Here is a 57,671-nt window from a genome sequence, read left to right as displayed (position 1 = left end):
GGAGAACACGGATGCCGAGCCCTGTGAGTGGGCGTGACGGTCACGTCGGCAGCGTGCCGAGGCTCGACGAGATGACCGCGATCATGAGCGGCACGACCCCCACCGCGACAAAGGCGGGGAGGATGCAGGCGCCGAGCGGGAGCATGAGCGTGACCCCAAGCTTCGCGGCCGCCCGCGCACCATCCCCGCGCGCCCTGGATCGCTGCTGCGACGCCTCGGCCCTGAGGAGGCCCGCTGCGGGCACGCCGGCACGCTGGCTGAGGTCGAGCGTCTCCTCAGCGAGCGCGAGCTCACCCACGGGCAGTTGGCATCGTTCGAGCGCGCCCCGGACCGCCTCGCGGGCACGCTCGACGGATGCCCCGCCACCGACCGCGATCGCGAGCAGGTCGAGCTCGAGACCGGGTGTCGTGCTGCGCCGTCCTGCCGCCCCGAGCAGGCGACGGGTCCAGGCACGACCTGCCAGGAGGAGCGCGGAGCCGAGCACGATGCACGCCCACCCGGCCGGGGTCGTCGCGAGCACGGTGAGCGTATCGAACCCCAGCGCAGCGCCGAAGAGCAGCCCGATGCCGGGGAGCACCATGACGAGCTTCGAGGTCGACGCGGGCCCCGCGAGTGCGGTAGCGACCTCGCGCTCCGTCTGCTCGACGTCGCGCAGTGCATCCGCGACTGACTCGAGCGTGCCGGCGAGCGGGGCACCCGCGTCGGACGCGACCTGCCACGCTGCGGCGATCGCGAGCCACGCGGCATCCGTGTGGCGAGAGGCTCCGCGTTGCCGCGCCGGCGGCTCCCTCTCGACGGCGCGCACGCTCGCGAGGATCGCGTCGGGAACCGTGAGGCCCTCGGCGACGGATGCCGCCACGCGCTGGACCCGCGCGGGCGATCCGGCGGTGGCGGCGACGTGGATCCACGCCGAGGCGGGCGCCGTGCCGGCCGCCAGCAGGACGGCGAGGCGTCGAGCGAGGGCCGCGACATCTTCGGTGTCCCGTTCCGCCACGCTCATCCCTCGACCACCGCGAGACGGTCACGCTCGTCGAGCGCGAGCCTGCCGATGCTCTCGAGCCTGCGTCCCTTGGCGTCACGCACGAGGTGGAGCACGCTGCCGATGGCGCTCACCGCCTGCCGCGCCACCGCATCCGGCCCCATGCCGGCGAGCGCGCCGAGCGCCTCGAGGCGGGCGGGAACATCCGAGAGCGAGTTCGCGTGGAGTGTGCCCGCCCCACCGTCATGCCCCGTGTTCAGGGCTGCGAGCAGTTCGCGCACCTCGGCACCGCGGCACTCTCCAAGCACGAGCCTGTCGGGGCGCATCCGGAGCGCTTCCCTCAGCAGGCGAGTCAGGCCGACCTCGCCTGCGCCCTCAAGGTTCGCCTGCCGCGCCTCGAGCGAGACGAAGTGCGGATGCTCGACCTGCAGCTCGGCAACGTCCTCGATCGCGATGATGCGGTCGCCGGCATCCGCTGCCCCGAGGAGGGCCGCGAGGAGGGTCGTCTTGCCACTCCCACCCGCTCCCGTCAGCAGGATGTTGGCCCGCTCCGTGACGAGATCCCGCACCCGGGCGAGCGGCACGGCCGAGAAGAATCCTCTCGATTCGAGCCCCGCGAGGCTGACATGGCCCCGTCGCGGGATGCGGATCGAGAGCAGGCAGCCGCCCGTCGAGATCGGTGGCAGCACGGCATGCACCCGGATGCCACCACCGAGGCGCACGTCGACGCAGGGACTCGCTTCATCGATATGACGGCCTCCCTGCGAGATGAGGGCCACCGCGAGGGCACGCAGCTCGGGCTCACTCATGCCGACCGGCCCGGCATGGCTCGCCCCCGCTCCCCGGTCGATCCAAACGTCGCGGTATCCGTTGACGAAGACGTCGGTCACCTCGTCATCGGTGACGAAACGAGCGAGGGGTCCGAAGGAGTCGAGCTGCGCGGGGCTGAGCCGCGGCGTAGTGCGCCGTGCTGCCACCTCGGGAGGCTCCTCCCCCTCCCGAACGGGAACGAAACGGGCGGTGGCAAGCGCGCTGGGCATCGTCATGGCGAGACCTTAAGGGGCGATGAGCATGAGAGAACCGGCGGGCGCAGTGGACTGTGGGAGCCTCGAAACGGATGCAGCTGTGAGGGGAACTCGCGACCCGTCGGTGGGCGCGAAAAAGGTGGTCGTCCCCCGATCCGCGCACGGCCCATTCGAGGGGCGAACGTCTCGGGGTACAGCGCCGCGCTGGGTCCCCAAGAACGGCGGGGATGCCGCTCGCACTCGTCCCGCGAATGGGGGGCACGCCCGTACCCCATTCTGAGCGTCCGTCACGACACGCGAGATATCGACTCAAATGACAGGCCCAGCCGCCGCACCCACAACAGGCAGGCGCGGGCGCCATGCCCGAGCAACGGGAACTGCCGCGTTAAAAAGAGAGGGGCGGCGCCTGTTGGGGGGAACTGGCGCCGCCACAGCGACGCGTGATTGGGGGGAATCACTAGAATGCGCCGCAAGCCGAATTCACATCCGGTGCTCCCAGTGTACCCCAGAGCCAGGGGAACACAACAGGAACTTTCATTGCGGGTTAGTCTCAAAGCGGCATGCGAGAATCACTCCGCTAACTGCCTGTCTGTCTTACGCAAAGGAGCGCCGAGAATGACCATCAGCGACTACATCGACAACCTGCAGCACGAGACCAGGCGCTTCCCTCCGAGCGAGGAATTTGCCGCTGCATCCGTCGCCTCCCCCTCGCTCTACGACGCCGGCCGGGAAGATCCCGAGGCCTTCTGGGCCGAGCAGGCACGCACCATGCTGCACTGGGAGAAGGACTTCACGCGCACGCTCGACTGGGACAACGCGCCCTTCGCCCGCTGGTTCGCCGATGGCCGCCTGAACGTCGCCTACAACTGCCTCGACCGCCACGTCGAGGCGGGGCTCGGCGAGCGCGTCGCGTTCCACTGGGAGGGCGAGCCGGGCGACAGCCGCACGATCACCTACGCGGAGCTGACCGCGGAGGTCAAGAAGGCGGCGAACATGCTCACCGAGCTGGGCATCCGCTCGGGTGACCGGGTCGCGATCTACATGCCGATGATCCCCGAGGCGGTCGTCTCGATGCTCGCGGTCGCCCGGATCGGCGCCGTGCACTCCGTCATCTTCGGCGGATTCAGTGCTGACAGCATCCGTTCCCGCGTCGACGACGCCGACGCCAAGCTCGTCATCACGGCCGATGGCGGCTGGCGCAAGGGGCGCGTCTCGCCCCTCAAGCCGACCGTCGACGAGGCGCTCGCCAAGGAGGGCACACATTCGGTCAAGCACGTGCTCGTGGTGCGCCGCGGCGAGAACGAAATCGAATGGAACGACGGCCGCGACCTCTGGTGGCATGAACAGATCGAGAAGGCCGCGCTGGAGCACACGCCAGAGGCCTTCGATGCCGAGCATCCGCTCTACATCCTCTACACCTCAGGAACGACGGGGAAGCCCAAAGGCATCCTGCACACGAGCGGCGGCTACCTGACGCAGGCCGCTTTCACCCACAAGTACGTCTTCGATTTCAAGCCCGAGACGGATGTCTACTGGTGCACGGCAGACATCGGCTGGGTCACGGGCCACAGCTACGTCGTCTACGGGCCACTCGCCAACGGCGCCACGCAGGTGCTCTACGAGGGCACGCCTGACACCCCGCACCCGGGCCGCTGGTGGGAGCTCATCGAGAAGTACAAGGTGAGCATCTTCTACACGGCACCCACGGCCATCCGCTCCTTCATGAAGATCGGGCGGCGCGTGCCCGACAAGCACGACCTCTCGAGCATCCGCCTGCTCGGTTCCGTCGGCGAACCGATCAACCCCGAGGCCTGGATCTGGTATCGAGACGTCATCGGCGGCGGCAGCGCCCCCATCGTCGACACGTGGTGGCAGACCGAGACGGGCGCGATCATGATCTCCGCCCTCCCCGGCATCACGGAGGCCAAGCCCGGCTCGGCGCAGGTGCCCATGCCCGGCATCAGCGTCGACGTACTCAACGACGCGGGTAAGCACGTCGGCAACGGCAACGGCGGGCTCCTCGTCGTGACCAAGCCGTGGCCGTCGATGCTCCGCGGCATCTGGGGTGATCCCGAGCGCTTCATCGAGACCTACTGGGAGAAGTTCGACGTGCCGGGTGCCGAGAACCGCCGCATGTACTTCGCCGGCGACGGCGCCCGCCTCGACGAGGACGGCGACATCTGGCTGCTCGGCCGCGTCGACGATGTCATGAATGTCTCGGGCCACCGGCTCTCGACGGCGGAGATTGAGTCGGCCCTCGTGTCACATCCGATCGTCGCGGAGTCCGCGGTCGTCGGCGCGTCCGACGAGACGACCGGTCAGGCGATCGTGGCGTTCGTGATCCTGCGCTCAGACCAGGAGGATGCCCAGACCGCCGATGAGGCGAGCGCGATCCTTCGAGCCCACGTCGCCGAGCAGATCGGGGCGATCGCCCGCCCTCGGGAGATCTTCGTCGTCACAGAGCTGCCAAAGACCCGCTCCGGCAAGATCATGCGGCGGCTGCTGCGCGACGTGGCCGAAGGTCGTCAGGTGGGCGACACGACAACACTCGCCGACACGCACGTCATGCAGGCGATCAGCGACCGGCTGAGCGGCGCTACGAAGAAGTAGTACTGCCGTGGGTTGAGTAGCGCGGTTCGCTCGTTGGCGATCGCGCCAGCGATTGCGCGAACCGCGCTACTCAACCCGGCTGGGCCCTCGTGCCTCGCGGCCTAGGCGAACTCGAGGACGAGCTCGACCTCGACGGGCGAGTCGAGGGGCAGGACCGCCACGCCGACCGCGCTGCGCGCGTGCTGGCCGATCTCGCCGAAGACCTCGCCGAGCAGTTCGCTGGCGCCGTTGATGACCGCGGGCTGGCCCGTGAACGAGGCATCCGATGCGACGAATCCGACGACCTTGACGACGCGCGTGACGCGGTCGAGCGAGCCGATGACGGATGCCGCGGCCGCGAGCGCATTGAGGGCGCACTGCCGCGCATACCCTGCGGCCTCCTCGGCGGTCACGGAGTCTCCGACCTTGCCGGTCGCGGGGAGTGCGCCGTCGACGAAGGGCAGCTGGCCGGAGGTGTAGACGTGGTTGCCGGTGACGACCGCGGGCACGTAGGCCGCGACGGGCTTGGCGACAGCGGGCAGTTCGAGGCCGAGCTCAGCCATGCGCTTCTCGATGCTCATGCTCATGCCTCCGACGCCACGGGGCGCTTGAGGTAGGCGACGAGGCCGCCCTCGGGGCCCGTGACGACCTGCACGAGTTCCCATCCCTCTGAGCCCCAGTTATTGAGGATCGCGGCCGTCGTGTGGATCATCAGGGGCGTGGTCATGTACTCCCACGTTTGCATGTCGCCGTCCATTCAGCTTCGTCGGTGTTCCGATCCTTTACTCTAGGGCGTATGTCTGCCCAAAATTCGAAGCCCACCGGCGTCCTCGGCGCCCTCGCCGGGCTCGTCGGCCTCGGTGCCCTTGCCGGAGTGCTCGTCACGGCCCTCGTCACGCCGGCCCTCGCGGTCACCGGTATGACAGCGAAGGCCTCCATCGACATCTTCAATAGTCTTCCCGAATATCTCGAGATCAATCAGCTCGCGACCAAGAACACCATCTATGGCCTTGGCGACGACGGGGTCACCCCCGTGCCGGTAGCGCAGATCTACAAGCAGAACCGCGAAGAGGTCGAGTGGGACCAGGTTTCGCAGTACCTGAAGGATGCGGTGGTCGCTGGTGAGGACCGCCGCTTCTATGAGCACGGTGGCGTCGACGTGGCATCCGTCGTGCGTGCGGCCGTCGGGAACGTGGCAGGCGGTGAGATCGGCAGTGGCGCTTCGACCCTGACGATGCAGCTGGTCAAGAACATCCGCATCCAGGCCGCCCTCGAAGAGCCCTCGGAGGCCCTGCAGAAGGCGAAGCGTGCCGAGGCAGAAGAGCAGACGATCGAGCGCAAGCTGCAGGAGGCGAAGCTCGCGATCGGCCTCGAGAAGAAGTACAGCAAAGACGAGATCATGCTCGCCTACCTCAACATCGCGGGTTTCGGTGGCAGCACCTACGGTGTGCAGTCCGCAGCCAAGCAGTTCTTCTCGGTGCCGGCCTCGGACGTGACGCTTGCGCAGGCGGCCAGCCTGATCGCGATCGTGCAGACTCCGGCTTCGCACAGCCTCATTTGGGAGGACAACCTCGAGGCGAACAAGCAGCGTCGAGACTTCATCCTCGGCAACATGCTCGAACTCGGCTCGATCACGCAAGAAGAGCACGACGCGGCTCTCGCGACACCGGTCGAGGTTGCCTACAGCGCGCCGCAGAACGGCTGCATGTACGCGACCAGCGCGCCCTACTTCTGCGACTACATCACCAAGCTCGTGCCAGAGCTCGAGATGCTGGGCGCGAGCGCCGAGGAGCGTCAAGCGAACTGGGACCGCGGCGGCTACTCCGTCTACACCTCACTCCAGCTGAACCAGCAGAACCACGCGCAGGCCGTCGTGGCGGCCGAGGCCCCCGCTGAGGAGGCCAGGATGGAGCTCGGCGCGGTCGCCAATGTGGTCGAACCGGGCACCGGCCGCATCCGCGTCATGGTGCAGAACAAGTACTTCGACAACACTGAGGCGGGGCAAGGCCCCGCCTTCACAGCCGTGAACTTCAGCACCGACCGCCCCTACGGCGGCTCGAGCGGCTTCCAGACCGGATCGACCTACAAGATCTTCACGCTCGCAGCCTGGCTTAACGCCGGCCACGGCCTCAACGAGGTCGTCAACGGCGCGAAGCGTCCGTTCCCCATGGGTTCGTTCACTGACTCCTGTGGCGACGCCGGTCTCGGCGGCCCCCCGTGGACCCCGCCGAACTACGGCGGTGCGGGCGGCTCCTCGTCCACGACGGTGCTGCAGTCGACCATCAACTCCTACAACATTTCCTACGTCACGATGGCGCAGAAGCTCGACCTCTGCTCCATCCGCGACACCGCGGCGGCGCTCGGCGCCCACCGCGCCGACGGCACCGACCTGCAGTACAACCCCGCGACGGTACTCGGCACCAATGAGATGGCGCCGCTCACGATGGCCGCGGCAATCGCTGCCGTCGGCGCGGGCGGCCTGTACTGCAAGCCCACCGCGATCGACAACATCGTCGCAGCGGACGGCACCGAGCTCGGTGGCCAGGCGCGCGAGTGTTCGCAGGCGGTGAGTCCCGAGGTCTCGGCTGCCATGGCATACGCCCTCAAGCGCGTCCTCACGAGCGGCACCGGCACCGCCTCGAACACCCGCGACGGCATCGAGATCGCTGGTAAGACGGGAACGACCGACAACTCGGAAGACACCTGGATGATCGGCACGAGCACGACCAACGCGCTCGCGGTGTGGGTGGGCAACATCAACGGCTCGACCAACATGAACCGCATCTACCTGCCCGGCGGCAACGGCGCGCAGGCACGACACCGCATCTTCCGCCCCGTCATGGCAGCACTCAACGGCCAATTCGGGGGCGGAGCGTTGGCGGATCCGCCCGCCACGCTGCTCAACGGCCGTGGCGCCGTCGTGCCCAACGTGGTCGGCCAGACGCAGGAGCAGGCCAAGGCGCTCATCGAGAGCCTCGGCTTCACCTACGCCTACGGCGGCGAGGTGAGCTCCTCGGTCGAGGCCGGACGCATCGCATCCGTCGAACCGGCATCGGGCGCGACCGTGCCCCGAGGTACGACCGTGACCGTCTACGGCAGCCTCGACAACGCCGCGGAGATGCCGAACGTGATCGGCAAGTCACTCGGCGACGCCAAATCGGAGATCGGCCGCGGATACACTCTGGTCGAGGACTGCAAGGTGCTCCCCGAGAACGCGGACCCTGACAGCGATGCCATCGGCAAGGTGACGGCATCCGATCCTGCCGCCGGCGGGGAGATCTTCCCCGGGGCCACCATCACGCTGTCCGTCTCACGCTTGAAGTGCTGATGATGTCCCGCTCCCCCGGGCGCGCGATCGGTGCCGCACTGGCGACAGCGACCGCTCTCGGGGCGGGCGCCCTCGCGTGGGGCTCGCTCGTCGAACGCCGCAACTATCGCGTGCGCCGCGAGACGCTGCCCGTGCTCGACGCGGGCGCCGACCCGATCCGCGTGCTGCACATCAGCGACCTGCACATGGCGCCCTGGCAGCGCGAGAAGCAGGAATGGGTGCGGAGCCTCGCGGACCTCGCACCCGACCTCGTGATCAACACGGGTGACAACCTGGGACACCGTGACGGCATCGAGGGCGTGCGCTACGCCCTTGCTCCGTTCAAGGATGTCCCGGGCGTTTTCGTGCACGGCTCCAACGACTACTTCGGCCCGACGGGCAAGAATCCGCTGAGCTACCTCACGGGCCCCTCGGGCAAGTCGGTCGCCGCGGAGCGGCTCGACACGGGTGCCCTCGAGGAGTTCTTCGCGTCACTCGGCTGGGTCGACCTCAACAACGCCGCCCACTTGATGACCGTGCGCTCCTCGCCGCTCGAGCTCATCGGCACGGCGGATGCGCACCGCAACTGGGACCGGCTCGACGTGCTCCCCGGCGCGATCGACGAACTGCGCGAACAGGTGGAGCCCGACGACGGCCCCGCCGACCGCCAGGCCGTCATGATCGGCGTCACGCACGCCCCCTACCAGCGGGTGCTCGACTCCTTCGTGACCCACGGGGCCGAGGTCATCTTCGCGGGCCACACGCACGGCGGCCAGGTCTGTGTGCCGGGCGTCGGTGCCCTCGTGACCAACTGCGACCTGCCACGCGACAAGGCGAGCGGCGTCAGCTTGTGGCACCACGCCCTCGGTACGGCCTTCCTCGAGGTCTCGGCCGGGCTCGGCACCTCGATCTTCGCCCCCGTGCGCTTCGCGTGCCCACCGGAGGCCGTGCTCGTGACACTCGTCGGCTCAGATATCGGCTATTCTTGATGAGTTGCCCGTGAGCGGATGCTCGCGGTGACGGATCGGGGTATGGCGCAGCTTGGTAGCGCGCTTCGTTCGGGACGAAGAGGTCGCAGGTTCAAATCCTGTTACCCCGACATAGAGAAGACCCCCTCGCGCATGCGAGGGGGTCTTCTGTTTCTGCGTCCGTGGCCTAGGTGAAGTCCGGGTCTGGCGCGGAGTCGTAGACGAAGTCCACGAGGGGTTCGCGTCCGCTGCTGAGGGTGCCGCCGCTCTCCTGCAGGTAGCACTCGCCGCAGAGGGACTCGTAGCTGACGTTGAAGCGCCCCGTCGCACCGAGCGTGCTGCCAGCGCCTGGGCTCGCAGCATCCATCGACTGATCGATCGCGACCTGGTCTCCGGCGAAGGTGAAGGTGTCGCCGACCTTGCGCGCGTTGAAGACCGCCTTGCGGCCGCAGCGGCAGATGGTCTTGAGTTCCTCCAGGGAATGCGCAACCTCGAGCAGGCGACGGCTGCCCGGGAAGGCAACCGTCTGGAAGTCGGTGCGGATGCCGTAGGCCAGCACAGGCACGTTCTCCAGGATCGCGATGCGCAGGAGGTCGTCGACCTGTCGCTCGGTGAGGAACTGGGCCTCGTCGACCAGCAGGCAGCTCACGTCGACGCCAGTGCGCGAGCGTACCTTCGCGCGCTCCTCCTCGAAGACGCTGTAGGCATCGTCGCGAGGCTCGATGACGAAGTCGACTGTGCGCGTTACCCCGAGGCGCGAGACGATCTGGTCGTCGCCCTTCGTGTCGACCTGGGGCTTCGCGAGCAGCACCTCCTGCCCGCGCTCCTCATAGTTGTAGGCGGCCTGGAGGAGGGCCGTGCTCTTGCCACTGTTCATGGCGCCATACCGGAAATAGAGCTTGGCCATTACTGCAGGAACCCGTCCTCTGCTGCGCGGCGGATGAGTTCCGCCTTCTTGCTCGCCGGCCGGTTGACCTTGGCGTACTTCTCACGCACGCGCCGCAGGTAGGTCTTAGCCGTCTCGTACTGCACGTTCATCTGGCGGGCGACCTCGGTCGTGCTGTGGCCCGTCACATAGAGCTTGAGTGCGTCGATCTCGCCCTGGCTCAGCTTGGGCCGTGCCTGGTTGATCGCGCCCGTCGGGAGCGGTCGCCAACTCTGCTGCTGCACGACACCGCGGTCGAGACCCATGACGCGGCGCGCGACATCCATCACCTCGTTCATGGGCAGTGACTTCGAGAGGAACGCCGCAGCTCCCGCGCTGAGGGCGCGATCGCGGGCATCACGGGTGTCAAGGCTCGTGAGCACGATCACCTTCGCGCCCGCCGCACGGCAGGTGCGCACGCGGGCCTCGATCGACACCGACTCCTTCAGCTGGAAGTCGAGGAAGACAAGGTCGGTGGGAAAGTTCTCGCTGTGCACGAGCTCAAGCCACGTGTGCGCGCTGAGGACGAGTTCGAAGTCCGTCGCGTTCGTGCTGATCCAGCTCGACAGGCTGTCGAGCAGCACCTCATGGTCGTCGAGCAACGCGAGTCGGATGCGTCGCCCGTCTGCCTGCGGACGTGGGGCAACCTCGCCCGCGACGTCCGACCCCCCTTGGCTATCGCTGGTCATAGGAGAATCTTACTGTCAGCACCGATTGCAGGTGCTCGGCGCGCAGGCGTCGGAACACGACCCGCATGACGGCGAGGTACGGCCCGAACTTGGATTTCACGAGCGGATCCACCATGTCGATGTCGACGGCGACGAAACCCTGGCAGCGCTCCCCCACGCGAGCGAGGACGATCTCGAGGTTCTGCGGGCGGTCATCCGTCAGGTCGAAGATCGCCACGAGGAGGGCCCGCAGGGCGGTGCGCTGGTCGTACGTCATGAGGTTCGCGACATTATCGTCGTCGAACACGACACGAGTGCCATCGGGCGCCTCGCCATGCCTGCGTGCCCGCGCCCGCAGGTGTTCGACGAGGTTCTCCAGCCAGGTGCGATCCACCTCTGCCACCATGACCGCCCGGATGGCATCAGCGATCGAGCGCGCATGCTCGCGCACGTCTGGCGTGATCTCCCTGCCGCCGAGCACCTCGGTGAAGAAGGGCACCACCTCACGATTGAGGATCGTGACCCGGTCCTGCTGCACGGAGCGGGCGACCCCGGTCTCCTGCTCTGCCGAGAGTCGCTCGGCCATCCGGGCCTCGGCGCGCATCCGCTCGATCGACTGGATGATGCTGTGCGTGAACGCCGCCGCACTGAAGTTGAGCGCGAGCGAGGGGAGCAGGTGGATGCCGACCACCGCCGCATCGGGAACGTCCGGCAGCGGGTTCGCCTGCACCTGCAGCATCGAGGTGAAGCCCATGAAGACGCTCGCGAGTGCCCCGTAGGCCACGATCTCCCGTACGGGGCGGTAGGCGGCCATGCCGATCGAATAGAGGCCAAGGCTGGCCGGGCCGACCCAGCCGAGCGCGAAGAGCGCATTCGTGTCCCAGGCCCCGGCCGTGATCAGTGCGCCCGCGAGGACCGACAGGGTAACGACCCAGCCATGCAGCCCGCGGTGGAATGGGCCGCGGTAGGGGTCGGTCGCCGACGTGACGATGATGCTCGCGACGCCAAGCGCCAGGAGGCCCATGAGGGCGAGCGCAGGGTTCTTGATCCAGTCGATGTAGCTGACGACCATGGCTGCGGCGAAGGCGAAGGCGACGAGGGCGCTCCCGATCGTGATCGCCCTCGACGCAAACGCGCCGACCGGGTCGAGTTCCTGCCGCGTGCGCTCCGGGGGCCTCACGACGCCGGTCCAGTGTCGCCTCGGTCGTCCAGGGTGATGGTGGGAAGTGGGCCGGACACGAGTCGGCCGGCACCCGTCTGGGGCGGCGTCCGGGTCGTCTCCCCCACGGGGAACTGGATCAGTACCGAGGTGCCTGCGCCGGGCGTCGACCACACCTGCACGAGGCCGCCCACCGACTCGATGCGGCTCTGGACAGAGGCCCGCAGTCCAAGCCGGTCAGAGCCGACGGATGCCTCGGAGAAGCCACGCCCCGCGTCGATGATCATGACCGACACCTCCTCGTCCGAGGAGTACACGGCCACCTCCGCCGTCGTGACCCCGGAGTGCTTGATGACGTTAACGAGGCACTGCTTGGCGGCGAGACCGAGCGCCTGCGCCTGATCCGGACTCAGGCGCAGCACGGAGCCGAAGTCGCCCGTGCCGGTCACCTCGAGCCCCTCGTCCCGCACCTGCGCGATGGCATCACGCAGAGGAGATGCTCGGTCCAGCGAGTCCGCCGCGGCCGCGGCATCCGGGGCCGAATTGACCCACTCCTGGCCGGAAAGGATCTGCAGGTCGCGTTCGATCTGCTCCTTCTGTTTGTCATCGAGCTCGTCACCGGAGGAGGAGGCGATCGCGGCGAGGTGGCTCAGGATGGTGTCGTGCATGAGTGCGGCGGCGCGCACCTCCATGCGTGACCGCAGGTCACCAAGCAACTCCTCGCGGGCGGCGTGCTGCAGGCGTGGATGCGCGCGGACTGCGCCCCGCACCGAGAGGAAGGCAAGCAGGCACACGCCGATCGCCTCCAGCAGGAGGGCGAGGGTCAAGAGGTCGAAGACGTAGCGCACGCCCGCGAGCACGAGGGCAAGGGACGCCGAAACCTCCGCGACAACGTAGCCGGCGAGCAGCCAGGCGACCGCGCGCCCGAGCCCGACGCCTCCGGCCGCGACCAGCACGAGCACGATCTTTGGCGGGGCAAGCCAGAGGGTGACCTCGTCGAGCACGTGCGGCACCGCGAGGGCGTAGGTGATCGTGTGCACATAGGTGGCCCCGGCACCGATCGCGAGGTAGGCAACGCCCGCACGCAGGGTGTGGTGACGCTGCACGAACCAGACCATGGGGAACATCACCGCGAGCGCGAGGAGGGCGGGCCACAGGACGCGGTCGGGATAGGCGGCAGCGAAGCCGAGGGCGACAACGAGACCGCAGCAGAGCACCGCGAGCGACATGCCGTGGGCCGCGCGTGACAGGGCAAGGCTCATGGCGCGAGGCGCCACGTGCGCAGGTAAGCCCATGGTCACAGCGATCATCCCTCCCACTGCTCAGTGGTCCGAGTATGGCAGCATACGCCACCTGCGCTGTACCCCGTTTAGCGGGGGGGGGGGGGAGAACGGGGTCTCCATTGTGTTGTCGCGACCCCTGTGCCCCGGTCGTTTCGAAGCCCGCTCAGTGTTAGGTGAGCGACAAATCGCGCGAGGTCGACTCGATCATCTGCTGCGCGAGTTCCGGGTCCTCCGAGAGACGACGCCCGAGGCTCGGCACCATCTGGGCGATCGACGGCTTCCATGCCTCAAAACGGTCGGGGAAGCAGCGCTCGAGCAGCGAGATCATGATCGGCACGGCCGTCGACGCGCCGGGGGAAGCGCCCAGGAGCCCCGCGATCGAGCCATCTTCCGCCGCCACGACCTCGGTGCCGAACTGGAGCACGCCGCCCTTCTTGGCATCCTTCTTCATGACTTGGACGCGCTGGCCGGCCGTGATGAGTTCCCAGTCCCCGTCCTTCGCCTCCGGCATGAACTGGCGGAGCGAATCGAGCTTCTTGGCCCGGGATGCGAGCAGCTCCGTCACGAGGTACTTCACGAGGTCGAAGTTGTCTTTCGCGACCGCGAGCATGGGGATGATGTTGCTCGGGCGCAGCGAGAAGGGAAGATCGAACCACGAGCCCGTCTTCAGGAACTTGGGCGAGAAGCCGGCGTAGGGGCCGAACATCAGGCTGCCCTTGCCGTCGACAACACGCGTGTCGAGGTGGGGAACCGACATGGGAGGTGCGCCCACCGCCGCCTTGCCGTAGACCTTCGCCGTATGGCGGGCGACGAGGGCTGGGTTGTCAGTGCGGAGGAACTGGCCGCTGATGGGGAAACCACCGTAGCCCTTGATCTCCTTGATGCCCGACTTCTGCAGGAGCGAGAGTGCGCCACCGCCGGCACCGACGAAGACGAAACGCGCACGGGTCACGGCGGGAGTGCCGCCGACCGTGTGGCGCGAACGAATGGTCCACGAGCCATCGCGACCGCGCTTGAGGCCCGTGACCTTGCGTTCCAGGGTCAGCTTCGCGCCGTTGTCGGTCAGGTAGGAGAGCAGCGCGCGAGTCAGGGCGCCGAAGTCGACATCCGTACCGCCGACGACACGAGTCGCCGCGATCGGCTGCGACTTCGCCCGGCCCGGAAGGAGGAGCGGCGCCCAGGAGCGGATGACGGCAGGGTCATCCGTGAACTCCATGTCGCCGAAAAGGGGGTTGGCCTTGAGTGCGTCGAAGCGGCGGCGCAGGTAGTCGACGTTCTCCTCGCCCCACACGAAGCTGATGTGTGGCACGGGGTTGATGAACGACTTCGGGTCAGGCAGCGAACCCTCCCGCACCATGAACGACCAGAACTGGCGCGACACCTGGAACTGCTCGTTGACCGTGACGGCCGTTTGGATCTCGAAGGTGCCGTCAGCCTGCTCCTTGCCGTAGTTCAGCTCGCAGAAGGCCGCGTGGCCCGTGCCAGCGTTGTTCCACGGGTTGGAGCTCTCGAGCGCCGTCTCGGAGAGGCTCTCGAAGATCTCGATCGACCAGTCCGGCTGGAGCTGCTTGATCAGCGCACCGAGGGTGGCGCTCATGATGCCACCGCCGATCAGGGCGACGTCTAAGGGCTGGGTGGCGGAATCTGCGGAGGCACTCACACCCTCCAGTTTACGACTCGCTGAGGACGTCAAATCTCCACCACCACCGCCCGTGCTCACGCTGCCGCGAGCCTGCGGGCGGCAACGAGCTCCGCGATCTGCACCGCGTTGAGCGCCGCTCCCTTGCGGAGGTTGTCGTTGCTGATGAACAGTGCGAGGCCGCGACCACCGGGCACGCCCTCGTCCTGACGGATGCGTCCCACGAAGCTCGGGTCCTTGCCAGCGGCCTCGAGCGGGGTCGGCACGTCGGAAAGCTCGACGCCAGGGGCATCCGCCAGCAGTTCACGCGCCCGCTCAGGGCTGATAGCGCGAGAGAACTCGGCGTTGATCGACAAGGAGTGGCCTGTGAAGACGGGCACGCGCACGCAGGTGCCGCTCACGAGGAGCTCTGGCAGTTCGAGGATCTTGCGGCTCTCGTTGCGGAGCTTCTTCTCCTCGTCGGTCTCGTGAAGGCCGTCATCGACGATGCTGCCTGCGAGGGGGATGACGTCGAAGGCGATGTTCTTCGGGAAGGCACTGGGCGCCGGCATCGTGACGGCGGAACCGTCGTTGACAAGGCCCATGGCGTCTTGCTCGACCGCGGCGCGGGTCTGCTCGAGCAGCTCGGTGCCGCCCTTGAGCCCTGCGCCGGAGACGGCCTGGTAGGTGCTGACGATGAGGCGCTCGAGCCCGGCCTCCTCGTGCAGGACCTTGAGCACGGGCATGGCGGCCATGGTCGTGCAGTTCGGGTTCGCGATGATGCCCTTGGCCGCCTGGTCGATCGCGTGCGGGTTGACCTCACTCACGACGAGCGGGACCTCGGGGTCGAGGCGCCAGCCGGAGGAGTTGTCGACGACCGTCACGCCCGCGGCAGCGAAGCGCGGGGCCTGCGCCTTGGAGAGCGTTGCGCCCGCCGAGAAGATCGCGACATCAAGGCCGGAGGGGTCGGCCGTCGCGGCATCTTCCACCACGATGTCCTCGCCCTTGAACGACAGCGTTGTGCCTGCCGAACGTGCGGAGGCGAAGAAACGGATGCTCGCGACTGGGAAGTCGCGCTCCTCCAGGAGGCGACGCACAACCGTGCCGACCTGGCCGGTGGCACCGACGACGCCGATGTTGATTCCTGCTGCAGTGCTCATCGGCCGGTGCCTCCGTAGACGATTGCTTCGCCCTCGGCATCAAGGTCGAAAGCAGTGTGGATGATGCGAACGGCGTCGGGCACGATCTCCGCGCGGGTGACGACGCTGATACGGATTTCGCTCGTCGAGATCATCTCAATGTTGATCCCCGCCTCGGAGAGTGCGGCGAAAAGCTTGGCCGAGACGCCCGTGTTGGTGCGCATGCCGGTGCCGACGACTGCAATCTTGCCGATACCGGCGTCGTGCTGCAGGCCCGCGAAGCCGACCTCGCTGCGGCCCGCCTCGAGAGCCTCGAGGGTCGCGGCAACCTGCGACTTTGGGAGTGTGAAGGAGATGTCGGCGAGACCCGTGTCGACCGTGGAGGAGTTCTGCACGATGAGGTCAATGTTGGCGCCCGCGCTGGCCGCGATCGTGAAGATGCGCGCGGCGGTGCCCGGGACATCCGGAACTCCCGCGACCGTGATCTTGTCTTCGCTGAGGTCGGCAGCGATGCCCGTGATGATCGGTTCTTCCACGGTCTCTCCCTCTGTTGAATTCACCACGATGGTGCCGGGCTTGTCACTGAACGAGGAACGGACGTGCAGGGTGACGCCGTGCCTGCGCGCATATTCCACTGCGCGGATATAAAGAACCTTCGCCCCCGCGGCCGCGAGCTCGAGCATCTCCTCCGTGGTGATGCGGTCGATCTTGTGCGCGGCGGGAACCATGCGGGGGTCGGTCGTGAAGACGCCGTCGACGTCGGTGTAGATCTCACAGACCTCGGCGTTGAGGGCCGCCGCGAGGGCGACCGCCGTCGTGTCCGAGCCGCCGCGACCGAGGGTCGTGATGTCGCCCGAGTCGCGGTTGAAGCCCTGGAAGCCCGCGACGATCGCGATGTAGCCGTGGTCGAGGGCGTCTTGCACGCGGCGAGGGGAGACCTCGACGATGCGAGCCGCGCCGTGCTTCTCGTCGGTGATCATGCCGGCCTGGCTGCCCGTGTAGGAACGCGCCTCCTCGCCGAGGTCGCGGATCGCCATCGCGAGGAGCGCCATTGAAATGCGCTCCCCCGCCGTCAGGAGCATGTCGAGCTCGCGTCCGGCCGGGGCCTCCGACACTGCCGCGGAGAGGTCGAGGAGCTCATCGGTCGTGTCACCCATCGCCGAGACGACCACGACGACGTCGTTGCCCGCGCGGCGGGTGGCGACGATGCGGGACGCAACACGCTTGATGCCCTCGGCATCCGCAACGGATGAGCCGCCGTACTTCTGCACAATCAGGGCCACGCGAAAATCTCCCGGGGTCGTGAGGGGGGTGGGTGCAATCGGGGTGAAGCACCAAGCACCCAAGTGTAGTGGTTGCTCCGACGCCTAGTTCTCGACCAGGCGGCGCCCCTCAAAGGCACGCCCGAGGGTTACCTCGTCGGCATATTCGAGGTCTCCCCCGACGGGAAGGCCCGAGGCGAGGCGCGAGACGGAGAGTCCCGGCTGGTTGAGGAGCCGGGAGAGGTAGGTGGCCGTCGCCTCGCCCTCGAGGTTCGGGTCGGTCGCGATGATGACCTCCGTGACGGTGCCGTCGGCGAGCCGCTGCATCAGCTGGCGAATGCGCAGGTCGTCTGGCCCGACGCCGTCGATCGGGCTGATCGCACCGCCAAGCACGTGGTAGAGGCCGCGGAACTCGCGCGTGCGCTCGATCGCCACGACATCCTTCGCCTCCTCGACGACGCAGATGGTGGCCTGGGAGCGGCGCGGGTCACGGCAGATGCTGCACGTCTCGTGCTCCGTCACATTGCCGCAGATGTCGCAGAAGCGCACCTTCTCGCGCACGATCGTGAGGAGTTCGGCCAGGCGGCCGGCGTCGTACGACTCCGTCTGGAGGATGTGGAACGCGATGCGCTGGGCGGACTTCGGCCCGATTCCCGGCAGGCGACCGAACTCGTCGATCAGCTCTTGGACGATTCCCTCATACATGTCAGTTCATCCCTGGGGTCACGCGCGGAGTGTGGGGCTGCTCTTCGATGAAGGTCGCACCGAGCACCTGCCGCACGACGGCCTCGCCGTACTTCTGCGGGCCGTTGTGGGGAGCGCCCTGCCGCGCCGGCGCACTCGCCTGCGGGCGCCCGCTGTTCGGCGCTTTGGCCGGCCTCTGCTGGCCACCGGATGCCCCCTGCGAGGACGGGCGGCGTGCTCCGGAGGGCGCACCGGGCTCGCCGGGCGGCGGCACCCTGTCATAGTCGGGGTCGAAGGGCGGCTCATCATCGAACGGCGGCTCGTCGTCACGGCTGGCATCGGCCGCAGCGCGGCTGTCAGGCGCTGCGCTCACCCGCGCGCCGCCAGGGGATGCGGGTGCTGAGCCTGTTGCGGACGGCTCCACCGGCGCACCAGTCTCGGCACCGGGGATCGCGACGGTCGCCCAGTCGGAGACGGTCGCGCTGGGTGCCACCTCCGAAGACCCGCCGTCATTTCGCTGGGCCGGCGCGCTGGACCTGGCCGAGGGAGCCTGCCGGGACGGTGCGCTCGACGGGGACTGCGGAGGGCGTCCCTGTGCCCGCGCTCCCGAGGTGGGCGCGGCGGAGGACGGCGCGGCGGCTGCCCCCGTGGCGGCCACGCGGGCGATGAGCTTCGGGGTGATGCCGAGCACGGATGCGACACCGCGCTTGAGGTAGTCGCCGACGCCCTCCCCCGGCGCGGACTGCGCCTTGAGCGACTCGACGTCTTTCTGGCTCGGGAACTCGAGCACGAGCACGTCTCCGTCGCGCAGCTCACGCACCTGCGCCGTGAACAGCACCATCCACGCGGTGCGCTTGGCCTGCTGCACCGCGTCGAGGATCTGCGGCCAGGCATCCCGCACCTGCTGCACGGTGACGGGGCCGACCGGCTGCTGGGGCGGGGGAACCTGCTCGGACGGCGTGGCGCTCTCTGCTGGCGCGGCTTCGGCGCCGCGTTCCACCGTGGGCCCGGCGGGAGTGCCTGTCACGGCAGGGCCTGTCGCGGCAGGACTCGCGGGGCCTCTCGTCGCGGCGGGCTCGACTGCGGGGGCAGGGCGCTCCTCGCTGGCGGGCTGGGCGGCGGAGGGCCGGGCGGCAGCGGGCGGGGTCGGCGCAGGCTCGGCGGGAGAGGCGGATGCCGCGCGGGACGCTGCCGGGATCGACGCGGGAGCGGGCGCGACGCGCGAGTGTATCTCGGCCGAGACGCTCGCCTGCGACTGCGCGGCCGGCGCGACATCCGCCGCCACCCCGACCCGGCGCTCGAGACGCTCGACGCGGGCAAGCGCTCCGCGCTCGGTGTCGTCGGATGCCGGCACCAGCACGCGCGCGACCATGAGTTCGAGGTGCAGTCGCGGTGAGGTGGCGCCCGTCATCTCGGTGAGTGCGGAGGCGACGATGTCTGCCGTGCGGCTCAGCTCGGCCTGGCCGAAGCGGGCCGCCTGCTGCGCCATGTGGTCGAGCTCGTCGGGCTGCACGCCCCGCAGTACGGCTGCGGCGCCCTGGTGGTTGCCGAGCGGGAAGGCGCTCACGACGATCAGGTCGCGGAGCTTCTCGAGCAGGTCTTCGACGAAGCGGCGCGGGTCTTGCCCCGTCTGGATGACGCGATCGACCGTCTCAAACGCCGCCGAGGCATCCTTCGCGCCGAGGGCATCGATGACTTCGCCCAGCAGTGCGCCGTGGGTGTAGCCGAGGAGCGCGACGGCTCGCTCGTAGACGACCGTGTCGCCCTCCGAGCCGGCAATGAGCTGGTCGAGCAGGGACAGCGTGTCACGCACAGAGCCACCACCGGCCCGCACGACGAGGGGAAGCACACCCGCCTCGACCGCGACGCCCTCGCTCTCGCAGAGGTGACCCACGTAGTCGAGCATCTGGGCGGGCGGCACCAGGCGGAACGGATAGTGGTGCGTGCGCGAGCGGATCGTGCCGATGACCTTGTCTGGCTCGGTCGTCGCGAAGATGAACTTGATGTGCTCCGGCGGTTCTTCGACGATCTTGAGGAGCGCGTTGAAGCCCTGCGGCGTGACCATGTGGGCCTCATCGAGGATGAAGATCTTGAAGCGGTCACGCGCGGGAGCGAAGACCGCCCGCTCGCGAAGGTCGCGCGCGTCGTCGACACCGTTGTGACTGGCGGCGTCGATCTCGACGACATCGAGGGAGCCGCCCCCGTCGCGGCTCAACTCGACACAGCTGGGGCACACGCCGCAGGGCGTGTCGGTGGGACCCTCGGCACAGTTGAGGCAGCGCGCCAGGATGCGGGCGGATGTCGTTTTGCCGCAGCCCCTCGGACCGCTGAAGAGGTAGGCGTGGTTGACCCGATCGGTGCGCAACGCGGTCGCGAGCGGATCGGTCACCTGCGACTGCCCGATGAGCTCGGCAAAGGTCTCGGGCCGGTAGCGGCGATAAAGGGCGGTAACCACGGGCTCAATCGTAGTCGGGGCCACCGACAGCGGACGCCGGGAGTCGCGCGGTCGAGGCGACGACCGCACGCTCCGCCGTCACGCATCGCGCGTCGGCACATGCTGCCACCCGAACTGCGGAGATTTGGCGACATGCCGCGCGAAAACGTCGTGAATGCGGCGGCGTGGCGCCGGATCTCCGAGGTTGCGGTGCTGGCCAGGCCCCCGTCCCTCCTCCCCAAGCGACACCCGAGCGCGAATCGCCCGACAGTTCAGAATCTCCGCTCCCGTGTTCCTCCTTCTCCCGAACATCGCACCATGCCGACTCTTCTCTGCAGACTGGGACACGTAGCGACGACGAGTACCCTGTACGCGAATGGCGTCACCGCGTGGCAACTCCGCCGTGGCGTCGCAGAAGGACGAGTAACTCGACCGCGTCGGGGCCTGTACGCATGCGCTCACGTTGACTCCGACATCCGCCGGGCCGCAGAGCTCGGCGGTGCAATCACCTGCGTCACCGTGCTGCGACGGGCGCGGGTATGGGCTGGGCACGACCAACGCGTTCATGTCCAGGTCCTGCCGGGAAGTGCCGCCAAACGCGGCCCAGACGTGCACCTCCACTGGGTCGAACCGCGCTTCGGATTGGCCAGTCTCGTGGAAGCCGGACCCTCGGAAGCACTTCGGCTGGCGATGCACTGTCTCGATTCCGAGAACGCGGTCGCTGCGCTGGAGTCAGCAGGCCATGAGGGCTTGCTCTCGCACGCCGCCATCAGGAAATTCTTTCGCGATGCCCCACGGAGAGTGCAGCGCGAGACTGACGAACTGCACTTCTCAAGTGGCTCAGGTAACGAGACTGTCGTTCGGTTGCGACTGCACCACGTCGGCTTCAGTGTTGAGCCGCAGGGGCACGTCCCCGGACTCGGCCACCAGGATCTTGTGGTCGAAGACTGTGTGGGACTCGAGATCGATGGTCGCCGATGGCACGGGGAAGACCGCTTCGCGCTCGACCGAGACCGCGATATTCAGTCTGAGTCACTCGGCAGGCACGTGTTGCGGTTGCGCGCCGCACACATCTTCGAGACCTGGCCCCACACCCTCGCCGCGATCGAGCGCGCGGTGTCGGATGCGAAGGCACTGCGACGGATGCGGGGACGGTGACGACGTGCCAGTGGCGCGAGCCGCGACATCCGCTACCCGAAGTACGGAGGTTTGGCGACACGCGGGAGACCACCGGCGATTCGCACGGCGTGTCGCCGAATCTCCGAAGTTGCGGTGGGCGTCAGGCCACGAGTGCCGCCGCTTGGCGGGCGATCTCGAGTTCCTCGTTGGTGGGGATCACGAGCACCGCGACAGGGGCGCCCTCAGGCGAGATGTACCGCTCTGCGCGCGACTGGAGTTCATTGCGGTCGTCGTCGACATGGATGCCGAGGAACTCGAGCCCAGCGAGCGCACGGCGGCGCAGCAGCGCGTTGTTCTCGCCGATTCCCGCCGTGAAGACGAGGGCATCGAGGCCACCGAGGCCGGCCACGTAGGCGCCGATGTAGTGACGGATGCGGTGGCGCCAGACTGCGAGGGCGGCCGAAGCGACCTCGTCGCCGCCCGAGGCGGCCACCTGCACGTCGCGCATGTCTCCCGTGCCGGTGAGGCCGAGCAGGCCGCTGCGGCGGTTGAGCAGCACGTCGATCTCGTCGATCGAGAGGCCGGCCTCGCGGGCGAGGTGGAAGACGACGCCCGCGTCGATGTCGCCAGAGCGGGTGCCCATGACGAGGCCCTCGAGCGGGGTGAGCCCCATGGACGTATCGACCGATCGGCCACCGTTGACCGCTGTGACGGATGCTCCATTGCCGAGGTGGAGCACGATCGTGCGGAGCGACTCGAGTGAACGCCCCAGGAACTCGGCGGCCCGGCGCGACACGTACTGGTGCGACGTGCCGTGGAAACCGTAGCGACGAATCTTGTACTCGCTGGCGACGCCGGTGTCGATCGCGTAGGTGTATGCCTCCGGCGGGAGCGTCGAGTGGAAGGCGGTGTCGAAGACTGCGACGTGGGGAACGCTCGGCAGGGCGGCACGAGCGGCCCGGATTCCGCGCACGCTGCCCGGGTTGTGCAGCGGCGCGAGCACCGAGAGCTGGTCGATCTCCTCCTCGACCGCGTCATCGATGAGGGTCGCTGAGCTGAAGTTCGGCCCGCCGTGCACGACCCGGTGCCCGACCGCGACGATGTCATCGCCGCGGTCGCCGAGCTTCGCCAGCACGATGCTCATGCCGAACTCGTGGTCGGGGATGGGGGACCCAACCTCGCCGATGCGTTCAATGAGCCCGCCGACAAGGGACTCATCTGAGTCGAGGTCGATGAGCTGGTACTTGATCGACGAGGAACCGGAGTTGACGACGAAGACAAGGCTCACGCGCGGGACTCCTCCGTGCCGACAGGCCCAAGCGGCGAGGCCGCCTGGATGGCCGTGATTGCGACCGTGTTGACGATGTCTTGCACGAGGGCCCCCCTCGAGAGGTCGTTGATGGGTTTGTTGAGGCCCTGAAGGACGGGGCCGATCGCGACGGCCCCGGCACTGCGCTGCACCGCCTTGTAGGTGTTGTTGCCGGTGTTGAGGTCGGGGAACACAAAGACGGTGGCTCGCCCCGCGACATCTGAATCGGGCATCTTGGACCTGCCGACGGCGGCATCCACTGCGGCGTCGTATTGGATGGGCCCGGCGACGGGCAGGTCGGGGCGTCGCCCGCGGACGAGGGCGGTGGCCTCGCGCACTTTCTCGACGTCGGCACCGCCGCCTGATTCTCCCGTCGAGTAGGAGAGCATCGCGACGCGCGGGTCGATGCCGAACTGCTGGGCGGTCTCGGCGGAGGAGATGGCGATGTCGGCGAGCTGGCCTGCATCCGGGTCTGGGATCACGGCGCAGTCACCGTAGGCCAACACACGGTCCTCGAGGCACATGAGGAAGATGCTTGAGACGACCGAGGTGTCTGGCCTGGTCTTGATGACCTCGAGGCCCGGCCGGATGGTGTGCGCGGTCGTGTGGGCGGCGCCGGAGACCATGCCGTCGGCGAGGCCGAGGTGCACCATCATGGTGCCGAAGTACGAGACATCCGTCACCCTCTCCCTCGCGACGTCGACCGTCATGCCTTTGTGGGCGCGGAGGCGGGCGTACTCCTCGGCGAAGCGCTGCCGCAGCTCCGGCTCGAAGGGGCTCAGGATGCTCGCATCCGCGAGGTCGAGGCCAAGGCCGGCCGCCCGCGCGCGCACCTCTGCCTCGTCGCCGAGGATCGTGAGCTTGGCGACATTACGCCGCAGGAGGGTGCCCGCCGCCTGGAGGATGCGGTCGTCGTTCCCCTCCGGCAGCACGATATGGCGGGCAAGGTGCCGAGCCCGGGAGAGCAGGTCGTACTCGAACATGAGAGGCGTAATCGTCTCGGATCGAGAGACCTGGATGCGCGTCAGGAGCTCGCCAGCGTCCACGTGCTCCTCGAAGAGCGCGATCGCCGTCTCAGACTTGCGGGGAGAATCGGCCGCCATGCGTCCTCGGGTGCGGGTGACACGCTGGGCGGTTTCGTAGGTGCCGAACTCGGTGCGGACGATGGGAAGTGTCGGCGCAAGACCGTCGATGAGGCGCTCGATCTGCGGGAGGAGGTCGAAGCCACCGTTGAGGATGATGCCTGCGAGCGAGGGGAAGGTGTCGGAGGTGTGCGCCATGAGCATTCCGAGAAGCACGTCGGAGCGGTCACCGGCGACAACGACCACAGCGCCCTCGATGAGGCGCGTGAGGCAGTTCTCCATCGACATGCCCGTCATGACGACGCCGAGGGCTTCCCTTTGGAGCAGCGCCGGGTCGCCCTTGATGAGCGTTCCGTCGACTGCCTCGAGGAGGTGCGCCATCGTTGGCGCGATGAGGAATGGGTCTTCAGGGATGACCCAGACGGGCACGTCACCGGATGCTTCGGCAAGCGCGGCGCGGATATCCTCCTGCAGCGAAGGCTCGGCACGGTTGGCGACGACGCCGAGCAGCTGGGCATGGGAGGACTCGAGCTCCTGCATCGCGAGGCCGAACACCTGGGCGAGTTCGTCGCCGCTGCGCGCGCCAGTCTCGGAGGACTGCCCGCCGAGCACGAGGAGCACCGGCGCACCGAGATTCACCGCGATGCGGGCGTTGTAGGAGAGTTCGGTGGGGCTGCCGACATCCGTGTAGTCGGAGCCGAGCACGACGACGACGTCACACTGGGCCTCGACCGCTTTGAAGCGTTCAACGATGCTCGAGAGAGCGGCATCCGGGTCGGCGTGCACGTCATCGTAGGTGACGCCGACGCACTCCTCGTAGTCGAGGTCGACCCCGCCGTGACCGAGGAGCAGCTCGAGCACGTAGTCGCGCTCGTCGACAGAGCGGGCCACCGGGCGAAACACGCCCACTCGCGATGCCTCGTGGGTGAGGGTGTCAAGCAGTCCGAGTGCAATGGTCGACTTGCCTGCGTGTCCTTCAACGGACGTGATGTAGATGTTTCGAGCCACCATCACACCCTACGCGCGGTACCTAGGCAGAGATCGGATGCTTCGGCCGCTCGAGCCCAGACCAGGAGCGACCGAGGAGCGGCGCGAGGGTGGCCCCCAGGTAGACGGCGGCGATGAGGAGCACCGAGGCAAGGAACCCCACCCCATCGACCGCGAGGCCCGCGAGGAGGCTCCCGAGCGGCATGGCAGCCGTCGCTCCCGTCGTGAGGGCACCGAACACCCGTGCGCGCATCGCCCGCGGAACCTGCTCATAAAGCACCGTGTAGACGAGCGGATTGATGGATCCCGCGGCGAGCCCGGAGAGCGCGAAGACGACGAGCACGGCACTGAGCGGAAGGTCGAGCGCCATCGCGAGGTAGGGAGGCGGACCCGCGAGCACGAAGCACACGACGAGCGTGGCGCGCCTCGGCAGGCGGTGCCCGAACCAGGCGAACACGGCGGAACCCGTGAGTGCCCCGGCCGCGAAGAACGCGATCATGACGCCGAGGAACTCGCCGTCGGGCGAGACCGCGCGGGCGTAGACGGGGTGGATGACGAGCATGCCGGCCGCGTCGAGGCAGTTCGTCACGACGATGAGGAGCACCAGATTGCGGGTGACGGGCGTGCGTGCGAGGTGCCGCACCCCGCTCACGAATTCGTGCCAGAAACCCTCGCCCCGCTGCTCTGTGTGCCCGGTGGCGCCCGACGGCACGAAGAGCGCGAGGAGCAGCGCCGAGAGCGCGAAGGTCGCGGCGTCGAGCAGCAGCGCGTCGAGGGGGCCGAGCAGCACCACCGCGACCGCGGCGAGTGATGCACCCAGCATTGTTGCAGAGCGCGAGACAGCACCCGCCGCACCGGATGCCCGGGTCAGCGCGACGCCGGCCGCCTCCGCGAGGTCGGGCACGAGTGAGGACTTCGCGGTGTTGCCCGGGGTGTCGAGGAGTCCGCTCAGGAAGACGAGCGCCAGCAGCGCCCAGAACGGCAACCCGACCGTCGCGGCGAAGAGCGGGATCGCAGCGACCGTGACGCCGCTCGCGACATCCGCTGCGATCGCGGCCCGCCGAAAGCCGATGCGGTCGACGAGCACTCCCCCGAGCGCGCCACCGACGATCATCGGCACGGTCGCAAAAACGCCCGCGACCCCCGTGGCGACAACCGAACCCGTCAGCTCGAGCACATAGAGGGGAACGACGATCATCGTCACCGCGTTGCCAAGCAGCGAGAGTCCGTGGGCGGCAAGGAGCGCAGTCAGGGGCAGCAGGCGCGAGGCCTTCCGCTGGGCGAGGTCCGTCACGGACGGCGCACCGCACTGACGATGAGCTGCACGGGATGGGCACCCTCCCGTGTGCGGTCACTGCGCTCCTCCCATCGGCGCAGCACGTCGTGAAGCTCGGCGGAGACCTCCGCGAGCTCCTCGACGGTCAGGTGCACGACCGTGTCGGAGGTGCCGGCTACCTCGGCCCACTCCCGCGGCTGGCCGGCGCTTGCATCGAGGGCGGCGTGCAGGGTGGCCGCGTAGCTGTCGATGACCTGGTGGCGCATGACGAGGGATGCCTGCACCTCCTCGGCCGCGGCGTCCTCCGAGGGAGGGACCATGCGTGTGAAGTCGTGGGCCGCGCGCCACCAGCGTTCACGCCGGTCGGTGGCGAGTTCGGGAGCCTCCTCGACAAAGCCGAACTCGGCGAGTTTGCCGATGTGGTAGCTGACGTTGCCCGGCGCCTCGTCGACGATCTCGCACAGCCGCCCCACCGTGAGGGGACCCTCGACGCGCAACTCCCCCAGGAGCCGCATGCGCAGCGGGTGGGCGAGCGCCCGCATCTGCTTGGCACTCGTGAGGGCAACGACGCGGCGCTCGGAACTCGCTTCCATGCCGCCAGACTAGTTACACAAGACTCCTTGCGCAACATCTCTTGTCGGTTCGGCGCCATGCCTCCGGGCAGAAATGAGCCGCACAGCATGGCGACGCCGCCGCTCTCCAAGCGGGCAGACAGCCGAGCAAAGCGAGGTGTTGGGGCGGGCGAAGCCCTTGCCCCAAAATGTAAAGGACCCCTCGCGCACCCGCCAGAGCCCGGTTACCCTTGCTGCATTTCTGCCCTGGGGGAGTTGGCCTGGATGGCGCCACGCGAGGAGCCGTGAACAAGTCTAGCGGATGCCCGGCCCAGCCTTCACGAACCGGGGGGCCGAGCATCCGCCGCCCGACCGTCAGAACGGGTAGATCGCGATGTCCGGCCGCATCGTCAGCCACTGGGTCTCGGTGAAAGACTCGATGTTGGCGGCCGCACCACCCACGCGCGATCCGGTACCAGAGGCGCCGACGCCACCGAAGGGCGAGTTCGCCTCATCGGAGACAGTCTGCTCGTTGATGTGGATCTTGCCGGAGTTGATGCGGTCGGCGATCTTCATTGCCTCCCCCACGTCGCCCAGGATGCCGACCGAGAGCCCGTACTCGCTCGCATTCGTAAGCTCGACCGCCTCGTCAATCGTGCTGAACTTCATGACGGGAGCCACTGGGCCGAAGATCTCCTCCGTCCAGCCGGGGTTGTTGCTGTCGATGCCAGAGAGCACGGTCGGTCGGTAGAACAGGGCCTCGCCGCCACCACCCGCCGACACGGTCGCGCCAGCCTCGACGGACTGCTTGACGATGCCATCGATGCGCTCCCACTGCTTCTCATCGATGATCGGCCCGAGCGCGACCTGGCCAGAAGCCGGGTCACCGACCGGCAGGCCCTCCGCCTTCTCCGAAAGCAGGCGCACGTACTCGTCATACATGCTCTCGTGCACGAGGTGGCGGCCCGTCGTCATGCAGATCTGCCCTTGGTGCATGAAGGAGCCGAAGGCACCAGCCGAGACCGCCTTCTCGAGGTCGGCGCCAGGCAGCACGATGAGTGCATTGTTGCCGCCCAGCTCGAGATGCGCGCGCTTGAGGTTGCGGGCAGCAGACTCCCCCACCTTGCGGCCAGCAGCCGTCGACCCCGTGAAGGCGATCACGCGCACCTCCGGCGCCTCGCAGACTGCAACACCGACATCCGCCCCACCCGGCAACAACTGCAGCACTCCGGGCGGCAAGCCCGCCTCCTCGAAGACGCGCATGAGCACGACACCGCCCGAGACCGCCGTGCGGGGGTCCGGCTTGAGCAGCACACTGTTGCCGAGCGCGATCGCGGGAGCGACCGAACGGATCGACAGGATCAGCGGAAAGTTGAACGGCGCGATCACGCTCACGACGCCAGCCGGGCGCCGACGGGCGAACGACCAGCGGTCCTCGTTGCTCGTCAGCACATCCCCCTGCGGGTGGCCAGGCAGAGCGGATGCCTCGAAGCACTCATTCGCCGCAATGTGCGACTCCAGCTGCGCCTTGGGCGGGATCGCCCCCGTCTCGCGGACGATCCAACCCTGGATCTCCTCCCCGTGCTCCTCAAACAGCAGTCCGGCACGGCGCAGCACCGCGGCACGCTCCTCAGGCCGACGCTGCGCCCAATCACGCTGCGCACGGGCCGCCGAGGTGGCAGCCCTCAGCACATCATCCGGCGACGCCGCGCCGACAGTACTGAGCTCCCGCCCCGTCGCCGGCTCCATCACCGGAATCGAACCGGCACTGCCGCTCGTCCAGCCATCGACGTAGACCCGGCCCGCCCAATTGGCGTCATCCAGCAAAGTCATCAGTGCTCCTTCGTTCGTAAGACCGCCACGAGTCTGCCCCGACATCCTGAGCGAGACATGGGCTGGACAGCGCGCCTCCCGAAATCGCGTAAGATCTTGGGAGGCCGACGCGGGAAACCGCCGAACGCCGTCAGGAGAATTCGCCTAGTGGCCTATGGCGCACGCTTGGAAAGCGTGTTGGGTTAACGCCCTCGGGGGTTCGAATCCCCCATTCTCCGCCAGGTTCGACACAAACTCCGCCGCGTGTTGGGTCAACGCACAGGGCCGAATGGGAGCTCGAATCCCCCATTCGCCGCCACAGTTTCGACACAGTCTCCGCCGCGTGTTGGGTCAACGCACAGCGCGTCAGAGCAGCAGCTCGCTGAGGGGCAGGCGTGTGCGCGGCGCCAGCTCGCGGGCCTGCAGCTTCTCGGGGAGCGCATCCGCCGATCCCAGCATGCCGAGCGCCGTCACCGAGACGGGCACGAGTTCCGGCGCGAGGCCGAACAATTCCCGCAGCATGTCGGGGTAGATGCCGCCCATCTGGTGCGTGTGGAGGCCGAGCAGCTGCGCCTGCAACGAGAGGTGAGCGACGGACTGCCCGAGATCGTATTCGGCCCAGCGAAGGGTCGAGCCCGAGGCATCCGTCTTCGCGAAATTCACCATGAGCACCGACGCTGCCTGCGCCCACACCTGGTTGCTCTCGATGAGGCCGGCGAGGATCGCGTCATACTCCGCCGTGCCGCGACGGGCGACGATGAAGCGCCACGGCTGCGTGTTGCTTGCGGAGGGCGCCCAGCGCGCAGCCTCGAGCACGGTCGTCAGCTGCTGCTCTGTGACCGTCGCGTCGGGGTCGAAGGCTCGCGTGCTCCACCGCTCCGCGTGCGCGTCACTGAGGGGCACTGAAGAAACGGCGAGGCGGGAGTGGGCAGCAACAGACGTGGGCATACGTCCAAGGCTAGCCCGGGGCGGCTCAGCTCCCTGAGTCGTCCGAGGCTCCCCCGTCATACACGGCCGGGTCGGTATCGGGATCCTCGGGCGCGCCACCCGACTCAGTGTCAGCCTCGACCTTGGGGTCGTTGACGTCTTCCACCGCGCCATCCTGCTCGGCTGGGTCCTGTGCGTTCTTGGGGTCAGACATGCCGCACACGGTACGCCGATGAGAGGGGTTTCGACAGGCTCAACCCGCGACGGGCTCAACTCACGAACGACTCGACTGCGTCGGCCGCGTTGTCGACGCCGCCGTTCGCCCGCGTCTCGGCGCTCAGCACGGCGAGCCGCTCCCGCACCTCGCGCGAGTTGGCCACCGAGTCGACCGAGAGACGGATCGATTCGGCGCTGACCTCGCCGGCGGGCAGGTGGATGCCGATGCCGAGCTCGGCGAGCTTGTCGGCGTTCGCGAACTGGTCGACGGCCTGCGGGATGGCAACGGTCGGCACTCCGAACCACAGCGCCTCGGTGCATCCGCCCATCCCCGCGTGGGTGATGAAGGCGTCAGCGGATGCCAGCACCGTGAGTTGCGGCACCTGCTCATGCACCTCGACGTTGACGGGCAGGGGGCCGAGATCGTCGGGATTCACCCGACGGCCGATCGCCATGACGACGTGCCATGCGTCATCCGCCTCGGGACCGCCTTCCTCCCCCCGCTCGCCGGCGAGACCGAAGGCCTCGATGACGCTGCGGTAGACGTGCAGCTGGTCTGTGTAGGCGGTGCCGAAGGAGACGAGGAGCACACGGCGGCCTGCGGCGGGCGGCGTCCACGAGGCATCCGCGAGCCTGGCGGGGTCGAGGCACGGGCCGACGAAGCGCACCGTGTCGGGCACGCGGTCGGCGAAGGGCTGCATGGCCTTCGGCAGGAGCGCGAGGATGTGGTCCGGCTGCTTCGTTTCGGCATCCCAATCGAGACCGTTCTCGCGGAACCACGCCGTGAAGGTGTCGAAGTAGGCGCGACCCGAGACGGAGGCCTTGAGGGCGTCGTAGAAGTCGCCGTTGTCCTGCTCGAAGGTGTCCCACGCGACGAAGGCGGGCGAGAGTTGCACGGCCGGCACACCGTAGCGCGCGGCGACGATGGGCCCCGGATGCCCGCCGATGTCATAAAGCACAAGATCGGGCCGGTCGTCGTCGAAGCGTTCGATGAGCATGGGCAGCACGGCGATGCCCTCATCGAGGAAGACCCTCATGGCCTCCCCGATGTCTTCCGGCCAGTCCTCGTCACCCTGGGGAAGGATCGACGGGTGGGCCACGACCTCCACCCCGGTCGCCTGCACAAGCGGCACCAATTCCTCACCGACGACGTAACTCACGCGGTGCCCGCGGTCGACCAGTTCTCGCATGAGCGCGAGCGAGGGGTAGATGTGGCTCGGCGCGGTCGACGCGACCATGAGGATGTGTGGCATCCGTACTCCCATCATTGCGAGTGCGCCTGCAGTCTAGCCGCGCATCGACGCGACGGTCTCGACGAGCATGTCCCACGTGGCATCCGGCCGATGCACCCGCCCGACAATCTCCTGGCTCAGGATGCCGTGTGCCCACGTCCACACGGCCGTCACCGCAACCTCGCTCTCGGGGGAGCGCAGGAGGTCTGAGACGGCGCTGACGAACATCCGCGCTGCGGCGTGCGTCGTCTGCGATGCTGCCTGCTGCGCCTCGAAGGGCTTGCTGTTCATGAGCAGGTAGAGCTGCGGATGTTCGAGGCCGAACTCGCGGAAGGTCGCGAGAAGCCGTCGCAGCCGTTCTGCGGGTGCCGCGTCGGGCGGCATCTGCTCGAGGCAACGCTCGAAGTCGGCGACCATCAGCTGCAGGCCGTGTTCGACGACGCCGTCCTCAATGTCGGCCTTGCTCGCGAACTGCTTATAGAGGGAGGGCGGCTTGATGCCGGCACGGCGAGCGACCTCGCCGATGCTCAGGTGGGCGAAGCCGTCACGTTCGAGCACCTCGAGCGCTACCTGCACGAGCTGCTGCCTGCGCGACACCTTTGGAGCGGGGGTCTCCACGGTCATGCGGCCAGACTAGTGTGCGGCCAGTTTCCTGGCTTCTTGGGCACGCGTCCGTTCTCGTTCGTGTTCGAGCCGCACGGCGAAGGGGGCCCACACGATGATGGCGACACCGGCGCCGATCAGCAGGCCGCCGACTGTGTCGGTGAGCCAGTGCACCCCGAGGTAGGTGCGTGACAGCAGCATGAGGATCGTGTAGATCGCGCCCGCGATCCACACCCACGTGCGCGACAGGATGATGCCGAGCGTGACCGCAATCGTCGCGGCGTTCGCGACATGCCCCGAGGGGAAGGACCCCGCATCGGAGAGCACCATCATGTCTTCCGGCCTCGGGCGGTCGAAGATGCCCTTGAGCAGTTGCACGACTCCGACGCTGATGAGCGACGCGAGCGCATAGTAGAGGGCCGCCCAGAAGCGGCGGAAGAGGCAAAGCACGACGACCGTGCCGATCGGGATGATGTAGATGCCCACGATGCCGCCGCCGAGCCAGTCGAGGAGCAGCGCGGGTGCGTCGAGCCAGATGGTCCTCTGCTCGGCGAGGTCCTCAAGCCATTCGTTGTCCGGTTCGAGCGCGACATTGCCGACCGCGAATGCGATGAGCGCGCCGAGCGCGGCGGCGAGCGCCACTGCGACGGCGGCGCTGATGACGGGCCAGCGACGGGTGACCTTGTGAGCTTCGCGGGATGGCATGGCCTGAGATTATGCGCGGCGCGACGCCGCGGCATCCAGTGCACCCGCAGCTTTCATCGCTGGCTCTTGGGCCCCCGTGGGATCGCCCTCGTGCGGATGAGTTCCGCGTACCAGTGGCCAGAGTCCTTGATGGTGCGCGCGAGCGTGCGGTAGTCGACGTGCACGACGCCGAATCGCTTGGTGTAGCCGTAGGCCCACTCGAAGTTGTCGAGCAGCGACCACACCTGGTAGCCGCGAAGGTCGACGCCGCGCTGCATCGCCCGATGGGCTGCCGTGAAGTGCCGCTGCAGGTAGTCGGTGCGCTCGACGTCGTGCACGGCACCGTCGATCACCTGGTCATCGAAGGCGGCCCCGTTCTCGGTGACCATGAGCGGCAGCTCGGGGAACTGCTCGTGCAGCGAGAGGAGGAGCTCCTCGAGGCCGTCGGGCGCGATGTTCCACCCCATGGCCGTGTAGGGGCCGGCCTGCTGCACGAACTCCACCATGTCGCTGCCGGGCCACGGCGAGCCGCCGGCATCCTTGTGCCCATCGGCTGTCTGGCGGGGGCGACGGCCGTCCCAGGTGCGCACGGTCGCGGTCGAGTAGTAGTTGACGCCGAGGAAGTCGATCGGCTGGTGGATCTGCTCGAGGTCGCCGGGGCGCACGAATTGCCAGTCGGTGACTTTCGAGGTGTCTTCAAGCAGGTCGGCCGGGTACTCACCGCGCAGCATTGGGCCGGTGAAGGCGCGGTTGGCGAGGGCGTCGATGCGGCGCATGGCGTCATCGGCGTTGTCATCGCCCGGGCGCAGCACGTGGAAGTTGAGCGTGGCCGAGTACTGGGCGTCGTTGCTCGCGACCGACCGCAGCGCCTGCACGCCGAGCCCGTGCGCGAGGTTGAGGTGGTGCACGGCGGCGAGCGCGTCGCGTCCGCTCGTGCGGCCGGGCGCGTGGGCCCCCGAACCGTAGCCGAGGTAGGCGGAGCACCACGGTTCGTTGAGGGTCGTCCATGTGTGCACTCGATCGCCGAGCCTGGCACCGACCGCCTCGGCGTAGTCCGCGAAGCGGTAGGCGGTGTCGCGCTGGGGCCATCCCCCGGCATCCTCGAGGGGCTGCGGCAGGTCCCAGTGATAGAGGGTCGCGATGGGGCGGATGCCGCGGGCGAGCAGTCCATCGACGAGGCGCGAGTAAAACGCGACGCCCTTCTCGTTGATGCTGCCGCTGCCCGTCGGCATGATGCGCGGCCACGCGATGGAGAAGCGGTAGGACTCCAGGCCGAGGCGCTGCATGAGGTCGAGGTCCTCATCGAGGCGGTGGTAGTGGTCGTCGGCGACGTCTCCCGTGTCCCCGTTGACGATGCGACCGGGTTCCCGGCTGAAGGCGTCCCAGATCGAGGGGCCGCGGCCATCCTCGTCGTAGGCTCCCTCGATCTGGTACGACGCCGTCGCCGAGCCGAAGAGGAAGGTTTCGGGGAACTCGAGGCCGTGGTCGCGGTAGTCGGGGGAACCAGAGATCATGCGACGGACTCTACCCGAGACATCCCTCGATCTGGGAGCGCTCTCAAGGCGACGTGCGGCGCTTCTCGCCGAGCCGTGCGGGGCCTAGAAGCCCGCGGGGTCCTGCAGCAGCGGCGCCAGGGCCAGCTCAGCGGCACCGATCAGGAGGCCGTCCTGCGCGAGGCCGGCACGTTCGATGCGCACACCCTCCCACGCGGCGGGGACGGTCGACCGCTCGACGAGCGAGTCGAAACGCTCGGGGTCGCAGGTGTGGAGGCTCGCGAGGAAGCCGCCAAGCACGACGAGTTCGGGATTGAGCACGTTGATGGCGTTGCTCAGGGCCACGGCCAGGACGCGATGCTGGCGCGCGATCTCCGCCAAGACCGCCTCGTCGCTCGAGGCGAGGAGGGCCGCTTCGAGCGTCGACTCGTCGGCCGTCGACATGCCCAACACCCGCAGGAGGCGCGCCCTGCTCACCTCGTCCTCGAGGGTGCCGTGCTCCGTCGCCCTGTCGTCGAGGTTGGCGAGCCCCGGTCGGTTCTGCCCGAATTCCCCCGCGTAGCCCGCGACGCCGCCGAGCGGGAGCCCCCGCACGATCACGCCGCCGCCGATGCCACTCGCCCCGCCGTTGAGGTACACGAGGTCGTCGACATCCTTGCCAACGCCGAACTCGCGCTCGGCGATCGCGGCGAGGGTCGCGTCGTTCTCGGCCCTCGCAGGCATTCCGAGGGCATCCTCGATCATCCGGGTGATGGGCGTCTCCCGCCAGCCCAGGTGGGGCGCCCAGCGCACGACGCCGTCGGCAGCCCGTACGAGGCCCGGGATGGCGAGGCCGATGCCACGGATGCGCCGCTCCGCGCCGATGCGCTCCTGGATGTCCGAGACGAGCCGCGCGATGATCTCGACCGCCTCCTCGGGCGTGACGATGTGGTCCACCTCGTGGCGAATGCGGTGCTCGACCCGCGCACAGAGGCCGACGACGCCCACCGTGATCGCGTCGACCTCGGGATTGACGGCGATCGCGACGGGACGGGGATCGGGGAGCACACGCGGCGACGGCCGCCCGACGCGCTTGCTCGCCGAGGGCGTCGCCTCCACGACAAGGCCGAGGCCCTCGAGTTCGGCGACGAGCGCGGCGATCGTCGAGCGGTTGAGTCCTGTCTGCACTGTCAACTCGGCGCGGGAGAGGTCTCCTCCGCGGTGAACGAGGCCCAGCACGGTCGAGAGGTTTCGACGCCGTACGCTCTCGAGCTTGTCTCCACGCGTGACCACGGGCCCACCTTATCCGTCCGGGTGATCGAGGGAAGTGATTTGTTGTCCTTGACCCCAAATGCTGGAGACCATAGTATGCCGACATCCCAATCACTTTCGACGGAGCCGTCGAAACTTTCGAGAGGTGTTCAACGATGAACAGATCCCGCATCACACGGGTCGCCGCGGTTGGCGCCGCGAGCGCCCTTGCGCTCGGGTTCGCCGCCTGCAGCAGCGAAGGCGGCGGCGACAACGACAACGGTGACTCGGTCACCATCACCTGGTGGCACAACGCCACCTCCGACCCGCTCAAGGGGATCTACGAGGAGGTCGCGGCGGAGTTCGAGGCCGAGAACCCCGGCGTCAAGGTCGAGGTGACCGGTTACCAGAACGAAGACCTGCAGCGCACGCTCATCCCGAACGCCCTGCAGTCGGGCGACGCGCCTGACGTCTTCATGGTCTGGCCAGGCGGCGAGGTACGAGCGCAGGCAGAGGCCGGCCACCTCATGGACCTCACGGACGTCGCGTCAGAGTCGATCGAAGCGATGGGCGCATCCGTCGCCCCCTGGACCGTCGAAGGCAAGGTGTACGCGGTCCCCTACGCCTTCGGCGCAGCGGGAATCTGGTACAACCAGGAACTCTTCGACGAGGCCGGCATCGAGGGCACCCCCGAGACCCTCGCGGAGCTTGAGGACGCCGTCGAGGCACTCAAGGCGATCGACGTCGAGCCCATCGCGGTCGGCGCCGGTGACCTGTGGCCCGCTGGCCACTGGTGGTACCAGTTCGCCGTCGCGTCGTGCCCCACCGACGTGCTCGAGACCGCGATTCCGGAGCACGACTTCACCGACCCGTGCTGGATCGAGGCCGGCGAGCGCCTCCAGGACTGGATCGCAAACGAGCCGTTCAACAACGGCTTCCTCGCGACGCCGGCCCAGACCGGTGCCGACAGCTCCAACGGCCTCATCGCCAACCGCACCGCGGCGATGGAGTTCATGGGCCCCTGGAACGCCGGAACGATCGGCAACCTTACGGAAGACGGCGAAGTGCCCGAGTGGCTCGGCTGGTTCCCCTTCCCCAGCGTTGACGGAGCAAGCGGCGACCCTGGCGCCATCATGGGCGGCGGCGACGGCTTCGGCGTGAGCGCCGACGCACCCGACGAGGCCGTTGAGCTGCTGAAGTACATCGTGAGCGAGGACGTGCAGCGTCGCTTCGCGGAGTCCGGGGCCGGCGTTCCCACGCACCCTGCCGCTGCTGACGCGCTGACCGACCCGAACCTCCAGGCCAGCGCGGCCGCGCTCAGTGAAGCCACCTACGTGCAGCTGTGGATTGACAGCGCGCTCGGCCCGGCCTTCGGCGCACCGCTCAACCAGGCAGTCGTGAACATCTTCGCCGGCTCAGGCACCCCGCAAGACGTGGTGGCCGCGCTGGAGCAGACGGCCGCCTCGCAGTAACTCGGCCCCGCGCGGCGAGCCGCGCGTCCACGCCGAAACCCACCTCGGCGGGGTCTGCCAGTCCTCCGGCAGGCCCCGCCGTTTCTCCCAACGGAGTGAGAGATGACCGTAACGCAAGCTGCTCCCCCGCCCGTCGCGAGCGACACGGGGCCCACCAACACCCAGACTCGGGCACCACGCCGCAGGCCGGGCGGGAGCAACGGCCGCAAGTGGCTCGAGATCGCGATCTTCGCCGGCCCGGCGCTCCTCGTCTTCATCTCCTTCGTGATCGTGCCCGTCGCGCTCGCGGCGGTCTACAGCCTCTACAACTGGAACGGCCTCGGGCCGCTCGACCGCTTCATCGGGCTCGACAACTACGTGCGTGCCTTCTCCGACCCCCTCTTCGTCAAGGCGATCGGCAACAACGCGACGATCGTCGTCGCCTCGATCCTCGTGCAGGGGCCGCTCGCGATCGCGGTCGCCCTGCTCCTCAACCGCCGCATGCGCGGCCGCGGGCTCATCCGCGCCCTCATCTTCGTTCCCTACGTGCTCGCGGAGGTCATCGCGGGTCTCTCGTGGAAGCTCCTCCTCTCGCCCCGCGGCGGCGTCAACGCCGTGCTCGAGGGCATCGGCCTCGGCCACCTCGCCAAGCCCTGGCTCGCCGACCCCGACACGGCCCTCTGGGTGATGTTCGGCATCCTGACCTGGAAGTACCTGGGCTTCGCAATCCTGCTCATGCTCGCGGGGCTCCAGGGCGTGCCAGAGGAGCTGCAAGAAGCCGCAGCGATCGACGGCGCCAGCTGGTGGCAGACGCAGTGGCGCATCACACTCCCCCTGCTCGGGCCCACGATCCGCATCTGGATCTTCCTGTCGATGATCGGCTCGCTCCAGCTCTTCGACATGGTCTGGGTCACGACCAAGGGAGGCCCCATCGGCGCGACCAACACGATGGCCGTCTACATGATCCAGTACGGCCAGGGGCAATACGGCTACGGCAGCGCGATCGCCGTGATCCTCTTCGTGATTTCACTCATCGTCGCCCTCGTCTACCAACGATTCGCCATGCGCCGCGACCTCGCCGGCGCCATCACGAGCGGAGTGCGCTGACATGACAACCCTCACGCAGACGAGCATGCAGACAGGCACACCGCCGCGGCAGATTCCCGCCAAGAAGAAGCCCTTCAACCTCGGGCAGGTGTGGGTCTACGTCGTCGCGCTCACGGCGATTGCAGCATCCGTCGGTCCCGTCGCCTACGTGTGGATCGGCGGCTTCCGCCGCACGGCCGACATCAACGCGAACCCGGCAGGGTGGCCAAATCCCTGGACCGCCGAGAGCTATCTCAACGTGCTGACCTCGAACCGGTTCTGGGGATCCGTGTTCTCGTCGAGCATGGTCGCCATCGGCACGACCGCGGGCGTCGTGATCCTCGGCGTCATGGCGGCGTTCGTGATCGCCCGCTACACCTTCCGCGGTCGCGGGGGCCTCTACGCCCTCTTCGCGGCCGGCCTGATGTTCCCCGTCACGGTCGCCGCGCTGCCGCTCAGCATCATGCTGCGCGACATCGGGTTGCACGGCACCTTCCCCGGCCTGATCATTCCGCAGGTCGCCTTCGCCCTGCCGACGACGATCATCATCCTCGTGCCCTTCCTGCGGGCCATCCCGAACGAGCTGGAAGAGGCGGCGGCCATCGACGGGGCGAGCCGCATCGGCTTCTTCTGGCGCATCATGCTGCCCCTCTCCGGCCCCGGACTCATCACAGTCGGCGTGCTTGCCTTCGTGAACAGCTGGAACGCCTACCTGCTGCCGCTCCTCCTCATGGCTGCGGGCGGCATGCCGCAGGACCTCTGGACGCTGCCACTCGGCGTGCAGCAGTACTCGACCCAGTACTCGGCCGACACGGGAGCCGTGCTCGCATACACCTCGCTCTCGATGTTGCCGGCACTCGCGTTCTTCCTCTTCGCAGAGAAGCGCATCGTCGGCGGCCTCTCGGGCGCTGTCAAGGGATAAAGGAACCACCGCAATGACTGACACCACGACTGTGCCCCTGTGGCGCGACACCGCTGCCCGGCCCGCCGAGCGCGTCGCAGCACTCATGGCCGAGATGACGCTCGAGGAGAAGATCGCGCAGCTCTATGGCGTGTGGGTGGGCGCCTCGGATGAGGGCGGCGAAGTCGCCCCGCACCAGCACGACATGTCCGACGGTGACGTCGACCTGGATGTACTGCTCCCACTCGGACTCGGCCAGCTCACGCGCCCCTTCGGCACGGCCCCCGTCGACCCGGCGCTGGGGGCCCTCTCACTGCAGCGCACGCAGGAGCGCATCGTCTCCGCGAGCCGCCTCGGCATCCCGGCCCTCGCACACGAGGAGTGCCTCGCGGGCTTCGCGGCGTGGGGCGCGACCGCCTATCCCGTGCCGCTGTCGTGGGGTGCGAGCTTCGACCCCGAACTCGTGCGTCGCATGGCCGCGCGCATCGGTGGCGACATGCGATCGGTCGGCATCCACCAGGGCCTCGCCCCCGTGCTCGATGTCGTGCGCGACGCCCGCTGGGGCCGCGTCGAGGAGACGATCGGCGAGGACCCCTACCTCGTCGGCACGATCGCGACCGCCTATGTGCAGGGCATCGAGTCGACCGGCGTCATCGCGACGCTCAAGCACTTCGTCGGCTACTCGGCGTCGCGCGCAGGCCGCAACCTCGCCCCCGTCTCGGTGGGGCAGCGCGAGCTTGCGGAAGTGCTCCTGCCGCCCTTCGAGATGGCGATCCGCGAGAGCGGGGTGCGCAGCGTCATGAACGCGTACACCGACATCGACGGTGTCGCGTCGGCTGCAGACCGCCGCCTGCTCACGGAGCTCCTGCGCGACACCTGGGGCTTCGAGGGCACCGTCGTCGCCGACTACTTCGCGATCGCGTTCCTCGCGACCCTGCACGGCCATGCGGAGGGCTGGGCGGATGCCGCGGCGCTCGCGCTCGAGGCCGGCATCGATGTCGAGCTCCCGACCGTCAAGACCTTCGGTGCACCGCTCGTCGAGGCCGTGCGTGAGGGCACCGTGCCCGAGGCGCTCATCGATCGCGCACTGCGTCGCGTGCTGCTGCAGAAGCTCGAACTCGGCATGCTCGACGCCGACTGGAACCCCGTTCCTCCCGCGCTGCGGGCATCCGACGGGGTGCAGCGCGGCAGCGTCAACCTCGACTCGAGCGAGAACCGCGCGCTCGCGCGGGACCTCGCGGAGCGGGCCATCGTGCTCCTTCGCAACGACGGCGTGTTGCCGCTCACCGCGCCGAAGCGCATCGCCGTCATCGGGCCGAACGCGCACGACCCCTACGCGGTGCTCGGCTGCTATTCCTTCCCGAGCCATGTGGGCGTGCGGCATCCGGAGTTCCCCATCGGCATCGAGTTGCCGACCCTGCTCGATTCCCTTCGGGCAGAGTTCCCGGATGCCGAGATCGAGCATGCGGAGGGCACCAGTGTCGACGGTGGCGAGACCGACGGCATCGCCGCCGCGGTCGAGGCCGCGCGGAACGCCGACGTCGTGATCCTTGCCCTCGGCGACCGGGCCGGGCTCTTCGGCCGCGGCACGAGCGGCGAGGGATGCGACGCCCCCTCGCTCGAGCTGCCGGGAGCACAGCAGGTGCTCGTCGACGCCGTGCTCGACAGCGGCACTCCGACCGTCGTGACGCTGCTCGCGGGGCGCCCCTATGCGCTCGGCTCAGCCGTGTCGCGCGCGGCCGCGATCGTGCAGTCGTTCTTCCCTGGCGAGGAGGGCACCCCGGCCATCGCCGGCGTGCTCAGCGGACGCATCAACCCCAGCGGGCGCCTCCCCGTCAGCGTGCCCGCCCAGCCCGGCGCGCAGCCGACGACCTACCTTGCCTCGCCCCTCGCCCGGCCCAGCGGGGTCTCCAACATCGACCCGACCCCGGCGTTCTGGTTCGGGCACGGCCTCGGCTACTCGAACTTCGAGTGGACCTCGCTCGAGGCATCCGACGCGCAGATGACGAGCGACGGCGACGTCACAGTCTCGATCATCGTTGAGAACACGGGGGCGCGAGCCGGTGCCGACGTCGTGCAGCTGTACCTGCACGACCCCGTCGCGACCGTCGTGCGGCCCGTGCAGCGTCTCATCGGCTACGCGCGGGTCGAGCTGGATGCGGGCGAGAGCGCTCGCGTCGCCTTCACTGTGCCGGCCGACCTCGCCTCCTTCCCCGGACGGGACGGCGCACGCATCGTCGAGCCGGGGGTGATCGAGCTCGGCTTCGGGCACTCGGCCGGCGAGATCCCCCTGACCCAGCGCGTGACCCTCACGGGCGCCGTGCGGGTCGTCGATCACACCCGCGCTCTCCACCCGCGGGTGGAGGTGAGCCCGCTCGACCCCCGATGACGGCGGGCGGGCACGTGCGGGTCCGGTAGCGGTGTGCACCCGAGAGCACACGGGCGCTGCCGGACCCGCACAGCACCGTTGGCTCAGGCGACGAGGGCGGCAGTGCTCTCGCGCACGACGAGGCTCGTCGCCAGGTCCATTCGTGGCGTGCCACCGACGATCTCCCCCTGGGAGAGCCTGATCGCGAGCCGCGTCGCCTCGCTGCCCATCTGGCGGAGCGGTTGATGCACGGTCGTGAGGCGTGGGCTCACCCAGTTGGCGAGCGGGATGTCGTCGTAGCCGACGAGGGAGAGGTCGTCGGGCACCCTGAGGCCCAGCGACCTGGCCGTCTCGAGCACGCCGAGCGCCTGCAGGTCGCTCCCGGCGAAGATCGCCGTCGGCGGCTCCGGCAGGGCGAGGAGGTCGGCCGCGTGGCGGGCGCCCCCTGAGCGGTGGAAGTCGCCGAAGCGGATCCACTCCTCCTTCACCGGCAGGCCGGCCGCGTTCATGGCCGAGCGGTAGCCATCGATGCGGGCGAGCGAACACATCATGTCTTCTGGGCCCGTGATCGCCGCGATCCTCGTGTGCCCCAGGTCGATCAGGTGACGCACCGCGGCAAGGCCACCAGCCCAATTCGCGCTGCCGACCGCGGGGACCTCGGGCGAGGGATCGCCGGCCGGGTCGACGATCACGAAGGGGATCGAGCGGGTGCGCAGCGCGGCCCGCATCGGCGCAGGCAGGTCGGAGAACACGAGCACGACCGCGACGGGGCGCCGACTCAGCACACCCTCCAGCCAGTCATCGCCGGGCGCGTGACGGGTGCCGCTCTCGGTCAGCACGACGCTCATGCCGTGTTCGCCCGCGACGTCCTCCACCCCGCGGATGACCTCCATCGACCAGGCGGACTCGAGCTCGTGGAAGACGAGCTCGACGAGCCGCGAAGACGCCTGCGCCCCCTGGCGGCGTTGGTAGCCGTGCTGGTCGAGGAGCGTCTCGACGCGGCGCCTGGTGGAGGCCGCGACATCCGCTCGTCCGTTGAGCACTTTCGAGGCGGTCGCGATGGAGACCCCGGCCTCGGCCGCGAGCTCGGCGAGCGTGACGCGCGCCGCGGAGGGTGTTGACATGTCGACACGATACTGGAGTTTCGGCAGATTCTTCGAAAGTCTCGAACGGCTGGAAAGTCCGCGCGCCGTGCGATAAGTTTGGAACCACAACAATTCTCGACTGAGGAGCAGCAATGGCAACGACGCCCACCCCCGCGGACAAGTTCTCCTTCGGCCTCTGGACCGTCGGCTACAACGGGGCAGACCCCTTCGGCGGCCCCACCCGGGCCGCGCTCGACGTCGTGCACGTCGTCGAAAAACTCAAGGAACTCGGCGCATACGGGCTCACCTTCCACGACGACGACCTCTTCGCTTTCGGATCGACGGATGCCGAGCGCCAGAACCAGATCGACCGCCTGAAGCAGGTGCTCGCCGACACGGGGATCATCGTGCCCATGGTCACGACCAACCTCTTCTCTGCCCCCGTCTTCAAGGACGGCGGCTTCACCTCCAACGACCGCGCCGTGCGCCGCTTCGCCCTCCGCAAGGTGCTGCGCAACGTCGACCTCGCCGCCGAGCTCGGCGCCAAGACCTTCGTCATGTGGGGTGGACGCGAAGGAGCCGAATACGACTCGGCCAAGGACATCCGTGCCGCGCTCGAGCGCTACCGCGAAGCCGTCAACCTGCTTGGTGACTACGTGACCGACAAGGGCTACGACATCCGCTTCGCGATCGAGCCGAAGCCCAACGAGCCCCGTGGCGACATCCTGCTGCCCACGGTCGGGCACGCGATCGCGTTCATCAACACGCTCGAGCGGCCAGAGCTCGTCGGCGTCAACCCTGAAGTCGGGCACGAGCAGATGGCCGGCCTCAACTTCGCGGCCGGCATCGCCCAGGCGCTCGACTGCGGCAAGCTCTTCCACATCGACCTCAACGGGCAGCGCGGCATCAAGTACGACCAGGACCTCGTCTTCGGCCACGGCGACCTGCATAACGCCTTCGCCCTCGTCGACCTGCTCGAGAACGGTGGCCCCGGCGGCGGCCCCGCCTATGACGGCCCGCGCCACTTCGACTACAAGCCCTCCCGCACCGAAGACGAGACGGGCGTCTGGGAGTCCGCCGCGGCCAACATGCGCACCTACCTCCTGCTCAAGGAGCGCGCCGCGGCCTTCCGCGCCGACCCCGAGGTGCAGGAAGCGCTCGAGGCCGCGCGGGTGACCGAGCTCGCGCAGCCGACGCTCGGTTCCGGGGAGAGCTACGACGACCTCATCGCCGACCGCAGCGCCTTCGAGGACTTCGACGCCGACGCCTACTTCAACGGCAAGGGCTTCGGCTTCGTGCGCCTGCAGCAGCTCGCGACCGAGCACCTCCTTGGAGCGCACTAGGGATGCTCGTCGCAGGAGTCGACTCGTCGACCCAGAGCTGCAAAGTCGTCATCCGTGACGCCAAGACGGGCGCGCTGAAACGCTACGGCCGGGCACCCCACCCGGACGGCACGGAGGTCGACCCCGAAGCCTGGTGGCTCGCCCTGCGGCAGGCCATCACGGCGGCCGGTGGACTCGCGGATGTCGCGGCGATCTCGATCGGCGGCCAGCAGCACGGTCTCGTGGCGCTCGACGCCGGGGGCCGCGTCATCCGCCCTGCCCTGCTCTGGAACGACACCCGAAGCGCCGACGCGGCCCTCGCGCTGCGCTCGGAGCTCGGCGATGCCGAACTCGCGGCCCGCACGGGGAGTGTGCCCGTCGCCTCCTTCACGTCGACCAAGCTGCGCTGGCTGCGGGATGCCGAGCCCGAGAATGCGGCGCGGGTCGCGGCCGTCGCGCTCCCCCACGACTGGCTGACGTGGCGCCTGCGCGGCTTCGGGCCCGAGAACCCGCAGCTCGACGAACTCGTGACCGACCGCTCCGACGCGAGTGGGACGGGCTACTTCGACCCCGCGCGCGGCGACTATGACCGCGAGCTGCTGGCCGTCGCCCTCGGAAACTCAGGAATCACGCTTCCCTCGGTGCTTGCCGCGCATGATTCGAGGCAGGTGGCAGCGCAGATTCCTGAATTTCCGTTGCCCGAGTCGCTCATCGTGGGTGCCGGCGCTGGCGACAACGCCGCCGCCGCGCTCGGCCTCGACGCGCGACCCGGTGACGTCGTCGTCTCGCTCGGCACGAGCGGCACGGTCTTCGCGGTCTCTCCCACGGCCGTCGCCGACGAGACCGGCACGGTGGCAGGCTTCGCGGATGCCACGGGCGAGTTCCTTCCCCTCGTCGCCACCCTCAACGCCGCGCGCGTGCTCGACGCGATCGCGGGGCTCCTCGGCGTCGACCACGCGGAACTCGGGGCCCTCGCGCTGCAGGCGGATGCGGCATCCGGCCCCGTGCTCGTGCCCTGGTTCGAGGGCGAACGCACCCCGAATCTGCCCAACGCGACGGCGACCCTGAGCGGGCTCACGCTCGGCACGACGACCCGACCCGCGCTCGCGCGTGCCGCGGTCGAGGGCATGCTCTGCGGCCTCGCCGACGGGCTCGATGCCGTGCTCGCGCAGGGGGTCACGGCGGAGCGCGTGCTGCTCATCGGCGGGGCGGCCGGCAACCCGGCCGTGCAGGCGATTGCGGCGCAGGTCTTCGGTGTGCCGGTCACGGTGCCCGTCGCGGGCGAGTACGTCGCCGACGGTATGGCGCGCCAGGCAGCGTGGGCGCTCACGGGGGTACGCCCCGAGTGGCCCGTCGCGTTGGCGAGCGAACTCGCGGTCGACCACCGGCCTGAGATCCGCGAGCGCTACGCCCGGGCGCGGGATGCGGCGGCCCAGACGGTCTGAGGCACGAGCATCCCGGCCCCGAGTGGCCAAACTTTCGGCCAACGCGCCCCGGGAAGCCGAAAGTTTGGCCACTCATCGGGTTGGGGCGGGGTCAGTCGCGGGGCAGGTGCCGTTCGAGGAACTCGTTGCCGAACTTGCCTGAGGGGTCGAGCCGCGCGCGCAGCGCCGCGAAGGCGGCCGCGCGGGGGTAACGGCCCGACACGTCGCCCGCCGCGAAGAGCTTGCCCCAGTGCGGCCGCGGCGCGAAGGGGGCGAGCGCATCCTCGAGCGTCGGCAGCAGCGCCTCGACCTCGGGCTGGCGCGGCTGCCAGGTGAAGTGCAGGCCGAGCACGTCGCATCCGTAGGCCGGGCTCAGCCACAGTGCGTCCGCCGCGACCGTGCGCATCTCGGCGACCAGCAGGAGGGGCGCGATGCGGTCGGCGAGCGAACGGACGGCGCGGATCGCGTCGGCGGCGTGCGCGCGGGGCACGAGGTATTCGCTCTGCAGCTCGTCCCCATTGGAGGGCGTGAACGCGAGCCTGAAGTGCGGCAGCCGGTCGAGCCAGCGTCCCGGCGTGCCGAGTTGCGGGGTGCAGTTGACGGGCGAGACGCCGGGCAGCGGATGCCGCTCCCCATCGGCCAGCACGCCACCGAAGGTGGGCAGGGGCGCGTCACGGTCGGGCCTGCGCTTGAACCAGGCTTGGCCGATCGCCTCTGGGTCCTGCCAGGTTGTGAAGAGGCTCACGCTGTAGGCGGCGGAGGTCACGGCCTCGAGGCCATCGAGGGCGGCGGCCAGTGGCATCCGCTCGATGACGTGCTGCTCGATCTCGTAGCTCGGTTCGATGTCGAGGGCGACGGCGGTCACGATGCCGAGCGCGCCGAGCGAGACGACGGCGCCGTCGAAGTCGGGGTCACCGCGGCGAAGTGTGAGGAGCGAGCCGTCGGCCGTCACGAGGTCGAGCGCGGCCACGGCGGAGGCGAGGTTGCCGGTGCGGTCACCCGAGCCGTGAGTGCCGGTCGCGATGGCCCCGCCGAGGGAGATGTGTGGGAGGGAGGCGAGATTGCCGAGCGCCCACCCTTCCGCTTCGAGCGTCTGGGCGAGATCGCCGTAGCGCATGCCGGCGGGCGCCGTGACGGTGCGCGCGTCGGCATCGATCGTGACAGTGCCCGCGAGTGATGCCGTGGAGAGGAGTTCGTGCCGCGTGTCGGCCACGGTGTTGAAGGAGTGGCGTGTGCCGAGGGCACGGATGCGCTCGGCCGCGTCGACGATGCGCCTCACCTCGTCGACGGTCGAGGGTTCGTGCAGCCGGGTCGCCGAGTAGCGCAGGTTGCCCGCCCAGTTGTGGCCGGTCATACGGCTCGTGCGTCTGCCTCGATCGTCTCCGCCAGCAGCAGGAGTGCCTGCACGACGGTCGCTCGCACGATCTCGACGGGCTCACCCTCGAAGCGGTAGTGCTCGACGCGCTCCCCGTTCGGCCCGAAGATGCCGATGAAGACGGTGCCGACGGGCTGCCCGTCCTGCTCGTCTGGACCGCCCACACCCGTCACGGCGACCGCCAGGTCGGCGCCGGTCGCCTCGGCCACTCCGCGCGCCATCTCGGCCGCCGCGCTCTCGCTGACGACGGGCCCCGGCGTCACGCCCAGCACGCGGTACTTGGTCTCACGCTGGTAGGCGACGACGCCGCCGCGGAACCACTCGGACGACGACTCCCCTGCACCGAGTGCTGTCGCGATCTGACCCGACGTCAGTGACTCGGCGCACGCCACGACACGGTCGTCCACCGCGTCGCCCACACGCTTCACCAGGCTCTTGATCTCGTCATCGTGGTCCATAGACATGCCCCCAGTCTTCACCGCCCGCGCCTCTCGGGTGTTCAGCGAACGCTCGGCCAGCCATCAATCACGCGATGGCTGCGCGCTGAATCACGCGACGCCGATGGCGGCCCACGACACGGGCGGAAGGGTCACGGTGAGGGTGTCGCCATCGAGGAAGACCTCCTCGAGCGCCCGCAGCCCGACGCGGTCCTGCTGCGCGAGCGTGTTCTTGGCGTAGACGTCGTCGTCGTGGAGCACCTGGGCTTCGGTCACCCGGTTCACGCCGAGGTCGCGCACGTCGATCGTGATGGTGGCGGGCTCGCTCGTGCTGCGGTTGACGAGGAAGACGGATGCCGCACCATCGTCATCGACGGTCGCCACGGAGTCGACGACATCCGCTTCGCCGTAGAGGGCTGTCTCGTAGCGGTCGGAGGCGATGACGGGGCGGATGACGCTGCCCCGCGCCATCCGAGACGTCACGGAGAAGGGGAAAAAGGTCGTCTGGCGCCAGACGTCACCGCCGGGCTCGGTCATGATGGGTGCGATCACGTTGACGAGCTGGGCGAGGGATGCGCTCGTGACGCGGTCGTGGTGCTTCAGCAGGGTGATGAGCAGGTTGCCGAGCACGACGGCATCGGCGACGGAGTAGACGTCTTCCAGTTGGCGTGGCGCGATGGGCCACTCGGTCTCGCTCACCTCGTCGCTCTCCTTGTGCTCGTCGAGGTACCAGATGTTCCACTCGTCGAAGCTGAGCTGCATGGTCTTGTCGGAGCGCTTCTTGTGCTTGACGTGATCGGCGGTCGCGACGACGGTCGAGATGAAGTACTCCATGTCGAGCGAGCTGGCGAGGTAGCTGCCGAGGTCGCCGCCTCGCTCCTGGTAGTAGGCGTGGCAGGAGACGTAGTCGACGTGGCCGTAGGCGTGCTCGAGCACGACCCGCTCCCACTCGCCGAAGGTCGGCATGGATGAGCTGGAGCTGCCGCACACGACGAGCTCGAGGTCCTTCTGGGTCATCTTCATGGCGGCGGCCGTGCGGGCGGCGAGCTTGCCGTAGTCGTCGGCGCTCATCGCGCCCACCTGCCAGGGGCCATCCATCTCGTTTCCGAGGCACCACATCCGGATGTCGTAGGGCTCCGCGGCACCGTTGGCGATGCGCAGGTCGCTCAGCCGGGTGCCGGAGGGGTGGTTCGCGTACTCGAGCAGGTCGAGCGCCTCAAGGACGCCCCGCGTGCCGAGGTTGACGGCCATCATGATCTCGCTGCCCGTGAGCTTGGCCCACCGGGCGAACTCGTCGACGCCCACCTGGTTGGTCTCAAGCGAGTGCCAAGCGAGGTCCCGCCGCACGGGGCGCTGATCGCGCGGCCCGATGCCGTCTTCCCAGCGGTACCCCGAGACGAAATTGCCGCCGGGATAGCGAATGGTCGTGGTGCCGAGCTCCTTGACCAGCTCGATGACGTCGGTGCGGAAGCCGTCTTCGTTCGCGGTCGCGTGGTTCGGCTCATAGATGCCGTCGTAGACGCAGCGGCCGAGGTGCTCGACGAAGGAGCCGAAGATACGCCGGTTGATGCGGGTGACGATCGCCGACCGGTCGATGACAAGTGTTGCCTTAGCCAATATCCGCTCCCTCTGTCTCCTGTACCCAGTGTTGTGTCCCACGTCCCCGCTGCCGCGGTGCACTTCAGGCGAGTCGCGATCCACATGGCGCTTCCCGCCGGGACCCGCTGCAACGTCGGAGATTCGGCGACACACCGCGACGAGCGGATACCTCAAGCGGCGTGTCGCCGAATCTCCGACGTTGCGCGGCATCCGTGCAAACATGACGTGTCGGCAGAAGGGGGAACGGATGAACCGCTCGAGCCGAACACGCTATGCGCTGGACCTCGAGCGACGAAGTGTCGCTCGAGTCTCAGCCGGTCGATGAGACGGTCGCGTTCTCGCAATCGGCCGGCTGACGCCGCCGCGCTACGCGGCCCTCGGGCCGCCGGTCCAGGGTCGCAGCCACAGCGCTATGACCGCGATGAGCGATGCCTGGCCGAGCATCGAGTAGAACACCCAGAACGACGACTGGCCGCCACTCGTACCGAAGGTGTCTGCGACGCCCATGCCCATCGAGAAGGTGCCCATCCACTGGAAGAAGATCGCAGCAGCGACGATTCCCAACGTGAGCAGGAGCATCCGCCGGGCGCTGAGCCATGCCGGCCCGATGACGCCGAGCACACACGGGGCAAGCGCCGCGAGGCCCCAGCACACCGTCCAGATTCCCAGCATCGTGAGCGAAGAGCCGAGCTCGCCCGCGTCGTCCATGCGCGCTCGGATCTCAGCGGCCGTCATCCCCGGCATGAGTGCTTCGGGCATCCACACGTAGCCGTCCAGGAATCCGAGGGCGACCACCACGAGGAGGGCAGCGGATGCCGCGACACCGAGCACGACGCGCTGCCCGCGCCCGAGCATCCGCTCACCCGTGTGCGGTTCGGCGGTGCGGCGCCGGCTGAAGAGCAGCACCACCCCGACGACCGCCGCAACGAGCGCGACGATCGCGACCACCGCGCCGAGCCACGCGATACCCGTGATGGCGTACATGCCGGTGAACCAGCATCCGAAGAGCGCGACGCCCGCGCTCAGGATGAGCGTGCCTCCGAGGCGCGGATAGTCGAGTGAGTGCTCGCGAGGGATGCTCATGCCGACAGTCAACAGGAAACCTCGCCCCGCCGCTCGGGTAACCGCGTTGACGCACGGCTTGTCAGCTACGACTGCGAGCAGCGCGCGAAGCCGCATTACCGACCGCAATGAGAACCCTCACATCGGGCAAGGATGCGTCCCGGCCGTACCACTTATGGCCCTTTGTGGCTGTTATCGATCCGTGACAAGTCATCGTTGCCAGAGCTGAATGTGAGCGCTAACATTCTGTCATCCAGAACGAGCTGGACACCCGGATGTCGCCCGCACCACACGACACCGCGGGATCACTGAACAAGGGAGTTTGGGTTGATCAAGAAATTCACGGGTGTGGCCGCCACTGCCGCCATGCTCATTGCACTCACCGGCTGCGCCGGAGGCGGCGACTCTGGGGCACAGGGCGGAGAGGGCGGCAACGAAGACATCGTCGTCGGCTTCGCACAGGTCGGCGCCGAGAGCGGATGGCGCACCGCCAACACGACCGACATCAAGCGTGCCTTCGAGGAGGCGGGCATCGAGCTCAAGTTTTCCGACGCCCAGCAGAAGCAGGAGAACCAGATCAAGGCGCTCCGCAGCTACATCCAGCAGCAGGTCGACGTGATCGCGTTCTCCCCCGTCGTCGAGTCCGGCTGGGACACGGTGCTCAAGGAGGCCAAGGACGCTGGCATCCCCGTCGTGCTGACCGACCGCGCGGTCGACTCGGAGGATGAGTCGCTCTATGTCTCGTTCCTCGGCTCGGACTTTATCCTTGAGGGCGAGCGGGCCGGCGAGTGGGTCAACAGCGAGTTCGCCGACGCCGACCAGGTCAACATCGTCGAGCTGCAGGGCACGACGGGTGCGGCTCCCGCCAACGACCGCGCCGAAGGCTTCCGCAACGTCGTGACCGACCCGAAGTTCGAGGTCGTCGCCTCGCAGACGGGCGACTTCACGAGGGCCGGCGGCAAGCAGGTCATGGAGGCCTTCCTCAAGTCGAACCCCGACATCGACCTCGTCTACGCCCACAACGATGACATGGGCCTCGGCGCGATCGAGGCGATCGAGGCGGCCGGGTTGGTTCCGGGCGAGGACATCACGATCGTCACGGTCGACGCGGTCAAGGACGGCATGCAGGCCCTCGCCGATGGCAAGATCAACTTCATCGTGGAGTGCTCGCCGCTCCTCGGCGACCAGCTGGTCGAGATCGTGCAGAAGGTCGTCGCGGGCGAGGATGTCGAGAAGCGCATCGTGACGGAGGAGACGACGTTCACGCAGGAGCAGGCCGTCGAGGCCCTGCCCAACCGGCAGTACTAAGCGCGAACCTTTCAGAATTCAGGAAGGCCTGCCTTCCTGAATTCTGAAAGGGCACCCGAGTTTTCTCAATGAGGAGAGACATGAGCGAGACCAGCCCTGCCCCCGTCGTGGAGATGCGAGACATCTCGATCAGCTTCCCCGGCGTCAAGGCGCTCGATTCGGTGAGCTTTCGCATGTTCCCTGGCGAGGTCCATTCACTCATGGGCGAGAACGGGGCGGGCAAGTCCACCCTCATCAAGGCGCTGACCGGCGTCTACCCCATCGATTCCGGCGCCATCATGCTCGCGGGCGAGCCGCTCAGCGTGAACGGCCCGGCGCAGGCGCAGGATGCGGGAATCAGCACGGTCTACCAGGAGGTCAACCTGCTTTCCAACCTCTCGGTCGCCGAGAACATCATGCTCGGGCGGGAACCCCGTCGCTTCGGCCTGATCGACTGGGCGTCAACGCGGCGTCGTGCGGCGGAGGTGCTCGCGGGCCTCAACCTCGACATCGACCCCGCCTCCCCCCTCAGCTCGCACTCGCTCGCGGTGCAGCAGCTCGTCGCCATCGCTCGAGCCATTGACATTCGCGCCAAGGTACTGATCCTCGATGAGCCGACCTCGAGCCTCGATGCGGATGAGGTGGCCGAGCTCTTCCGCGTCATCCGCCGGCTCAAGGACGACGGGGTTGCAATCCTCTTCGTGAGCCACTTCCTCGACCAGGTCTACGAGATCGCCGACCGGCTCACGGTGCTGCGCAATGGAGCGCTCGTCGGCGAGTACCGCACCGAGGAGATCCTCCGCATCGAGCTCGTGCACAAGATGATTGGCAAGGACATCGAGCTGCTCGAGCGGCTCGAAACCCGTTCGAAGTCGCTCGACAGCACTGACTCCGCGGGAAGTGCGCCGTACCTCACTGCGCACGAGATTGGCCGCAAGGGCTCCGTCGAGCCAACCTCGCTCACCATCCACCAGGGAGAGGTCGTCGGCCTCGCTGGCCTCCTCGGCTCGGGCCGCACGGAACTTGCACGGCTCCTCTCGGGCGCCGACCGCGCCGAGACGGGAACCCTGACGGTCGCCGGAAGCCAGCGCCGCTTCCGCTCCCCGCGAGCGGCCCTCAAGAGGCGCATCGCGTATTCGAGCGAGGACCGCAAGCGTGAGGGCATCGTCGACGACCTGACGGTGCGCGACAACATCGTGCTGGCGCTGCAGAGCGACCGCGGCTGGTTTCGCCCGATCCCGAAGCGCAGGCGAGACGAACTGGCGACGAGCTACATCTCCGCCCTCGGCATCCGCCCGGCCGACCCCAACGCGCTCGTGCGCAACCTGAGCGGCGGCAACCAGCAGAAGGTGCTCCTCGCGAGATGGCTCGCGGTCGCGCCGCGGCTCCTGATCCTCGACGAGCCGACGCGAGGAATCGATGTCGGCGCGAAAGCGGAGATCCAGCGACTCGTCGCCAACCTCGCGGAGGAGGGCATGTCGGTCGTCTTTATCTCGGCGGAACTCGAAGAGGTGCTGCGCCTGAGCCACCGCATCGCCGTCATGCGCGACCGCCGCAAGGTCGCCGATTTCGTGAATGAAGACGTGACGGTCGGCGAGATCATGACCCTCATTGCGAGCGGCTCCGAGGACGACACGGATGCCGTCGCCACGACCGTGGGAGCCGGGGCATGAGCAGCGCGCAGCTCGGTGGCCGCCAGGGCCTCGCGAGCCGAGCACTGCACAGCCGCCTCTTCTGGCCGATCGTGACCCTGCTCGCCCTCTTCGCCCTCAACGTGATCGTGTCGCCGTCATTCCTCGCCATCCGCGTGCACGATGGCCACCTCTTCGGCAGCCTCATAGACATCCTTCGCAATGGCGCGCCCACGCTGCTCGTCGCGCTCGGCATGACGGTCGTGATCGCGACGCGCGGCATCGATCTCTCGGTCGGCGCGGTCGTGGCGATCGCGGGTGCCCTCGCCTGCACGATCATCGCCGACTCGCCAGACCCCGGCAGCGTCGCGACGGTCGTGACCGCCGTCGCCGTCGCCCTCGGCTTCTCCCTGCTGCTCGGGGCGTGGAACGGCCTGCTCGTCGCGGCCCTCGGCATCCAGCCCATCATCGCCACGCTCATCCTGATGACGGCTGGCCGGGGCATCGCGATGCTCATCACGGAGGGCCAGATCATCACAGTCTCGAGCCCCGCCTACAAGGTCATCGGCGGCGGGTACTGGCTCGGCCTGCCTGCCTCGATCATCATCGCGGGCGGCATGTTCATCGTTGCGGCGCTCCTGACGCGTCGCACCGCACTCGGTCTCCTCATCGAGTCGGTCGGCATCAATCCGGCGGCAAGCCGTCTCGCGGGGGTGCGTGCGCGCAGCATCACATGGACCGTCTACATCTTCAGCGGCCTCTGCGCCGGTGTCGCCGGCCTCATGATCAGCTCCAACGTCACGGCGGCCGACGCCAACAACGCGGGCCTCTGGATCGAGATGGACGCGATCCTCGCGGTCGTGATCGGCGGCACCTCGCTCATGGGCGGGCGCTACTCACTCACGGGCACCCTCGTGGGCGCCTTCATCATCCAGACCCTCACGACGACGGTCTACACGATCGGCATCGCTCCCGAGATCACGCTCGTGTTCAAGGCCCTCGTCGTGATCGCCGTCTGCCTCCTGCAGTCGCCCGCCATGCGGGAACGGATGCGCCGGCGCGCGAGGACCACAACCCCGGCGACAGCAAAGGCGGTTGCGTCATGACCACGACCCTCCCTCCCGTGAAGGCGTTCTCGAGCCGCAGTCGCCTGGCACGCCTGATCCCGTCGTCGCGTTACACCTCGGTGCTCGTGACCCTGGTGCTGCTGGTCGCGATGTTCGCCGTGGGCGCGAGCCGCTACCGCGGGTTCGCCTCGGGCCAGGTCGTCATGAACCTCTTCATCGACAACGCCTTCCTCATCGTGCTCGCGGTCGGCATGACCTTCGTGATCCTCACGGGTGGCATCGACCTGTCGGTGGGCGCTGTCGTGGCGCTTTCGACCATGATCACGGCCACCCTGTTGCGCGACGGCTGGAGCCCTCTCGCCGTTATCGTCGTCGTGCTGCTCGCGACCTCCACCCTCGGCCTCCTAGTGGGCCTCGTCATCCACTACTTCGATATCCAGCCCTTCATCGCGACGCTCGCCGCGATGTTCCTCGCGAGGGGTCTCTGCTACGTCATCAGCCTCGACTCGATCTCGATCACCGACCCGTTCTTCGTGGCGCTCGCGCAGACCCGCATCCCGCTCGCGGACCGCCTCAGCATCACGCCGACCGTCATCGTCGCGGTCGCAGTCGTCGTGATCGCCTTCATCGTGCTGCACTTCACGCGCACGGGCCGCACGGTCTACGCGATCGGCGACGGCGGGGCCTCGGCGCACCTCATGGGACTTCCGGTCGTGCGCACCAAGGTGCTCGTCTACGTCATCAGCGGCTTCTGCTCGGGCGTCGCCGGCATCCTCTTCAGCCTGTACACGCTCTCCGGCTACAGCCTGACGGCCGTCGGCATGGAGCTCGAGGCGATCGCCGCCGTCGTGATCGGCGGCACGCTCCTCACGGGCGGCTACGGCTTTGTGCTGGGCTCGCTCCTCGGCGTGCTCGTGCTCGGCACGATCCAGACCATCATCAGTTTCGACGGCACACTCAGCTCCTGGTGGACGAAGATCGTGATCGGCGGCCTGCTGCTGCTCTTCATCATCCTGCAGCGCATTCTCACCGCCCGCCGGCGCTGAGAACGGTCATCGCCGCGATGGACGGGCATAATTCAAGAAGGGCGGATGCTGGGGGCGTGCACGAGTGAGCGGTGAAGACAAGGCGCGGTCCGCCAATATCTTCGACGTCGCACGGCTCGCGGGGGTGTCTCACCAGACCGTCTCCCGGGTCGTCAACGACCATCCGAGCGTGCGCCCCGCGACGCGCAAGCGGGTCGAGGACGCGATCCGGCAGCTGCGCTACCGCCCGAGCACGAACGCGCGGGCCCTCGTCACCCGCCGTTCCCGCACGATCGGGGTCATCACGACGGGCAGCCCCGACTACGGGCCCTCCGCGACCCTGCAGGCGCTCACGGAGGCCTCCCGCAGCGCGCGCTACACCATCAGCATCACGAGCATGCTGCAGGCCGACCCCGTCTCGATGCGCGCCGCCGTCGAGACGCTGCTCTCGCAGAGCATCGAGGCCATGGTGCTCATCGCCGCCCATCGCGGCGCGCTCGACGCCATCCAGGGCCTCGACCTCGGCGTGCCGCTCGTGGCGGTCGACAGCAGCGCCCGCCCCGGCTTCCACAGTGTCTCGATCGACCAGTTCGAGGGCGCCCGTCTCGCGACGCAACACCTCATCGAACTCGGCCACCGGGAGATCGTGCATCTCGCGGGGCCGCAGCATTCGATGGATGCCACGGAACGCGAGCGTGGCTGGCGCGCTGCGCTCTCGCACGCCGGTCTCGTCGCCCGGGCGCCGCTCGAGGGCGACTGGACCCCGCGGAGCGGCTACGAGAGAGGACTCCACCTGGCGGCATCCCGGGGCTTCACGGCGATCGTGAGCGGCAACGACCAAATGGCCCTTGGGGCGATGTTCGCGCTCAAGGAGCGTGGCATCCGCGTTCCCGAGGATGTGAGCGTGATCGGCTTCGACGACATCCCCGAGGCCGCCTTCTTCACTCCCCCGCTCACGACCATGCATCAGGATTTCGCGGGCCTGGGGGGCGACATCATGGCGAGGCTGCTCGAGCTGCTCGACGATGGCGACCTCCCCGATGCGCGGGCGCCCCACGTGCCGGGCCTCGTGCTGCGACGCTCCACCGCGCCGCTGCGGCCCTGAGCTGGGCCCGCTCGCTCACTCCTCGAGCGGCGGCACCGAACGTGGACGCACGACGGCCCACACGATCACGACGCCGAGCACCGACGCGCCACCCATGACGATGGCCATGGGCGTCGCCGTTGCGACCCCCATGACGCCGACGAGGGGCGAGATGACGCCGGCAAGCCCGAAGTTGAGGGCGCCGAGGAGGGATGCCGCGGTGCCGGCCTCCTTGCCGTGGTGCGCGAGGGCCAGCACCTGCACGGCGGGAAAGCCGAATCCGCAGGCCGTGATGTAGAACCACAGCGGGATGAGCGTGCCCCAGAGCCCGGCACCCGCCTGGTCGAGCGACACGATGGTGATCGCCATCGCGAGCTGCACGCTGGTAACACCGACGAGCACCCACTGCGGGCCGACGCCGTGGCGGGCCATGAGGCGCGAACTGGTCTGCACGCCGAGCACGACACCCACCGAGTTGATGCCGAAGAGTAGGCCGTACTGCTGCGGGCTGAAGCCGTAGACGCCCTGGAACAGGAAGGATGAACTCGAGAGGTAGGCAAAGAGTCCTGTGAAGCTCATCGCTCCGACGATCGCCGCCCCGACGAAGACCCGGTCGGTGAAGAGGGCGCGGTAGCGGGAGCGCATCGTGCTGTGACCGGGTACACGCCGGGCGGATGCGGGCCGTGTCTCGGTGATGAGCAGGAGAACCGCCCCAACAACGAGCACGGCGTAGCCGGCTAGTACCCAGAAGATGCCCCGCCAGTCGGTGATGCGCAGCAGCTGTGAACCGATCACGGGCGCGAGGATCGGCGCGAGGCCGTTCACGAGCGCGAGGCGCGACAGCATCGTGACGAGCCGCTTGCCACCGAAGAGATCTCGCACCATCGCCATCGCGACGACACCGCCCGCGGCCGCGCCGAAGCCCTGCAACACGCGGAAGACGCCGAGCCACGCGATATCGGGAGCGAGCGCCGCGCCGATGCTCGCGGCGATGTGCACGGTCGTCGCGAGGATGAGGGGAAGCCTGCGGCCGACCTTGTCGCTCCACGGGCCCACCAGGAGCTGGCCGAGGGCGAAGCCGATGGTCGTGCCGGTCAGCGTGAGCTGGATCGCAGCCGCGCCGACGCCCAGGTCGCGCTCGAGGGCGGGGAACGCCGGCAGGTACAGGTCGATCGTGAAGGGGCCGAGGGCCGTGAGCGTGCCGAGCACGAGCACGTAGACCAGCCGCTGGCGGGAGGTGAGCGCGTCACCCGGGTGCGGACGCTTGTCCTTCAGGTCCCCGGGAGTGATGACGGGGATGGAATTGGTCTGGCTCACACGGTTCCTTGATCGATGACAGAGGAGAAGCCTAACGCCAGGGAGCAACGATGCCAGCCGCCCCGAGAGACGGCCGGCATCGCGAGGAGCAACAGGTCAGTCGCCCGCGGGGCCCACCTTGGTGTCGGCCTTCACGGCATCCGGCTTGCCGGACTCGACGGTGGCCACGCCCGTGGTCCTGTCGAGCACCGTCTTGTTCCTGGGGGCGGCACGCCGGCCACTCGAACGACGCTTGTTGAAGACGTCGAACGCGACGGCGAGCAGCAGCACCATGCCCTTGATGAACTGCTGGTAGTCGGTGCTGACGCCCATGAGCGACATGCCGTTGTTGAGCACACCCATGATGAGGCCACCCGTGATGGCGCCCGTGACGGTACCGATACCACCCGTGACGGCGGCACCACCGATGAAGGCTGCCGCGATCGCGTCGAGCTCAAACAGGTTGCCCGCGCCGGGGCCGGCCGAGTTGAGGCGACCCGTGAAGACGAGACCCGCGAGGGCCGCCAGCACACCCATGTTGACGAAGAGGTAGAAGTCGACCTTCTGCGTCTTGATGCCCGAGAGCTGCGCAGCGTGCAGGTTGCCTCCGCGAGCGTAGACGTGGCGCCCGAAGACGCTGCGGTTCATGACGGCCGTGTAGATGACCACGAGGGCGCCGAGCACGATCAGCACGATCGGGGTGCCGCGCGAGCCGGGCGCGATGCCGAGCAGGTAGGTCAGGCCGATCACGAGCACACCCGTGAACGCGAGCTTGGCAACGAACCAGCTGAGCGGCTCGCTCTCGAGGCCGTGCTTGACGCGCGACATCCGCCCCTTGACCTGCGATGCGATGAGCATGATGAGCGCGAGGATGCCGAGGCCGACCGTGATCCACTCGGCAGGCGAGGAGCTCGCGGGGAACAACTGCGGGAACACGTAGCCACCACCGAGCTGGCGGTATTCATTGGGGAACGGCGTGATGCGCTGGTTGCCCAGCACGATCTGCGTGAGGCCTCGGAAGATCAGCATGCCCGCGAGCGTCACGATGAAGGCGGGGATGCCGACGAAGGCGATCCAGAAGCCCTGCCATGCGCCCACGAGCGCGCCGATCACGAGCGAGGCGATGATCGCGACCCACCAGGGCGCGCCCCAGTCCTGGATCATGATGCCCGACATCGCGCCGACGAATGCCGCGACCGACCCGACGGAGAGGTCGATGTGGCCGGCGATGATGACCATCACCATGCCGATCGCGAGGATCAGGATGTAGCTGTTCTGCACGATGATGTTCGACACGTTGCCGGCCGTCAGCAGGCGTCCATCCGTGAGGATCTGGAACAGCACCACGATCACGATGAGCGCGATGAAGATACCGATCTGGCGCATTCGGCTGGCGAGGAAGCCCACCGATTCCTTGAGCACGCTCATCTACTTTTCCTTCTCTTTGGTCATGTATTGCATGAGTGCTTCCGGTGTTGCATCCTGGATGCTCATCTCGCCCGTGATGTGGCCCTCCGACAGCGCGTAGATGCGGTCGGAGATGCCGAGGAGCTCGGGGAGTTCGGAGGAGATCACGATGACCGCCTTCCCCTCTGCCGCGAGCCTGTTGA

At 68.3% G+C, this 57,671-nt stretch carries 48 protein-coding genes, 2 tRNA genes and 1 other RNA gene (1 of these 51 only partly in view); 17 read left to right on the top strand and 34 right to left on the bottom strand.

Annotated elements, in window-relative coordinates; translation table 11 throughout:
- Window positions 1–40: 40 nt before the first annotated feature.
- Both FVA74_RS03455 and FVA74_RS03450 read right to left on the bottom strand, forming a co-directional pair.
- A complete protein-coding gene (locus tag FVA74_RS03455; RefSeq protein ID WP_240792291.1) occupies window positions 41–994 on the bottom strand; it encodes a type II secretion system F family protein in 954 nt (317 codons plus the stop codon).
- A 2-nt stretch (window positions 995–996) separates the two neighbouring features.
- Entirely contained in the window at window positions 997–2,025 is a 1,029-nt protein-coding gene (locus FVA74_RS03450) for a TadA family conjugal transfer-associated ATPase (RefSeq protein ID WP_147720375.1), read from the bottom strand.
- A 594-nt stretch (window positions 2,026–2,619) separates the two neighbouring features.
- On the opposite strand from FVA74_RS03450, the gene acs reads away from it, so the two are divergent.
- The gene (gene acs, locus FVA74_RS03445; RefSeq protein WP_370454487.1) at window positions 2,620–4,614 is read left to right on the top strand and encodes an acetate--CoA ligase; all 1,995 of its coding nucleotides are present in this window, start codon (window positions 2,620–2,622) and stop codon (window positions 4,612–4,614) included.
- A 101-nt stretch (window positions 4,615–4,715) separates the two neighbouring features.
- Here the strand turns inward: acs and FVA74_RS03440 are convergent, their stop codons facing one another.
- The gene (locus FVA74_RS03440; RefSeq protein ID WP_147720374.1) at window positions 4,716–5,174 is read right to left on the bottom strand and encodes a RidA family protein; all 459 of its coding nucleotides are present in this window, start codon (window positions 5,172–5,174) and stop codon (window positions 4,716–4,718) included.
- Between the two features lie 2 nt (window positions 5,175–5,176).
- Entirely contained in the window at window positions 5,177–5,338 is a 162-nt protein-coding gene (locus FVA74_RS13545; protein ID WP_222705957.1) for a DUF4177 domain-containing protein, read from the bottom strand.
- A 51-nt stretch (window positions 5,339–5,389) separates the two neighbouring features.
- Here FVA74_RS13545 and FVA74_RS03435 point away from each other — a divergent pair, with 51 nt between their 5' ends.
- From FVA74_RS03435 to FVA74_RS03425, 3 genes are all read left to right on the top strand, one after another.
- Window positions 5,390–7,921, top strand: coding sequence for a transglycosylase domain-containing protein (locus FVA74_RS03435; RefSeq protein ID WP_147720373.1), 2,532 nt, complete (start codon window positions 5,390–5,392; stop codon window positions 7,919–7,921).
- 2 nt (window positions 7,922–7,923) lie between these two features.
- Complete coding sequence (locus FVA74_RS03430) at window positions 7,924–8,889, top strand: metallophosphoesterase (protein ID WP_147723040.1); 966 nt, start codon at window positions 7,924–7,926, stop codon at window positions 8,887–8,889.
- A 36-nt stretch (window positions 8,890–8,925) separates the two neighbouring features.
- Window positions 8,926–8,999, top strand: a tRNA-Pro gene (locus FVA74_RS03425).
- 56 nt (window positions 9,000–9,055) lie between these two features.
- Here FVA74_RS03425 and FVA74_RS03420 read toward each other — a convergent pair.
- From FVA74_RS03420 to FVA74_RS03380, 9 genes are all read right to left on the bottom strand, one after another.
- On the bottom strand, window positions 9,056–9,775 hold the full coding sequence (locus tag FVA74_RS03420; RefSeq protein WP_147720372.1) for a thymidine kinase: 720 nt from the start codon (window positions 9,773–9,775) through the stop codon (window positions 9,056–9,058).
- Window positions 9,775–10,482 (bottom strand): response regulator, encoded by a 708-nt coding sequence (locus tag FVA74_RS03415; protein WP_147720371.1) that lies wholly within the window; start codon window positions 10,480–10,482, stop codon window positions 9,775–9,777. Before FVA74_RS03415 ends, FVA74_RS03420 begins: the two co-directional genes overlap by 1 nt.
- A complete protein-coding gene (locus FVA74_RS03410) occupies window positions 10,469–11,641 on the bottom strand; it encodes a hypothetical protein (RefSeq protein ID WP_147720370.1) in 1,173 nt (390 codons plus the stop codon). Before FVA74_RS03410 ends, FVA74_RS03415 begins: the two co-directional genes overlap by 14 nt.
- Window positions 11,638–12,882, bottom strand: coding sequence for a sensor histidine kinase (locus FVA74_RS03405; protein WP_147720369.1), 1,245 nt, complete (start codon window positions 12,880–12,882; stop codon window positions 11,638–11,640). Before FVA74_RS03405 ends, FVA74_RS03410 begins: the two co-directional genes overlap by 4 nt.
- 190 nt (window positions 12,883–13,072) lie before the next feature.
- Window positions 13,073–14,563, bottom strand: a complete 1,491-nt coding sequence (locus FVA74_RS03400) for a malate:quinone oxidoreductase (RefSeq protein WP_147720368.1) — start codon at window positions 14,561–14,563, stop codon at window positions 13,073–13,075.
- A 56-nt stretch (window positions 14,564–14,619) separates the two neighbouring features.
- Window positions 14,620–15,681, bottom strand: coding sequence for an aspartate-semialdehyde dehydrogenase (locus tag FVA74_RS03395; RefSeq protein ID WP_147720367.1), 1,062 nt, complete (start codon window positions 15,679–15,681; stop codon window positions 14,620–14,622).
- Window positions 15,678–16,943 carry an aspartate kinase gene (locus FVA74_RS03390; protein WP_147720366.1) on the bottom strand — a complete coding sequence of 422 codons (1,266 nt, stop codon included), beginning with the start codon at window positions 16,941–16,943 and terminating at the stop codon, window positions 15,678–15,680. Before FVA74_RS03390 ends, FVA74_RS03395 begins: the two co-directional genes overlap by 4 nt.
- Window positions 16,944–17,027: 84 nt before the next feature.
- On the bottom strand, window positions 17,028–17,627 hold the full coding sequence (recR, locus tag FVA74_RS03385; protein ID WP_147720365.1) for a recombination mediator RecR: 600 nt from the start codon (window positions 17,625–17,627) through the stop codon (window positions 17,028–17,030).
- 1 nt (window position 17,628) lies between these two features.
- Window positions 17,629–20,061: a DNA polymerase III subunit gamma and tau gene (locus FVA74_RS03380; protein WP_147720364.1), complete on the bottom strand. Its 2,433-nt coding sequence runs from the start codon at window positions 20,059–20,061 to the stop codon at window positions 17,629–17,631.
- 843 nt (window positions 20,062–20,904) lie between these two features.
- On the opposite strand from FVA74_RS03380, the gene FVA74_RS03375 reads away from it, so the two are divergent.
- Entirely contained in the window at window positions 20,905–21,198 is a 294-nt protein-coding gene (locus FVA74_RS03375) for a hypothetical protein (RefSeq protein WP_147720363.1), read from the top strand.
- Window positions 21,199–21,319: 121 nt separating this feature from the next.
- Here FVA74_RS03375 and FVA74_RS03370 read toward each other — a convergent pair whose 3' ends face one another.
- The 6 genes from FVA74_RS03370 to FVA74_RS03345 form a co-directional block, all read right to left on the bottom strand.
- Window positions 21,320–22,447 (bottom strand): acetate/propionate family kinase, encoded by a 1,128-nt coding sequence (locus FVA74_RS03370; protein WP_147720362.1) that lies wholly within the window; start codon window positions 22,445–22,447, stop codon window positions 21,320–21,322.
- Window positions 22,444–24,558: a phosphate acetyltransferase gene (pta, locus tag FVA74_RS03365; RefSeq protein WP_147720361.1), complete on the bottom strand. Its 2,115-nt coding sequence runs from the start codon at window positions 24,556–24,558 to the stop codon at window positions 22,444–22,446. The genes FVA74_RS03370 and pta overlap by 4 nt, the downstream gene beginning before the upstream one ends.
- A gap of 22 nt (window positions 24,559–24,580) precedes the next feature.
- Window positions 24,581–25,831 (bottom strand): MFS transporter, encoded by a 1,251-nt coding sequence (locus tag FVA74_RS03360; protein ID WP_147720360.1) that lies wholly within the window; start codon window positions 25,829–25,831, stop codon window positions 24,581–24,583.
- Complete coding sequence (locus tag FVA74_RS03355; RefSeq protein ID WP_147720359.1) at window positions 25,828–26,406, bottom strand: transcriptional regulator; 579 nt, start codon at window positions 26,404–26,406, stop codon at window positions 25,828–25,830. Before FVA74_RS03355 ends, FVA74_RS03360 begins: the two co-directional genes overlap by 4 nt.
- A 169-nt stretch (window positions 26,407–26,575) precedes the next feature.
- Window positions 26,576–26,672, bottom strand: an RNA gene (gene ffs, locus FVA74_RS03350) — signal recognition particle sRNA small type.
- A 67-nt stretch (window positions 26,673–26,739) separates the two neighbouring features.
- On the bottom strand, window positions 26,740–28,197 hold the full coding sequence (locus FVA74_RS03345; protein WP_147720358.1) for a benzaldehyde dehydrogenase: 1,458 nt from the start codon (window positions 28,195–28,197) through the stop codon (window positions 26,740–26,742).
- 133 nt (window positions 28,198–28,330) lie between these two features.
- Between FVA74_RS03345 and FVA74_RS03340 the strand changes: the two genes are divergently transcribed.
- Window positions 28,331–28,418 (top strand) — tRNA-Ser (locus FVA74_RS03340).
- Window positions 28,419–28,542: 124 nt separating this feature from the next.
- On the opposite strand, the gene FVA74_RS03335 is transcribed toward FVA74_RS03340, so the two are convergent.
- The 7 genes from FVA74_RS03335 to FVA74_RS03310 form a co-directional block, all read right to left on the bottom strand.
- A complete protein-coding gene (locus FVA74_RS03335) occupies window positions 28,543–29,124 on the bottom strand; it encodes a nitroreductase family protein (RefSeq protein WP_147720357.1) in 582 nt (193 codons plus the stop codon).
- 25 nt (window positions 29,125–29,149) lie between these two features.
- A complete protein-coding gene (locus FVA74_RS13540; protein WP_168220038.1) occupies window positions 29,150–29,317 on the bottom strand; it encodes a hypothetical protein in 168 nt (55 codons plus the stop codon).
- Between the two features lie 55 nt (window positions 29,318–29,372).
- A complete protein-coding gene (locus tag FVA74_RS03330; RefSeq protein ID WP_206022660.1) occupies window positions 29,373–30,572 on the bottom strand; it encodes a macrolide family glycosyltransferase in 1,200 nt (399 codons plus the stop codon).
- Between the two features lie 33 nt (window positions 30,573–30,605).
- A complete protein-coding gene (locus FVA74_RS03325) occupies window positions 30,606–31,175 on the bottom strand; it encodes a TetR/AcrR family transcriptional regulator (protein WP_147720356.1) in 570 nt (189 codons plus the stop codon).
- A 9-nt stretch (window positions 31,176–31,184) separates the two neighbouring features.
- On the bottom strand, window positions 31,185–31,859 hold the full coding sequence (locus tag FVA74_RS03320; protein WP_147720355.1) for a phosphatase PAP2 family protein: 675 nt from the start codon (window positions 31,857–31,859) through the stop codon (window positions 31,185–31,187).
- A 53-nt stretch (window positions 31,860–31,912) separates the two neighbouring features.
- Window positions 31,913–33,352, bottom strand: coding sequence for a GH1 family beta-glucosidase (locus FVA74_RS03315; RefSeq protein WP_147720354.1), 1,440 nt, complete (start codon window positions 33,350–33,352; stop codon window positions 31,913–31,915).
- A gap of 84 nt (window positions 33,353–33,436) precedes the next feature.
- Complete coding sequence (locus FVA74_RS03310) at window positions 33,437–34,603, bottom strand: ROK family transcriptional regulator (RefSeq protein WP_147720353.1); 1,167 nt, start codon at window positions 34,601–34,603, stop codon at window positions 33,437–33,439.
- A 134-nt stretch (window positions 34,604–34,737) separates the two neighbouring features.
- On the opposite strand from FVA74_RS03310, the gene FVA74_RS03305 reads away from it, so the two are divergent.
- The 4 genes from FVA74_RS03305 to FVA74_RS03290 all read left to right on the top strand — a co-directional run bounded on the left by FVA74_RS03305 (window position 34,738) and on the right by FVA74_RS03290 (window position 40,388).
- Entirely contained in the window at window positions 34,738–36,033 is a 1,296-nt protein-coding gene (locus FVA74_RS03305) for an extracellular solute-binding protein (RefSeq protein ID WP_147720352.1), read from the top strand.
- A gap of 102 nt (window positions 36,034–36,135) precedes the next feature.
- Window positions 36,136–37,119 (top strand): carbohydrate ABC transporter permease, encoded by a 984-nt coding sequence (locus tag FVA74_RS03300; RefSeq protein ID WP_147720351.1) that lies wholly within the window; start codon window positions 36,136–36,138, stop codon window positions 37,117–37,119.
- Between the two features lies 1 nt (window position 37,120).
- Window positions 37,121–38,020, top strand: coding sequence for a carbohydrate ABC transporter permease (locus FVA74_RS03295; RefSeq protein WP_147720350.1), 900 nt, complete (start codon window positions 37,121–37,123; stop codon window positions 38,018–38,020).
- 13 nt (window positions 38,021–38,033) lie between these two features.
- Window positions 38,034–40,388 (top strand): beta-glucosidase, encoded by a 2,355-nt coding sequence (locus FVA74_RS03290; protein ID WP_147720349.1) that lies wholly within the window; start codon window positions 38,034–38,036, stop codon window positions 40,386–40,388.
- Window positions 40,389–40,471: 83 nt separating this feature from the next.
- On the opposite strand, the gene FVA74_RS03285 is transcribed toward FVA74_RS03290, so the two are convergent.
- Window positions 40,472–41,491 (bottom strand): LacI family DNA-binding transcriptional regulator, encoded by a 1,020-nt coding sequence (locus tag FVA74_RS03285; RefSeq protein WP_147720348.1) that lies wholly within the window; start codon window positions 41,489–41,491, stop codon window positions 40,472–40,474.
- A 113-nt stretch (window positions 41,492–41,604) separates the two neighbouring features.
- Between FVA74_RS03285 and xylA the strand changes: the two genes are divergently transcribed.
- A complete protein-coding gene (xylA, locus tag FVA74_RS03280) occupies window positions 41,605–42,795 on the top strand; it encodes a xylose isomerase (RefSeq protein WP_147720347.1) in 1,191 nt (396 codons plus the stop codon).
- Between the two features lie 2 nt (window positions 42,796–42,797).
- The gene (locus tag FVA74_RS03275; RefSeq protein ID WP_147720346.1) at window positions 42,798–44,219 is read left to right on the top strand and encodes a xylulokinase; all 1,422 of its coding nucleotides are present in this window, start codon (window positions 42,798–42,800) and stop codon (window positions 44,217–44,219) included.
- A gap of 91 nt (window positions 44,220–44,310) precedes the next feature.
- On the opposite strand, the gene FVA74_RS03270 is transcribed toward FVA74_RS03275, so the two are convergent.
- The 4 genes from FVA74_RS03270 to FVA74_RS03255 all read right to left on the bottom strand — a co-directional run bounded on the left by FVA74_RS03270 (window position 44,311) and on the right by FVA74_RS03255 (window position 48,692).
- Window positions 44,311–45,552 carry an FAD-binding protein gene (locus FVA74_RS03270; protein ID WP_147720345.1) on the bottom strand — a complete coding sequence of 414 codons (1,242 nt, stop codon included), beginning with the start codon at window positions 45,550–45,552 and terminating at the stop codon, window positions 44,311–44,313.
- Window positions 45,549–46,037, bottom strand: coding sequence for a CinA family protein (locus tag FVA74_RS03265; RefSeq protein ID WP_147720344.1), 489 nt, complete (start codon window positions 46,035–46,037; stop codon window positions 45,549–45,551). Before FVA74_RS03265 ends, FVA74_RS03270 begins: the two co-directional genes overlap by 4 nt.
- A gap of 84 nt (window positions 46,038–46,121) precedes the next feature.
- A complete protein-coding gene (locus tag FVA74_RS03260) occupies window positions 46,122–47,627 on the bottom strand; it encodes an alpha-N-arabinofuranosidase (protein WP_147720343.1) in 1,506 nt (501 codons plus the stop codon).
- Between the two features lie 348 nt (window positions 47,628–47,975).
- Window positions 47,976–48,692 carry a hypothetical protein gene (locus FVA74_RS03255; protein WP_147720342.1) on the bottom strand — a complete coding sequence of 239 codons (717 nt, stop codon included), beginning with the start codon at window positions 48,690–48,692 and terminating at the stop codon, window positions 47,976–47,978.
- Window positions 48,693–49,001: 309 nt separating this feature from the next.
- On the opposite strand from FVA74_RS03255, the gene FVA74_RS03250 reads away from it, so the two are divergent.
- The 5 genes from FVA74_RS03250 to FVA74_RS03230 all read left to right on the top strand — a co-directional run bounded on the left by FVA74_RS03250 (window position 49,002) and on the right by FVA74_RS03230 (window position 54,786).
- Window positions 49,002–49,979 carry an ABC transporter substrate-binding protein gene (locus tag FVA74_RS03250; protein ID WP_370454495.1) on the top strand — a complete coding sequence of 326 codons (978 nt, stop codon included), beginning with the start codon at window positions 49,002–49,004 and terminating at the stop codon, window positions 49,977–49,979.
- Between the two features lie 80 nt (window positions 49,980–50,059).
- Window positions 50,060–51,631 carry a sugar ABC transporter ATP-binding protein gene (locus FVA74_RS03245; protein ID WP_147720341.1) on the top strand — a complete coding sequence of 524 codons (1,572 nt, stop codon included), beginning with the start codon at window positions 50,060–50,062 and terminating at the stop codon, window positions 51,629–51,631.
- Window positions 51,628–52,695: an ABC transporter permease gene (locus FVA74_RS03240; RefSeq protein WP_147720340.1), complete on the top strand. Its 1,068-nt coding sequence runs from the start codon at window positions 51,628–51,630 to the stop codon at window positions 52,693–52,695. Before FVA74_RS03245 ends, FVA74_RS03240 begins: the two co-directional genes overlap by 4 nt.
- Complete coding sequence (gene yjfF / locus FVA74_RS03235; protein ID WP_147720339.1) at window positions 52,692–53,702, top strand: galactofuranose ABC transporter, permease protein YjfF; 1,011 nt, start codon at window positions 52,692–52,694, stop codon at window positions 53,700–53,702. The genes FVA74_RS03240 and yjfF overlap by 4 nt, the downstream gene beginning before the upstream one ends.
- 64 nt (window positions 53,703–53,766) lie before the next feature.
- Entirely contained in the window at window positions 53,767–54,786 is a 1,020-nt protein-coding gene (locus FVA74_RS03230; protein WP_147720338.1) for a LacI family DNA-binding transcriptional regulator, read from the top strand.
- Between the two features lie 15 nt (window positions 54,787–54,801).
- On the opposite strand, the gene FVA74_RS03225 is transcribed toward FVA74_RS03230, so the two are convergent.
- The 3 genes from FVA74_RS03225 to mmsA all read right to left on the bottom strand — a co-directional run.
- A complete protein-coding gene (locus FVA74_RS03225; RefSeq protein WP_240792290.1) occupies window positions 54,802–56,082 on the bottom strand; it encodes a multidrug effflux MFS transporter in 1,281 nt (426 codons plus the stop codon).
- 96 nt (window positions 56,083–56,178) lie between these two features.
- On the bottom strand, window positions 56,179–57,489 hold the full coding sequence (gene mmsB, locus FVA74_RS03220) for a multiple monosaccharide ABC transporter permease (RefSeq protein WP_147720337.1): 1,311 nt from the start codon (window positions 57,487–57,489) through the stop codon (window positions 56,179–56,181).
- Window positions 57,490–57,671, bottom strand: the final stretch of a protein-coding gene (mmsA, locus tag FVA74_RS03215) for a multiple monosaccharide ABC transporter ATP-binding protein (RefSeq protein WP_147720336.1). Its footprint extends 1,351 nt past the window's final position; the window shows 182 of its 1,533 coding nt (coding positions 1,352–1,533); its start codon lies off the right edge, out of view; the stop codon is at window positions 57,490–57,492.

The organism is Salinibacterium sp. dk2585 (genome assembly GCF_008001035.1).
In the GTDB taxonomy this organism is placed as follows: domain Bacteria; phylum Actinomycetota; class Actinomycetes; order Actinomycetales; family Microbacteriaceae; genus Homoserinimonas.
The sequence above is the reverse complement of the archived record's forward strand: the minus strand, read 5'-3'. Positions and strand labels throughout refer to the sequence as shown.

Coding starts and splice junctions, on each gene's coding strand:
- FVA74_RS03290 (WP_147720349.1), top strand. CDS start 38,034: ATGACTGACACCACGACTGTGCCCCTGTGGCGCGACACCGCTGCCCGG.
- FVA74_RS13545 (WP_222705957.1), bottom strand. CDS start 5,338: ATGCAAACGTGGGAGTACATGACCACGCCCCTGATGATCCACACGACG.
- mmsB (WP_147720337.1), bottom strand. CDS start 57,489: ATGAGCGTGCTCAAGGAATCGGTGGGCTTCCTCGCCAGCCGAATGCGC.
- FVA74_RS03345 (WP_147720358.1), bottom strand. CDS start 28,197: ATGACTTTGCTGGATGACGCCAATTGGGCGGGCCGGGTCTACGTCGAT.
- FVA74_RS03315 (WP_147720354.1), bottom strand. CDS start 33,352: ATGATCTCTGGTTCCCCCGACTACCGCGACCACGGCCTCGAGTTCCCC.
- FVA74_RS03395 (WP_147720367.1), bottom strand. CDS start 15,681: ATGAGCACTGCAGCAGGAATCAACATCGGCGTCGTCGGTGCCACCGGC.
- FVA74_RS03355 (WP_147720359.1), bottom strand. CDS start 26,406: ATGGAAGCGAGTTCCGAGCGCCGCGTCGTTGCCCTCACGAGTGCCAAG.
- FVA74_RS03330 (WP_206022660.1), bottom strand. CDS start 30,572: ATGCCACACATCCTCATGGTCGCGTCGACCGCGCCGAGCCACATCTAC.
- FVA74_RS13540 (WP_168220038.1), bottom strand. CDS start 29,317: ATGTCTGACCCCAAGAACGCACAGGACCCAGCCGAGCAGGATGGCGCG.
- FVA74_RS03440 (WP_147720374.1), bottom strand. CDS start 5,174: ATGAGCATCGAGAAGCGCATGGCTGAGCTCGGCCTCGAACTGCCCGCT.
- acs (WP_370454487.1), top strand. CDS start 2,620: ATGACCATCAGCGACTACATCGACAACCTGCAGCACGAGACCAGGCGC.
- FVA74_RS03435 (WP_147720373.1), top strand. CDS start 5,390: ATGTCTGCCCAAAATTCGAAGCCCACCGGCGTCCTCGGCGCCCTCGCC.
- FVA74_RS03300 (WP_147720351.1), top strand. CDS start 36,136: ATGACCGTAACGCAAGCTGCTCCCCCGCCCGTCGCGAGCGACACGGGG.
- FVA74_RS03430 (WP_147723040.1), top strand. CDS start 7,924: ATGTCCCGCTCCCCCGGGCGCGCGATCGGTGCCGCACTGGCGACAGCG.
- FVA74_RS03270 (WP_147720345.1), bottom strand. CDS start 45,552: ATGACCGGCCACAACTGGGCGGGCAACCTGCGCTACTCGGCGACCCGG.
- FVA74_RS03415 (WP_147720371.1), bottom strand. CDS start 10,482: ATGACCAGCGATAGCCAAGGGGGGTCGGACGTCGCGGGCGAGGTTGCC.
- FVA74_RS03265 (WP_147720344.1), bottom strand. CDS start 46,037: ATGTCTATGGACCACGATGACGAGATCAAGAGCCTGGTGAAGCGTGTG.
- FVA74_RS03405 (WP_147720369.1), bottom strand. CDS start 12,882: ATGAGCCTTGCCCTGTCACGCGCGGCCCACGGCATGTCGCTCGCGGTG.
- FVA74_RS03325 (WP_147720356.1), bottom strand. CDS start 31,175: ATGACCGTGGAGACCCCCGCTCCAAAGGTGTCGCGCAGGCAGCAGCTC.
- FVA74_RS03285 (WP_147720348.1), bottom strand. CDS start 41,491: ATGTCAACACCCTCCGCGGCGCGCGTCACGCTCGCCGAGCTCGCGGCC.
- FVA74_RS03295 (WP_147720350.1), top strand. CDS start 37,121: ATGACAACCCTCACGCAGACGAGCATGCAGACAGGCACACCGCCGCGG.
- FVA74_RS03275 (WP_147720346.1), top strand. CDS start 42,798: ATGCTCGTCGCAGGAGTCGACTCGTCGACCCAGAGCTGCAAAGTCGTC.
- FVA74_RS03450 (WP_147720375.1), bottom strand. CDS start 2,025: ATGACGATGCCCAGCGCGCTTGCCACCGCCCGTTTCGTTCCCGTTCGG.
- FVA74_RS03240 (WP_147720340.1), top strand. CDS start 51,628: ATGAGCAGCGCGCAGCTCGGTGGCCGCCAGGGCCTCGCGAGCCGAGCA.
- FVA74_RS03320 (WP_147720355.1), bottom strand. CDS start 31,859: ATGCCATCCCGCGAAGCTCACAAGGTCACCCGTCGCTGGCCCGTCATC.
- recR (WP_147720365.1), bottom strand. CDS start 17,627: ATGTATGAGGGAATCGTCCAAGAGCTGATCGACGAGTTCGGTCGCCTG.
- yjfF (WP_147720339.1), top strand. CDS start 52,692: ATGACCACGACCCTCCCTCCCGTGAAGGCGTTCTCGAGCCGCAGTCGC.
- FVA74_RS03420 (WP_147720372.1), bottom strand. CDS start 9,775: ATGGCCAAGCTCTATTTCCGGTATGGCGCCATGAACAGTGGCAAGAGC.
- FVA74_RS03255 (WP_147720342.1), bottom strand. CDS start 48,692: ATGAGCATCCCTCGCGAGCACTCACTCGACTATCCGCGCCTCGGAGGC.
- FVA74_RS03305 (WP_147720352.1), top strand. CDS start 34,738: ATGAACAGATCCCGCATCACACGGGTCGCCGCGGTTGGCGCCGCGAGC.
- xylA (WP_147720347.1), top strand. CDS start 41,605: ATGGCAACGACGCCCACCCCCGCGGACAAGTTCTCCTTCGGCCTCTGG.
- FVA74_RS03245 (WP_147720341.1), top strand. CDS start 50,060: ATGAGCGAGACCAGCCCTGCCCCCGTCGTGGAGATGCGAGACATCTCG.
- FVA74_RS03335 (WP_147720357.1), bottom strand. CDS start 29,124: ATGCCCACGTCTGTTGCTGCCCACTCCCGCCTCGCCGTTTCTTCAGTG.